Raw genomic sequence first — 43,237 nt, 5'->3', positions numbered from 1 at the left:
CCGGGTCACTAACCGGGTAAAAGTCATGGATAGCGGAGAGCAGGAGTTCGTGCTCGAAGATGAAAGCGGGGAAGAAGTTCATTTGCCCTTTGAACGCAAGAATGGCTTGTACGTCTGTGAGCTGTCATGCCGATTGGTTACTCCCCATCTGACGAATGCCGTACGCAAACTGTTTGCGGCTTTTAAGGGATCAGGTAAAGTGAATCGGATTTATCGCGGCTTTACGATGAGCTACGACTACCATGCGGGAACGGTGCATCGAATTACGCAAGTCGCCGGGAACGACAGCATTGTCATTTATGAGTACAAGAATACGGCAGGCGAACTGCAGCGTCTCTTTAACAGCAATGAAGCAGAGAAAGAGATCGAATCCATCCAGCATCATATCAACGTGCTTCTGGACCAGCGGATTGCAGCAGGGAATGATAAACTGATTACGAAGACGATAGACGAAAGGCTGCGACGGTTTAATCAGCGCCTGTTCGTGCTTGAAGCTTAGGGAGGGCTGCCCCGCAAGGGGCGGCTTTTTTTATGTGTATTTATCGTTAAAAATTCGGTTCCATGCATGTTTATGTAACATATAGCGGCTGATATTTATTTCATGGGCCGGAGACACCAAGTGGTTCAAATGCACATATATTGAGCTGTAAAATATTTATGGGTTATTTTCGAAAAAGGTGTTGCATTTAAGCGTCATAGATGTTATTTTTAATCTCGTTGAAAAGAAAATAGGAACCAGGATTCACTCAGGACATGTAATGTTGCGAGAGATTATTCCCTCGGGAAGTGAATGACGTAGGTCCTAGCGGATGAAATTTTCAAACATTTTATTCCTAGGAAGGGGGAAACCGGAAGATGGAATACTCAACTTTCGGAAGACACGTTGCTGTTGATACTTGGGGAGTCGATTTTGAACTACTGAACAGTGCAGAATTTTTACAAGCTCAGATGGTGGAAGCCGCTGAAGCATGTGGAGCAACGGTATTGTCCGTCCAATCCAAGCAGTTTGAACCACAAGGTGCGACTGTGCTGGTGTTGCTGTCGGAAAGCCATCTCTCGATTCACACATACCCTGAGAGAGGTTTTGCTGCGATTGACTGTTATACCTGCGGGGAGACAGTAGATCCGCAGTTGGCTATTGACTATCTGGTATCCGCTTTGAAACCTGAAAAATGCTATGCTAAGAAACTCGTGCGCGGACTCGGCGAAATGACCGTGGAAACGCCTGAGATGAAACAGGCTGAGCTCGTTTAATCCAGCCCTCTAAAAAAACGCGTATTCTGATAACCATGGATATTTCCATGGTTATTTATTTTGTGAAGATGGGAAAGTTTCATGAACATTCCATGCCGTCGTTCTCTGAAATGAGATTTCGTAGAAAATAATACGTATATCTAGGGTGTTCTATATCCACAATAGTAAGGTGCGATCGAGAGGAAGGAATGTTCAAGAATGGCATGAAGAAGTATGGGGATTTCATAAACATTTCATAAAATAGACAAGGCTGCTCAGCATACTGTGATATAATGAACAGGGTCAAGGCAGTCCGTTGTGAACGGCAAAACTACTCGGAGAAATAGGCAGGTGAACATGCAATGCACATCGTCGTTGTTGGGTTGAACTATCGCACGGCGCCCGTGGAAGTCAGAGAACGCTTTACATTCTCGGAAGAAGACATGCCTAAGGCGTTAGAGCAGCTTAATTCGACCAAGAGCGTATTGGAGGGCGTCATTGTCGCTACCTGCAACCGTACTGAGATTTATGTTGTGGTAGACCGCCTTCATATGTGCGGCTACTTTATCCGCAGTTTTATGGAACAGTGGTTCGGCATTAATCGTGAAGAATTTACGCAGCACCTCTATATATATGAAGATGAACAAGCTATTTCCCATCTGTTTAAGGTTACCTGCGGTTTGGATTCCATGGTCATTGGAGAGACGCAGATCCTGGGACAGGTGCGCAATGCTTTTTTGACGTCGCAGAAGCATGATGCCACCGGAACTTGGTTCAACATGTTATTCAAGCAGGCCGTTACGCTCGGCAAGCGGGCGCATTCGGAGACATCGATCGGAGAGAGTGCGGTCTCGGTCAGCTATGCAGCGGTGGAGCTGGGTAAACGGATTTTTGGCGCATTTAACGATAAAAAAGTGATGATACTCGGTGCAGGCAAGATGAGCGAGCTTACCGTGAAGCATCTTTATGCCAACGGCGCGGCCGAAGTGATCGTGGCCAACCGCACGCTCGGCCGTGCCGAGGAGCTGGCGCGCAAGTTCAAAGGAACGCCGTGCACCATCGCCGAAGCTAAGAATTTGTTGAATGAAGTCGACATTGTGATTAGCTCCACAGGCTCGAATGAATATGTTCTGAATGCGGAGCGGGTTAAAGAGAGCATGAAGAAACGTCAGTCCCGCCCGTTGTTCATGATTGATATTGCGGTTCCACGGGACATCGATCCGGCGGTTGGGGAACTTTCCAACGTATTCCTGTACGATATCGATGATCTGGAAGGCATTGTGGAAACCAATCTGGAAATGCGCCGGGTGGAAGCAGCGAAAATTGAAGTGATGATTCAAGAGGAGATGGATGCTTTCCACACATGGCTGAAGACGCTCGGTGTCAGACCGGCGATTCGGGCCTTGCAGGAGAAATCGAATGCCATCCATGAAGAAACGATGGAAAGCTTGTTCAACAAGCTGCCGGAGCTGGACGAACGCCAACGGAAAGTCATCCGTCGTTTGACCAAGAGTATCGTCAATCAGATGATGCACGATCCGATCAACCGGATCAAGGAGATGACGGGCGGCAAGCAGGGCGGCGAGGCTTTGGATTATTTTTCACAAATCTTTGCGCTGGAAAGCTTGATCCATGAGAATGAGCAGGAAGCCCGCGGCCGCAACAAGAAAGCAACTGCACCCGTTAAAGCTGAACGGACGAAGAATGCTGTAGATCAGCAGGCAGAAGAGAAGCCGCTTAAGGTGTCTCTGGCCCCAGCCACCCTTTGAGGAGGGTGAGTATAACCCATGCTGTTAAACATAATTTATATCACCGGCATTTGTATCTATGCCCTGAGCCTTCTGTTTTATATCTCGGATTGCATTTCACGCAATTCGGTGGCGAAGCGGATAGGCACAGGGCTTCTTGTCATTACCGCGCTGCTGCAATTCGCGGGCATCGGCATCAGGGCCATGGAGGGCGGACATTTCCACTTCCCGGTATTTACGCTGTTTGATTTCCTGTTCCTGCTGGCCTTTTGCATTTCGATCACTTCGATTGCCCTGGCGTATATGAAACGCTCGGAATTTGCCGTCCTGCTCATAAACCTCGTCGGTTTTTGCGTGATGCTGGTCAATCGTTTGTGGTTCACGGCAGGAGACAATGCATTGTACAGCTGGGAAACGGAACACCGTCTCTTGCTGATTCATATCGCCCTGGCGAGCATCAGCTTCGCCGCTTTGACCGTCGGGGCCGTGTTTGCGGCGATCTACATGTTTCTCCATCGGAAGCTGAAGCACAAGCAGTGGAATGATACGGTCCGCAGGCTGCCGAGTCTGGAGAAGCTGGATGTGTATTCTTATAAAGCGCTGATGGCCGGTACGATTATTCTGGTCATGTCGCTTGTCCTGGCCGTCATGTCGGTGGCCATGGCCGGGCGGTGGACCCTGTTTTTGGATATCAAAGTATTGTCCACGCTGACGGCGCTAGCGATGTATATGGTGTATTTCATCAAACGCCGACTGTGGAGAAGGTCCGGCAGGGAGGCCGCCATATGGGCTTTAATCGGGTATGGATTCATTATATTGAATTTTTTTCTGAATACGTGGTCGGCATTCCACAGTTGGTCAGGAGTGTGACGGCTGATGACGCATGACCATTATGTGCCCGTCCTGCTGAATTGCAGGGGACGTTTATGCTTGATCGTCGGCGGAGGCAAGGTGGCGGAACGCAAAGCGCTCACCCTGCTGAACGCCGGGGCAAGCGTACATATTGTAAGTCCTGTACTAAGAAGCGAGACGCTCCGGCATTTGGCGGGAGAGAAGGCCCTTCAATGGACGGAACGGAAGTACCGGCCAGACGATCTGGCAGGCGCTTTTATGGTCCATGCGGCAACGGATGACGCCAAGCTGAACCTGAAGGTCGCCGAGGACGCCGATCGCCTTGGCGTGCTGGTTAACGTAGCCAGCGACGGCGAGGCCGGTACGTTTATCAATCCGACGGTGCTGCGGCGGGGAAGGCTTATGCTGGCCGTATCCACGTCGGGGGCAGGGCCGATGGCCGCACGCGATATACGCGATGAGCTCGAAGAACGGTTCGGACCGGAGTATGAGGATTATTTGGATTTTTTATACAGCATGCGTTCGATGATCAAGGATGAGGTGAAGTCCGCCGACGCGCGCAGGCGGCTGTTGCAAAAGGCATACCGCATGGATATGCTCGGGGAGATTCGCCGCGGAGGTTATGTGCCGTGGAGTCCGGACAAAATCAAGCAGTGGATTGAGAAGAATCAGGAGGAATGAAGGATGCGCACAATCGTAGTTGGCAGTAGACAAAGTGCTCTGGCACTGACACAGACAGGACAGGTTATCGATGATTTGAAGCGTTTGGCCAAGGAGCACGGATTGGAATATGACTTCGCGGTCAAGAAAATCGTCACCAAGGGCGACCGCATACTGGATGTTACCCTTTCCAAGGTAGGCGGCAAAGGATTGTTTGTCAAAGAAATCGAGCAGGCCATGATAGACGGCGAAATTGACATGGCGGTTCACAGCATGAAGGACATGCCTTCCGTTCTGCCTGAAGGACTGGTTTCCGGGGCGGTGCCCGCAAGAAAAGATCCTCGCGACTGCCTGATCTCCAAAGAAGGGACAACGCTGGATGATCTTCCTCAAGGTGCCAAGGTAGGGACAAGCAGTCTTCGCCGGTCCAGCCAGCTAAAGGCCTATCGGCCTGATCTGCAGATCGATTGGATCAGGGGAAACATCGATTCCCGGATTCGCAAAATGGAGGAAGGCGAGTTTCAGGCCATCATTCTGGCAACAGCCGGCCTGCAGCGCATGGGCTGGGAGGATCGGATCACGTCGTACCTGCCGGTTGAAGTCAGTCTGCCAGCCGTAGGCCAAGGCGCTCTCGGCATTGAGTGCCGTGAAAACGATGAAGAGCTGCTGCATCTGCTCTCTCTTTATAACGATGAAGTAACCGCGCGGACCGTGGCGGCGGAACGCAAGTTTCTAAGCGAGCTGAACGGCGGATGCCAGGTCCCGATCGGGGCTTACGCCGTCATGAAGAATGTGGAGGCAGGAGATTCCCGCGGCGAACAAAACGTTATACAATTAACAGGAATGGTAGGTTCTCCTGACGGCGAAATCGTCTTGAAGGAAAGCGCCGAAGGAACCGACCCTGAAGCGCTCGGAGTGGAAGTGGCTGCAAAGCTGAAAGCTAAAGGAGCGGAGAAGATACTGGCACAAGTTAGGGGTTGAGGGGATGGCAGGCAAGGTTTATCTCGTGGGAGCAGGTCCGGGCGATGCGCGCCTGATTACGATCAAAGGCAAGGAATGCATTGAAAAAGCGGATGTCGTGGTGTATGACCGATTAGCCAGTCCTCGGCTGCTGCGCTGGATGAAACCCGGAGCAGAGAAGGTCTATGTGGGCAAGCTTCCGGATCGGCATACGATGAAACAGGAACAGATCAATCAACTGCTGGTGGATTATGCTTTGGAAGGCAAGACGGTGGTCCGGTTAAAGGGCGGCGATCCCACGATTTTCGGAAGAGTCGGCGAAGAAGCGGAGCTGTTATATCGTCATGGCATCATGTACGAGATCGTCCCGGGGATCACTTCGGCGATCAGCGTGCCGGCTTATGCAGGAATTCCGGTGACGCATCGCGATCATGCCTCATCCTTATCCATCATTACAGGACATGAAAGCCCCGAGAAGCTGGACCGCATGATTCAATGGGATAAGGTGACCCATGCGACGGGGACTTTGATTTTTATGATGGGCGTGGCGAAGATCGGTTATATCAGCCGTCAGCTGATGAAGCATGGAAGGCCTCCGGAAACGCCGGTGGCTTTAATAAGATGGGGAACCCGGGCTGAGCAGGATACGCTGACGGGGACGCTGGCAGATATCGAGGACAAGGTCAAGGCAGCGGATTTTCAGCCGCCTGCCGTCATCGTTGTTGGCGAGGTGGTGCTTCAGCGGGAGCACTTGAAGTGGGCGGAACGGCTGCCCCTGTTCGGCAAAAGGATTCTGGTCACGAGGGCCCGAAGCCAAGCCAGTTCATTGGTATCCCAAATCGAGGAGCTTGGCGGGGAGCCTTATGAGTTTCCCGTCATTGAAACGGTGATGCCCTCAAAGGGCGAGGGGCTTGCCGGAATTCGAGAAGCGCTGGACAAGCTGGGCACGTATGATTGGGTGTTCTTCACCAGCGTAAACGGCGTCGAGTTTTTCTTCCGCCACCTGAAGGAGCATGGACGCGATATTCGCTCCTTGGCCTCGGCACGCATCGTCGCGGTAGGTCCCGCAACAGCCGATGCTCTTGGGAATTACGGTATATCCGCTGAGGTGATCAAGGAGCGTTACCAGGCGGAGGGACTTATCGATGCTTACGGTCCAGAGCTTCAGCCGGGCCAGCGCGTGCTGCTGCCTCGCGGCGATCTCGCGCGCAGATGGCTGCCGGAGAAGCTTATGGAAATGGGACTGCATGTGACGGAAGCCGTGATATACGAGAACGTGCTGTGCGGCGAGGACGATGATGAGCTGCTGAAGTTGCTTCAAGACGGCGGCATTCATGCGGTCACGTTCACCAGTTCTTCAACGGTTACCAATCTGCTGAAAGTGCTGAAGGGGATGGGCGTGGCAGAGCCTGCCCATCTGCTGAAGGAATCGACGATTGCTTGCATCGGACCGCTGACCGCGCAAACCGCGGAGGAAGCCGGACTCCACGTATCTCTCCTCGCTGAGGAAGCGACGGTCGACAGTTTGGTCAAGGCCTTGTGTGTTTGGAACGAGAACGATCCACGCCGTATAACGACGCCATAATATCCTTATCTTTTAATACATGATATAAATTACATCTTATGGAGGTACAACGTCATGAGTTTTCCAATCGTACGCCATCGCCGGCTGCGTCAAAATGCCGGCATTCGCAGCATGGTCCGGGAGACCGTGCTTCATACGGAGGATCTGGTTCAGCCGATCTTCGTTACCTATGGCAGCGGTGTGAAATCCGAAATTTCCTCGATGCCGGGCGTATATCATTTTTCGCTGGATACCTTGAAGGAAGAAGTGGACGAAATCGTAAATCTAGGCATTCCGGCCGTGCTCCTGTTCGGGATTCCTGAGACAAAAGACAGCGTAGGCACGTCTGGTTTCGCGGATGACGGGATCGTCCAAGAGGCCACCCGCCTCATTAAGTCGTGGCATCCCGATCTTCTGGTCATTGCGGACACGTGCCTGTGCGAATTCACCGACCACGGCCACTGCGGCATGGTCCATACCTTCGAGCGTGACGGTCACACCTGCGGCGACGTATTAAACGACGAGTCGCTGGAGCTGCTCGTTCGCACGGCGGTCTCCCAGGCGAAAGCGGGAGCCGATATCATCGCACCTTCCAATATGATGGACGGCTTTGTCCAAGCCATTCGTTCCGGACTCGATGAAGCCGGATTTTATAATGTGCCGATCATGTCATATTCGGTTAAGTACGCTTCGGCTTTTTACGGTCCATTCCGCGAAGCCGCAGACTCCGCTCCGCAGTTCGGCGACCGCAAAACCTATCAAATGGATCCGGCTAACGTAAGGGAAGCGCTCCGCGAGGCGGAGACGGACGTGCTGGAAGGCGCGGATATGCTGATGGTGAAGCCGGCGATGGCTTACCTCGACGTTGTCCGATTGCTGAGAGACCAGTTTGATCTGCCGATCGTCGCTTATAACGTGAGCGGCGAGTATTCCATGATCAAGGCGGCGGCTCAGCAGGGATGGATCAGTGAGCAGGCGATCGTGATGGAGCTGCTGACGGGGATGAAGCGTGCAGGTGCGGACATTATCATTACGTATTTCTCGAAGGATGCGGCACGCTGGATGCGCGGCTAGCAACGATTAACGACTAAAGAGTTAGGAGTGCATAGAATGAGCCAAGATTTGCGAAAAGAAGAGTTGTCGCGTTCTGCTTTCGAAGAAGCGAAGTTATATATCCCGGGCGGCGTCAACAGTCCGGTACGTGCATTTAAATCTGTAGGACTCACGCCGATTTATATCGATCGCGGAGAAGGCAGCCGGGTATACGACATCGACGGCAACAGCTTTATCGATTATGTAGGTTCCTGGGGACCGCTGATTATGGGCCACGCACACCCTGAAGTCGTTGAAGCGCTTCAGGAGACCGCTGCCAAAGGGACCAGCTTCGGCGCGCCAACCCTGCTCGAAACGAAGATGGCGAAGCTCGTGTGCGAGCGCGTGCCGTCGATCGAGGTGGTGCGAATGGTGAATTCCGGCACGGAAGCCACCATGAGTGCCATCCGGCTGGCGCGTGGTTATACCGGACGCAGCAAAATCATCAAATTCGAGGGCTCCTACCACGGTCACGCGGACAGCCTTCTGATCAAGGCGGGATCCGGCATCGCGACACTGGGCCTGCCTGACAGCCCGGGCGTGCCTGAAAGCGTGGCGTCCAACACCATTGCGGTTCCTTACAACGATCTGGAATCGGTACAGCTTGCCTTCGAGCGTTTCGGCGAAGAGATCGCGGCCGTCATCGTTGAGCCGGTGGCAGGGAATATGGGCGTGGTTCCGCCGCAGCCAGGATTCCTGGAAGGCCTGCGCAAGGTCACTTCCGATTATGGGAGCATCCTTATTTTTGACGAGGTGATGACCGGATTCCGGGTAGACCTCAACTGCGCTCAGGGACGTTACGGCGTTACGCCTGACTTGACATGCCTGGGCAAGGTGATCGGCGGCGGGTTGCCGGTCGGCGCATATGGAGGCAAGCGTGAGCTGATGGATCAGATCGCTCCGGCAGGACCGATCTACCAGGCGGGAACGTTAAGCGGAAATCCGCTGGCCATGGCAGCCGGATACACCACCCTGAAGCTGTTGACGCCTGCCGTTTATGAACAGCTGGAGGAACGGGGAGCCCGCCTTCAGGCAGGATTCGAGCAGAGCGCCAAGGAATTCGGCATCCCGCTTACGATCAACCGGATCGGATCCATGGTCTGCCCATTCTTCACGAATACGCCGGTCGTGAATTTCGATACGGCCAAGACGAGTGACCTGGACCGCTTCCGCCGCTATTTTGCGGCGATGGTGCAGGAGGGAGTCAGCGTGCCTCCTTCCCAATTCGAGGGCATGTTCATCTCGGCGGCCCATACGGTGGAAGATATCGATGCTACCATCGAAGCCAATTACAACGCCTTCAAAAGCCTATGAGCTACGGGGGCAGCTGGAGTAAGCGCGGCGAATGGCTCGAGATGACGCCCGGCAAGGCGCTGTTGGGCCAGCCGGATCGGGACGAGGCCGCCGCCAAGTGGCTTCTGGAAACGGTCGGTATGCCCGAGAAGCTGTATCGCAAGCTTCGTCATGAGCAGGGGATACAATGGAGAGGGGACCGGCTTCGGCTGGTCCTTTTTCCTTATCGGGAATACGGCATCGAACCGAGGTGGCAGGAGCTTCAGGTGTTGTACGAGGACGATTTCTGCCTGGTCGTGAACAAACCGGCCGGCATGGCGGTCCATCCGGACAACGAAAGCCGGGAGACAACGCTGAATCATGTCGTGGCCGCCTATTACGAAGCAGAGGGGGTTCACGCGGCAGTCCGGCATATCCATCGGCTGGACAAAGATACGACGGGGCCCGTGCTGTATGCCAAGAACGAATATGCGCAGCTGAAGCTGGACGAGGCCATGCGCGAGAAGAAGATCGTTCGAATGTATGCGGCTATCGTTCAAGGGAGGGTATCGCAGGAGCTGAAGCGAATCGATCTGCCGATCGGCAAGGACCGCTATCACGCAAGCCGCCGGAGGGTTTCATTAACGGGGCAGGCCGCGATCACGCATATTCTCTCAGCCGAAGCTTATCCGAAAGCCAGTCTGCTGCACATTCGCCTTGAAACCGGCCGTACGCATCAGATCCGGGTCCATCTAAGCCATATGGGACATCCGCTTCTGGGGGATGTTTTGTACGGGGGACCAGGGACGTTTGCGCGCCAAGCGCTGCATGGCGAACGCCTGTTGTTCCATCATCCATTTACGGGCGAGAGCATTGACGTGCCGGCACCGTGGCCTCAGGATATGATGGAGTTACGAGAACGAATCATAGAGGGAGCGAACCGATAGGGGATGCTGCAGCGGCCCTGAACGCTTGGTAACTTTCCATGCGCAATTCGCAAAAAAGTCATGCTCTCCTGTTTTCGGCATATAGATAAATTGAGTGGCAAAACTTAGGCTCATGCCGTGATGACAGATCACGGATAGTATATGCCAAAAAGGAGGACATTCCCGTGTTTGACCAGTCCTACGGATTGCGGTTCGATATTTACGAGCGTATTAATTTGACGGAAGATTTGCCGGGAATCGAAGAATTGGAAGAGGCGGAGTTGATCCCGCACATTCAGGTGATCAGCCAGCAGGACCAGGCCACGCTTCGGGGCCATCTGCTTCTAGCAGGCCTGTATAAAGGGGATACCGAAGCAGGAGAGACGGAGCCGCTAGAACATTGGATTCCGGTCGAGATCACGGTACCGCTGAACCGGGTATCGTCATTGGATGACATCGCGGTCGAGATCGAGAATTTTGACGTGGATCTGTTATCCAAGCGCAGCTTGAACATAACGGGGGTTTTATCGCTCAAAGGAATCCAGGCGGCGGCTCCGGGAGCTCGTGACCAAGTATGGACCAATGAGGAATTCACAGTGGTACATGCTCCTGAAGCGAATGATATGTATGCAGGCGGAGAGCAGCAGCAGTTCGCAGCCAATCCGTATGAGCCGTATCAAGGCGTCGGAGCCAACGCTGACGCGAATACGCCTTCGCCTTCTTATTTCAGCGAGGCTCAGCCCAGAGTCCAAGAGTCCGAGGCGGATGCGCGCACGCAGCAGTATCTGGCATCTTGGGCGGAATACGAGAACCAAATTCAGGATACGCAGGATTCGGACCGAACGGTAAGCATCTCCAATACGCCTGAAGCCCAGGATACGGTCGAATACGCCTTACATAATGAGACGGAATCTCAGTCAGCTGAGCCGTCGACTCCGAATGTATGGCAGTTCGAACGGGCAGCGGCCCAGCCGGAGCCGCAGCAGGAAGAACCCGCAGCCGATTTCCCGGGCGTTACTGAGCGCAAAGGCGAAGAGACTCAAGCCCTGCCGGTATTGGATTCCCCGGAAACGGAGGAAGCCCAGCCTGTTTTTGAAGAGGAAGCCGAGCCCTTGGAGGAGATAGAGGAGGAGGTTTCCGTTCAAGCCGAAGAGGCTCCGTCCAAACCGGAGCTGAAGGTTGCCTTCAACGCGAAGAACAGCACCGCCAACACCGCTTCGGGCGTAGGCTTCTCTTCATTGCTTCAATCGAGCAGAACGGTTCAGGATCAGGATCAAGCTGCTCGAGACGAGGAAGAGGCCATTGAAGAATCCGTGGATTCCGTTTCGGCCGAGGATGTGGAATGGAAGAGTCTGTTCCTAGGCAACCGCCGCGAGGAAACGCCGTTCCGCAAGGTTCGGATGTGCATTGTTCAGCGTGAGGAGACTCTCGACGTTATTGCCGAGCGCTATCAGCTGACGCCGCGAGAGCTGTTGTTGTATAACCGCATGTCCGAGCAGAATGTGGAAGAAGGCCAGGTATTGTATATTCCCCAGTAATCGGGAAGTCGTCATGGGGCTAGAATGAAGCAGGCCGAGGCAGGCAGCCTTGGCCTGCTTTTTGTGCTGCGGGGAACCGGTTTGGAGGAGAGGAAGCAGAGCGAGCTTGGATTGTATGTTACAGCGAACAAGGATTTATTTGAATCGGCAGGTATGATGTCTAAATCGTTCGGAAACACTCGAAATATTGACTATATGGAACAACCACGTTATATTTGAATAGTATATGTACAGGTATTCCAAAAGCTAGAACAACGTTGAACGGGAAGAGTAGGAAGGTATGGCCTTCAGAGAGCGGAATTGCTACCAAGCGCTGTGAGATTCCGCAGGAACCAGCTTGCCGAAGTCGCCCCGGAGTTGCGGACTTGAGATAGAGTAGGATCGATTGCTACCCTGGTTAGAGTTCGCCGGCCGCAGCCGTTATCTGCGTAAAGTGTCGTGCTTGACCGAAAGCCTTTCATGTTCTTCGTGGGAGGACAACGGTGGATGGACCATGTAAGCACGAAACAAAGGTGGTACCGCGAGAGAACAGTCTTTCGTCCTTTGAGGACGAAGGGCTTTTTTTGTTTCACGCCAACTATGATATCCACGAACACGCCCGGAGGCTAAAACGTTTCGGGTTGGCAAAACTGATTAACAGTATCGGAGGTACGAAAATATGGATCAAAAACAAAACCAATCCCAGTTAGAAATGCCGACGACGTATGATCCGAAGGCAGCCGAACAAAAATGGTATCCGTACTGGAAGGAAGGCGGCTTTTTTGAAGCCGGCAAGCGACCGGACGCGGAGCCTTACACGATTGTTATTCCTCCTCCTAACGTTACGGGCATGCTCCATATCGGCCATGCGCTTGACTTTACGCTGCAGGACATCCTGATTCGCGTGAAGCGGATGCAGGGCTACGATGCGCTGTGGCTCCCCGGTTCCGACCATGCGGGCATCGCCACGCAGACCAAGGTAGAGCAGAAGCTTCGCGAAGAAGGCGTTACCCGTTACGATCTGGGACGCGAGAAATTCCTGGAGAAGGTGTGGGAATGGAAGGACCTGTACGCAAACACGATCCGTGATCAGTGGTCCAAGATCGGCCTGTCCCTCGATTACTCCAGAGAACGTTTCACGCTTGACGAGGGATTGTCCGAAGCCGTACGGGAAGTATTCGTTAAGCTTTACGATAAAGGGCTCATCTACCGCGGCAAACGCATCATCAACTGGGACCCGGCTGCCCGCACGGCTTTGTCCGATATTGAAGTGGAGTACAAAGAGGTCAACGGCCATTTGTATCACCTGCAATATCCGCTGAAGGACGGCAGCGGCTCCATTACCGTGGCAACCACCCGTCCGGAGACCATGCTCGGCGATACGGCGGTCGCCGTTCATCCGGAAGACGAGCGCTATAAAGACATGATCGGCAAGACATTGGTGCTGCCTATCGTGGGCCGCGAGATTCCGGTTATTGCCGATGAGTACGTGGAGAAGGACTTCGGCAGCGGTGCGGTTAAAATTACGCCGGCGCATGATCCGAACGACTTCGAGATGGGTCTGAGACATGACCTGCCGCAAATTACCGTAATGGACGAATCCGGAACGATGAATGAGTTTGCCGGCAAGTACCAGGGTCTTGACCGCGCAGAATGCCGCAAGCAAATCGTCAGCGACATGAAGGAATCGGGCGTATTGCTTCGCATCGAAGATCACGTCCATCAGGTCGGCCATAGCGAAAGATCCGGCGCGGTAGTCGAGCCTTATCTGTCAACGCAGTGGTTCGTTAAGATGCAGCCGCTTGCGGAAGCAGCCGTAGATGCGCAGAAATCCGGCAAGGGCGTGAACTTCGTGCCTGACCGGTTCGAGCGAACCTATCTGCACTGGATGGAGAATGTGCGCGATTGGTGCATTTCCCGTCAATTGTGGTGGGGTCACCGGATCCCGGCGTGGTATTCCGAATCCACGGGCGAAGTGGTTGTTGCCATGAATGAAGAGGAAGCCCGCGCGAAGCTGGGCAAGGATGATCTGAGACAGGACGAGGATGTGCTGGATACCTGGTTCAGCTCCGCGCTCTGGCCGTTCTCGACCATGGGCTGGCCGGACCTTGACAGTGAGGATTTCAAACGTTATTATCCGACCAGCGTTCTCGTAACGGGTTACGACATCATCCCGTTCTGGGTGTCGCGCATGATTTTCCAAGGACTTGAATTTACGGGGCAAATGCCGTTCAAGGACACGCTGATCCATGGCCTGGTTCGGGATAGCGAAGGCCGCAAGATGTCCAAGTCGCTGGGCAACGGCATCGACCCGCTCGAGGTGATTGAACAGTATGGCGCAGACGCTATGCGTTATATGATATCGACCGGCAGCACGCCGGGTCAGGATCTTCGATTCCGCTGGGAACGCGTGGAGCAAGCGCGTAACTTCGCTAATAAAATCTGGAATGCGTCGCGGTTTGCGCTCATGAACCTGGAGGGCTTCACGGTGGCGGATATCGACATTTCCGGAGAGCTGGGAACCGCGGACCGGTGGATTTTGCACCGTTTGAACGAAACTTCCCGCGACATTACGCGTCTAATTGATGCCTACGAATTTGGCGAAACCGGTCGACTGCTCTACAATTTCATCTGGGATGATCTGTGTGACTGGTATATCGAATTTGCCAAACTGTCCCTGTATGGCGAGGATCAAACAGCCAAGAAAAAGACGCAGTCGGTGCTTGCCTATGTGCTGGACCGCACGATGCGCTTGATCCACCCGTTCATGCCGTTCATCTCCGAAGAGATCTGGCAGCATTTGCCGCATGAAGGCGAGACCGTCATGCTGGCTTCTTGGCCGACCTATGATGAGGCGTTTGAGAATACGGAAGCTGTTACCGAAATGAACCTGCTGATGGATGTGATCCGTGCCGTACGTAACATCCGGGCGGAAGTGAACGTGCCGATGAGCAAAAAAGTAGAACTGCAATTGAAACCGGTAAGCGGGCAAATTGCCGGCATTATCGACCGCAATTCCGATTATATTCGCCGCTTCTGCAACACGTCGGAGTATGAGTCCTCCCTTGCGCTTGAGGCGCCGGATAAAGCGATGACCGCCGTGGTAACAGGCGTTGAAATGTATCTGCCGCTTGCCGGGCTGATCGATATCGCTCAGGAGATCACGCGTCTGGAGAAGGAAATCCAGCACTTGAACAGCGAAGTCGAGCGTGTGGAGAAGAAGCTGAACAATCCTGGTTTCGTATCGAAAGCACCCGAGAAGGTGATTGAGGAAGAACGGGCGAAACTCGCGGATTACTCGGACAAACGCAGCAAAGTGATTGCGCGCATCGAAGAATTGAGAGGCTAATGGGCAAGATGAATCTGGACCAGAAGGTGAGAACGATGGTTGATCAATCGGCAGCTGCAGCGGCAGCTCCGTTCCATACCTATGAGGAAGCGGTAGCTTGGATCAATGGGCTGATTCCGTTTGGGATCCGCCCTGGCATGGATAGAATTCAGCGATTGATGGAGCTGCTCGGCCATCCGGAGCGTCGATTAAAATTCATTCACGTGGCCGGAACGAACGGAAAAGGCTCCACATGCGCTTTTTTAACAAAGGTTCTGCTTCAAGGGGGATTCACGGTAGGAACCTACACGTCCCCCTATATTACGAAGTTTACCAATCGGTTTCAGTATAACGGCGAAGACATACCGGAAGAGACGCTGCTGGAACTCGCGAATCGCTTAGAGCCGCTTGTTGCCGAAGTTGCGGGCTCCGGGCTTGGATCGCCCACGATGTTTGAGGTGTCCACGGCTCTTGCGATCCTGTATTACGGCGAGGTGTCTTATCCGGACGTGGTGGTATGGGAGACCGGACTTGGCGGTCGTCTTGACGTTACCAATATCGTTCATCCCATCATTTCGGTGATCACGAACATCGGCATGGACCATACCGACGTTCTGGGCGATACCATTCAGGAGATCGCCATGGAGAAGGCCGGCATCATCAAGCCCGGAGTGCCGGTAGTGAGCACGGTCACTCAGCCTGAGGCTGTCGACATTCTGAAAGAAACGGCCGCCAAAAACCGTACTAGTCTGTACCTTGTAGACGAACAATTCTCTTATGAACGGCTGCGCGGGGACGAAGAAAGCCAGACTTTCCGTTTTAAGGGACCGTTCCGGGATATGGATCTGGATATTTCGATGCAGGGCGAGCATCAATGCGCCAATGCCGCGGTTGCCATGATGACGCTGGAGGTGCTTCGCCAGTACATGGCCTTTATCGTGGATGAAGAAGAATTGCGTGCCGGGTTTAAGGATACGTTCTGGGCGGGAAGACTGGAGCAAGTGCAGTCCTCCCCGCGGATTGTTCTCGATGGCGCGCACAACCCCGAAGGGGCTGAATCCTTGGCCAAAAGCTTGCCGCAGATCTATAAGTATCGGAAACTGAACTTAATGATGGGAATGCTGGCAAATAAGCATCATGAATCGTATTTGCAGCATATACTGCCAATAGTGGATACGCTTATCCTGACTGAACCGGATTTCCGGAAGAAACTGGACGCCAAGGCGCTTGGTGACATCGTAGAGCAGGTAAGGGAGAAATACGCCAAACATACACTGCAAATCATCATAGAACCAAATTGGAAAAACGCACTTGAAGAGTTGAAGTCACGGACGGAAGCGGAGGATCTTGGGGTGGTGTCGGGCACGTTGTACCTCATTGCCGACGTGCGTTCCAACCTCCTGGGCCTTTCCGATTCTGAAAAAGGTTGGTGATATCTGTTGAATACATCAGAACATGTTCATTTTATAGGAATTGGCGGCTACGGGATGAGCGCCATAGCGCGAGTAATGCTGGAGATGGGTTATAAAGTCACGGGTTCTGACGTGGCATCGCAAGAATTGACAGAAAAGCTGGCGGCCAAGGGCGCCAAAATATACATTGGACATACCGCCGAGCAAGTCCAAGGCGCGGACCTTGTGGTGTACTCCACGGCATTGTCCAAAGACAACGTGGAGCGGGTCGAGGCAGAGAAGCTGAACATTCCTGTCCTTCACCGTGCGCAGATGCTGGCGCGTCTTTTGAACGAACGCAAAGGCGTGGCCGTAGCGGGAGCGCATGGCAAGACAACCACTTCATCCATGATTGCGCTCGTGATGGAAGAATGCGGAGTCGATCCGACATTTATCATCGGCGGGGAAATTATGAACGTGGGCACGAATGCCAAAGCGGGTGAAGGCGAGCATGTGGTAGCCGAAGCCGACGAGAGCGATGGTTCATTCCTGCAATATCATCCATGGCTCGGCGTCGTTCTGAATATCGAAGCCGATCACCTGGAGAATTACGAAGGGGATTTCAATCGTCTCAAGGCAGCCTACGTGCAATTCCTCAGCCAGATCAAGGCTGACGGTACGGCCGTGGTGTGCGCCGACGATAACAACATTCAGGCGATTTTGCCAGACCTGAAATGCAATGTGACCACATACGGCATTCATGCGGATGCGGAGTATACGGCAACCAATCTGGTGCTGGGCGACCGTCACGTCAGCTTCACGATGCTTCATAACGGCATGGAGCTGGGCACCGTCGAGCTGTCCGTACCGGGTAAACATAATGTCTACAACGCCATGGCCACGGTCATATGCTGCTTGAAGAGCGGCATCTCGTTCGAGGCGATTGTAGAGGCCATCGTCAAGTTCAACGGGGCTAAGCGCCGCTTCCAGGTGCTTGGCGAAGCTGAAGGCATTCTGGTCATTGACGACTATGCGCATCATCCGACCGAGATCGAGGCGACGATCAGTGCCGCAAAAGCTACGGGCAAACGGATTATTGCCGTGTTCCAGCCGCAGCGGTATTCGAGAACCTTCTTCCTGCTGGATGCGTTTAGCCGCGCGTTCGGGGAAGCGGATGAGGTGATCATCACCGATATTTACTCCCCTGCCGGCGAGAAGCAGATCGAGGGCATCAGCTCGGGTAAGCTGGTGGAGCTGATCGTCCAGAACAGCAATGCCGGTGCCCGCTATTTGCCTACCAAGGAAGATGTCCTGAACGATCTCAAGGGTCGCGTAAAAGAAGGCGACCTGGTTCTCACGATGGGAGCGGGCGACATCTGGAAGGTCGGCGCGGCTTTAGCCGAGTTCGTTAAGGGCAAGAAATAAGGATTGCCTGCCTGCGCTCTTTGCTGCTTCGCTGCAGCAGGGGATTGCATTGGCTATGCCTCTGTGGAGGGGACAAAGCCAGCATCGATAACGATAAGAAGGGCTGATCAAGATCATTTCTTGGTCAGCCCTTTTGTTTTTCGCATACTCATAAGTTGCCAAGCTTGATCATATAGCTAGGTGTAGAAGGACAAGTGAGGTGTGTGGAAATGAATAAAGCACGGATGACGATACGTATCGATCACGAACCGCCGAAGGGTGGGAACAAGGACCATGCGCGCGAGGAACACGATGCGAACCAAAACGTTCCAGCGGGCCACAACCCCCGGGTTTATGACCATCATTCCGTCTTCGACGAATATGACACAGCGGCAGCCAATCGGTTTACCGATACGGATGCTTCGTACGAACCTCAGAGGAGCATTCAGCAGGATCATCTGCGCGTCGTTCCGCCGCTCCGGGCAGAGCGGGATATCCGGGACGTGGACGATCGTGACTGGAGAACATCGCGCAATCATCGGTCCAGGGGACGGTTAGCTGAGGAAAGAAGACGCCTGGACCATGATAACGGTCGGCCGTACGGCGATGCCCCTGAACATCCGGATACATACCACGACGTGCATGAGGAGCTCTACGACCTCCATGATGATGCGTTTTCCGGGAGAATGACCCCCGAAGCGAACGACCCCCATTGGAATCTCGGGCCCGAGTCGGATCTATATGAGACATCCGCCGGCGATTACGGTTATTATCGCTCACGCAAACCCACCTCCTTCTGGAAGATGGCGGTGTCCGTGACCGCTGCCGTCATCACGGGCCTGCTGTTCGGGTACATGGTGCTGTCCATGTTTAACGGCGGCGACGCAGGCGAGAACCCGGCAACGGGACAGCTCGAGAGCAGTGATGCAGGGAACTTAGCGCCGACCGATCCATCCGGGGGAGCCGAGGCATCACCGACGCCTGATATGACCGAATCGGCTGTTCATATTCCGGGGCAGAACTTTTATCTGCTTCAATACGGCGTGTTCAGCACGCCCGAGCGGGCAGTGCAGGCGATCGGGGAACTGCAGCAATCCGGTATTGCCGCCGGCGGCGATCTGGACGAGGAGAACCGCGTGTATGCGGGCATCTCGCCTGACCGCGAGCAGGCGAAGCTGCTCAGCAATCAGCTTAAGGCCGAAGGCGTTGAATTATACGTTAGAGAGATCGCGCTGCCGAGCATCGAGTCAGCGGCATTTGCTGGCGAGGAGCAGACGCTGACGGACTATTTTACGATAAGCGGGCAGCTGGTATCGGAGCTTAGCCAGCTATCGGCATCCTTGCTGGGCATGCAGGAGCCCGGCGCGGCGACGACGGAGCATATGAATACCATCACGAATCTGCATCAGCAGTGGATCCAATCGGTCAAGCAGCTGGCCGCAGGCTTGGGTCCGGAGACCGGGGCCGCGCTGCCGGCCATGGAGCAGTCGATGAACAGTTCGATCACGGCGCTCTCCGAATACAACAAAAATCAATCCAAGGGGCATTTGTGGGAGATCCAAACAGGCATGATGAACTATGTCATGGGCCAAAAGAAACTCCTGGATGGCCTATAAATTCAAATTTACGTCAAATCCGGCTTGGAACTGGAAATAGTTCCCCATGCCGGATTTCTGTTTGTATTGCTTATCGATTCACCGTATAATAATTAGGGTGTCAAAAAATGGCGAGGGAAGAGGATGCATGAAGAAAAATAAAGGAATGCTCATCTTGTTTTTGCTGCTGGGGTGGCTGACGGGAACATGGCTTGCCAAGGCGCTTCAACCTGTCAAGGCTCTGTCGTTTCTGACGTCTACTACACCGATCAAGTGGTCGCCTTCAGCTGATTTTGACATTATTCGTTATGACATTAACCTTGAACTTAACTTTTGCCTGCTCAGTCTGCTCGGCATAATTGCTGCCGTCTGGTTATACCGCAGGCTCTAAGACATGACAAAGGAGATTATCCCCCTTGAATGAGAAGAGAAACCGCCGCATCATATTGGCTTCCACCTCTCCTCGGCGTCAGGAATTGATTGCCTCCCTTCGTATCCCATTCGAGATTATGCCTAGTGAAGCTGACGAGGACACGCCGCAAGGGTGGTCGCCAGAGCGAATTGTGGAGTCACTGGCGCTGCGCAAAGCGGAAGCGGTTCTTCGAAAGCTGACGGATGATCCGGGAGATGGTATCATTGTGGGAAGCGACACGATTGTGGTCGTAGATGACCATGTCCTCGGGAAACCGGGGGATCACGCTGACGCTGCAAGGATGTTGTCCATGCTTCAAGGACGGGCACACTTCGTTTACACGGGAGTGGCTTGCATCGACCGGAGTTCCGGTCGCGCCAAGGTATCTCACCGCGTGACGACCGTAAAGATGAAATCGTTAAGTGATGATGCGATCGCGGCTTACGTAAAGAGCGGGGAACCTGCCGACAAAGCAGGCTCGTATGCGATTCAAGGCCTGGGTGCAACCATCGTGGAAGGAATCGAAGGCGACTACTTTAACGTTGTCGGCCTGCCGCTTTCTCTGCTCTCGGACATGCTGTCTGAAATGGGGATGGATGTACTCACCGATTCATAGATATAGAACACGGCATCCGAAGCCAACGGGATCTTGGAAGCTTCGGTGACCTGCTGATTTAAATCTTAGAAAAGAGGGGAATATATGGAGTCGCCAACGCTATTGCTGCGCGACATCCCCCATGATGAACGACCAAGAGAGCGCATGATGCAATATGGGGCGAGCGCTTTAAGCCATGCAGAATTGCTGGCGATACTGCTTCGGACCGGTACCCGCCAGGAATCTGCCGTACATATAGCCCAGCGGCTGCTGGGGGAAGCAGGCGGCATCCGGCAGCTCGTTGATCTTAGCATCGAGGAAATTACGCAAATCAAAGGAATTGGAACCGCCAAGGCTGTTCAGCTGAAGGCTGGCATTGAGCTTGGACGGCGCTTGGCCGCATCGAGACATGTAGAGCCGGTTATTATCCGCAGTCCGCATGACGCGGCAGAACTGCTCAGTGAACAGATGCGGTATTTACAGAAAGAGCATTTTGTCTGTGTTTTTTTAAATACGAAAAATCATGTCATTGCCCAGGAAACGCTATCGATGGGGAGCCTTAACGCCTCCATCGTTCATCCCCGCGAGGTGTTCAGAGCGGCCATCAAATGCAGCAGTGCATCCCTGGTGTGCGCGCATAACCATCCTAGCGGAGATCCGACGCCCAGCCCGGAGGACATTTCGCTGACTGCACGCTTAGTGGAGGCAGGACAGATTGTCGGGATCGACGTGCTGGACCATCTGATCATCGGGGACGGATCGTTTGTAAGTTTGAAGGAACGGGGCTTGATGTAATATAATAGTTCAGATTGACGAAGAAAGGGAGATACATCATGTTAGGTGGTTTTACGAAAGATTTGGGAATCGATTTGGGGACGGCAAATACGCTGGTTTATGTTCGTGGAAAAGGAATTGTCGTAAGAGAGCCTTCCGTGGTCGCTCTGCGTACAGATACAAAGAGCATTGAAGCCGTCGGGGAATCGGCTAAGAAAATGATTGGACGGACGCCAGGCAACATTCGTGCCATTCGTCCGATGAAAGACGGCGTCATCGCCGATTTTGATACAACGGCTACAATGATTAAATACTTTATTCGTCAAGCGCAGAAGCAGCGTTCCATCTTCCCGCGCCACCCGAACGTGATGGTATGCGTGCCTTCCGGCATTACGGCCGTCGAGCAGCGTGCGGTTGAAGATGCGACCAAGCAAGCGGGTGCACGCGAAGCCTACACGATCGAGGAGCCTTTTGCAGCGGCAATCGGTGCAGACTTGCCCGTGTGGGAGCCTACAGGCAGCATGGTCGTTGATATCGGCGGAGGTACGACCGAGGTTGCGGTCATTTCCCTTGGAGGGATTGTAACCAGCCGTTCCGTACGCGTTGCGGGCGATGAAATGGACGAGTCCATTATTTCTTATATCAAACGCCAATACAACTTGATGATCGGTGAGCGCACATCCGAGCTGCTCAAGATGGAAGTAGGCTCCGCGATGCCGCTGGAGACCGTGGAAACGATGGAAATCCGCGGCCGCGACTTGGTGACGGGTCTGCCGAAGACAATCACGATTACATCGGATGAGATCAGCGAAGCGTTGGCAGATACCATTAATGCCATCGTTGAAGCCGTTAAGGTTACCCTTGAGAAATGTCCTCCGGAGCTTGCTGCGGATATTATGGACCGGGGCATCGTGCTTACGGGAGGCGGCGCATTGCTTCGCAACCTGGACAAGCTGCTTGCCGAAGAGACCGGCATGCCGGTCATCGTTGCGGAGAATCCGCTGGATTGCGTGGCCATTGGCACAGGTAAAGCGCTCGAGAACATTCACTTGTTTAAATCCCGGAGCAGCTCTGCCGTCCGTTCCAAACGGTAGAAACCAAAATAAAAGTGTAAACCCCTAATGTTGGGAGAGAAAACAGTAAGTTAGAGGGTGTTGCAACTGTTTAAGCTGCTAGGCAATAAGCGTTTGTTCATTATGCTCATCGGGCTGGTAGCGTTTATCGCTATTATGGGGTTTACGCTCGGCCCGAGAGCTTCTTTATCTTGGCCTGAAAAATTCGTCAAAGATACGGTCGGTTTTGTGCAAAGTGTGTTTTATAAGCCCGCTGCCTATATAGCGGGTTTCTTTGAAGATGTACGGAACATGAAGGGAATCTATGAAGAGAATGAGGAGCTGCGAAGAGCGGTAGCCCAATATTCTCGAGAGAGTGCTTCCTACAATACGATGAAAGCCAATTACGAAGAACTTCAAGATATTCTTGGATTTACGAAGAACCAGAAGGAACGTTACAAATACAACTACCGTACGGCGCAGGTGCTTAGCGTCAACTCGGATCCGAATAATCGGACACTTGTTGTCGATCTGGGTGAGCGCGATGGGGTTCGCCCCAACATGTCGGTCACGACAGTAGACGGCATGGTCGGCATCATTAGCAGCGTGAGTAATTTCACCTCCACGGTGAAGCTGTTGACCACGATGGACGCCCAGGATCCGAATCCGCAGCCGATTTCGGTAACGGCCATTGGCAAAGAGGATAAGACGTTCGGCGTGGTAGAGAGCTATGATGAGAAGACCAACACGCTGCTCATGACGCGGATTTCGGAAGATGATCCAATCAAGAAAGGCGATAAAATCATTTCATCCGGTGCCGGAGGCGTTATTCCACAAGGTATGATCATCGGTAAGGTCCTCAGCGTTCAGACCAGCCAATACGGTCAAAGCAGAACGGCTACGATCGAACCGGCGGCCAAGTTTGACGACTGGAAGTATCTGATCATCGTCTTTACGCCTGAGGAGCCGGAATAGGATGGCACGTAAACAGATTCTGATCCTGCTGCTGTTCGTGTTATTCATTCTGCAGGGCACGGTGGTTTTCTGGTTAACGCCAAGCTCGCTGCAGCTTCAGATATATCCGAACTTCGTATTGGTTTGTCTATTCTTTGTATCGATTTATTATCATCGCCATACCGGGCTCGTGCTCGGACTCCTGTTTGGCATGCTTCACGATATCGTGTATTACGGTGAGATGATTGGCACTTATTCGTTTGCTATGGGCGTATCCGCATATTTGGCGGGGCTTGTTTTCAAGTCCCCGCGGGCGCCGCTGCCCATGATGATGACCATTGTCATTCTGGGAAGCTTGTTGTTTGACAGTACGCTTTTTGGCATATATAAGGTATTTCGACTCAATCCGACTTCTTATAATTGGTCACTGCTTCATCATATGCTTCCCAATCTCCTTGTTCATTTTGCCTTTGCTCTGGCAATTTACGTTCCCTTACGCAAGCAGATTGAGCTGGTAACGAAGAATCAGAGAAGGAAGGCAACCTGAACCCTCTCCAATATGACATTTTACTAGACTAGCAGGAACTTGTAGGTTTGAGCGCGAAATGTATAGGGATGGGAGGGACAGGCTTATGGCTGTAAAATCCAATCATGTGACGATTAAGGGCATCAAAGATGGCCTGGTATTCCTGCTTGACGATCAATGCGAGCTGGAGGAATTGCTTGGCGAGCTCCGCTATAAGCTGGAGCATAGTCATCAGAATATTCTGACCGGACCCATCATTCATGTGGATGTGAAGCTGGGTTCCCGGCAAATTTCCGAAGAAGAGAAGCAGACGATTCTTGACATATTGAAGCAAAAGGGCAACCTGCTGATACGCAATGTGGAATCGCCGCCGCTTGCGTCCGAGCTCGTTCCGGAGGAGAAGCTTGCGCTTAAGACGGGGATGGTGCGTTCCGGACAGGTGCTGCATCATGACGGCGATCTCTTGTTCCTCGGCGATGTGAATCCAGGCGGGACGATTACGTGCACCGGCGACATTTACATATTGGGCGCTCTGCGCGGAACCGCGCACGCCGGTGTAGAGGGCAACGAGGATGCGATTATTGCGGCTTCGTATTTTGCCCCTACCCAGCTTCGTATCTCCCAGATGATCAGCAGACCGCCGGACGAATGGGAAACGCGGGAAACGGTCATGGAGTTTGCGTATTTGAAGGACGGAAGCATGGAGATCGACAAGATCAGCAACATCTCACGTTTGGGTCGGGATTTTAATGTGTTTAAAGGGGTGTAGAACATGGGAGAGGCAATCGTCGTAACTTCAGGTAAAGGCGGAGTCGGTAAAACGACGACATCGGCGAACATCGGCACAGCTTTGGCACTGCTCGGAAAAAAAGTGTGTCTGGTTGATACGGACATCGGTCTTCGCAATTTGGATGTCGTGATGGGCCTGGAAAACCGGATTATATACGATTTGTGCGACGTTGCGGAAGGGCGATGCCGACTTAACCAGGCGCTGATCAAGGACAAGCGCTTCGATGAGCTGTATATGCTTCCTGCAGCCCAGACCAAGGACAAGAATGCCGTTTCTCCGGAGCAGGTCAAAGATATCGTACTTGAATTGAAAAAGGAATTCGAATACGTCATTATCGATTGTCCGGCCGGAATCGAGCAGGGATTCAAGAATGCAATCGCCGGCGCGGACAAAGCGATTGTTGTCACGACGCCCGAGAATGCGGCCGTAAGGGACGCGGATCGGATTATCGGCCTGCTGGAGAGCTCGCATGTCGAGTCTCCGAAGCTCGTGGTGAACCGGATTCGCCCGAATATGGTGAAATCCGGGGACATGCTCGAAATCGAAGATGTGCTGCAGGTGCTGAATATCGATCTGATCGGTATCGTGCCTGATGATGAAATGGTCATTAAAGCGGCGAATATCGGGGAACCTACGGTGATGAACCCGGATTCCCAGGCAGCCATCGCCTATAGAAACATCGCCCGGCGTATCCTTGGCGATACCGTTCCGCTGATGCAAATCCATCAGAAAAAAGGAATGTTCACCAAATTCAAAAAGTTTTTTGGAATGGGTTAAGGGTTTTGACCAAGAACCGGTGCCGGGAGGCATCGGTTTTTTGTTTTTCTCCTTCTGCGGTCTAAGCGGCTTTCGTAGACCTCTCGCCTCTTCATCAGGGCTTGTTCTAAATCTCTCTCATCTCCTCATAGGATAGAGTAAGAAAACAAGCCCCAAGGGGGAGAGAACAATGGACATCAAAACTTCCGTCAAGAACCGAAGAGAAGCCCGCATTCGCGAACTGCTGGAAGGGGAGCAGTTCACGGCGCAGGACGATAAGCCGTCTTGGACGGCGCTTCCCGATAGAACACCCGCTAATCCCCATAATCCAAAGACAGGCTTCATCAAGGACAACATAACGAACCCGTCCCCACGTTACGCAGAGCATGAACCGGATCCCGAGCGGCTTTGGAAGCAAGGGCATCGCGGTTGGTATGATACGCTGGATCCCGGTGCTCCGGGAGAACCGCCAAGAAAGGCTTCGTTTCTGTCAGGCCTGATTCGCCGCATCACCGTCAGTGCGCTGGTGTTTGGATTGGCATGGGGCGTATTTTCGTTTCAGCAGCCGTGGGCCCTTCGCGCGCAGGCATTTATCATTGAGGGGCTGAGCCATGAGATGGATTTCCAGGCGGCCCAGGTATGGTACGAGGAGCATTTTGGCAGCGCGCCGTCCTTTATTCCGATTTTTGGACAAACCGACGAGCATTCGACGAAGGTGAATGCCGGGACCTCTTTGGTTCCTCCGCTTTCCGGAAGGGTGGTTCAATCCTTTGCCGTGGATCTGAAAGGCATCGTTCTGGAAGCCGGAGGGGGTTCTTTAGCGGACCGGGCGGTTAAAAGTATAGAGACCGGGCGCGTCCTTGAGGTTAAAGAACATCCTGAGAACGGGATTACGATCCGCATACAGCATACGGGAGAGCGAACGGCGGCATACAGCAGGCTGGCGGAAACCGGGCTTAAGGCGAATGACTGGGTTCAAGGCGGAGATATTATCGGGACTTTGGCATCTTCAGGCACAGGCAGCCCGCCCTCCCTTTATTTCGAACTGAAAGAGGGGGATCGTGACGTCGATCCGGCGGAAGTGATTCCGTTTGATTAAGTTTAAGGGAACGGTCTTGTCGCTGCATCCGCTCTTTGTCATTGTCATGCTGGCATCCGTGTTCACCGGTCGCTTCCTGGAGTTGCTGACCCTGTTTATTATCGTGTTTATTCATGAATTGGGACATGCCGCCGCCGCGGCAGCGATGGGGTTCAAGGTACGAGCCATTCAGATGCTGCCGTTCGGCGGCGTTGCTGTCATTGAAGACGACGGCAGGATGACCGCGATGAAGGAGATCATCATTGCGCTTGCGGGTCCGCTGCAAAATGTCATCATGATCGGCATTACCCTGGCCTGCCAATGGGCGGGGTGGGGTGACGAGCAGCTGCTGTCTTATATCATTCAGGGGAATCTCGTCATCGCGTTGTTTAACCTTCTTCCGATTCTGCCGCTGGACGGCGGCAAAGTGCTGCAGGCCGTCATCAGCCTGCTCGCTCCTTATCATGCCACCTTGCTGTGGGCTTCCCGGGCCGGGATTTTGTGCAGCTTGATTATGATCGGTTACGGATTGCAGCCGTTATTCTCCGGGGGCGGCATTCGTTTAAATGTGCTGATGATCGGCCTTTTCCTGGCGTATTCCAATTTCGAAGACTATCGGAACGTCCATTACCGGTTTTTAAGATTTTTGGTCAATCGGAGCGAGGTTTATGAACGGAATTTGGACGGGCTCGGTCCTGCCCAGCCAATCGTTGCAGATTCTTCGAAACCTTTGGATGATATCATGCGTCTATTTAAACGAGAGAAGTATCATTTGATTTATGTCATGAGCGGACGCGGCAGCCTGCTTGCCGTTGTTCCGGAGCAGCATGTGATCTCTTCTTATTTTGCATCAACTGGTCCGCCCTGGTATGCGTAAATCGTAGACATCATGAGGAAGACGGGGGGCGGGCCAAGATTCTTTATCCATTCATGTCATCAGAGATTGTGTTAGGATAAAACAATAGAATATCGTCTTCCATTTGAGAGGTGAAGCCATGAGGCAAATGATAGTTCATTGTGAACATGAGACCATTCAGATGGCCCTCATCGAAGATGGGAGGTTAGCCGAATTCGCCGTTGAGCGGAGTCGTGAGCAAAGTGTTGTCGGAAGCTTTTATAAGGGCAGGGTCGTGAACGTGCTGCCGGGGATGCAGGCGGCTTTTGTAGATATCGGGCTGAAAAAGAACGCGTTCTTATATATCGATGATGTGCTCCATCCGCATTTAGAGAAGCAGCCCAAGCAGAAGCCTTCGATCTCGCAGCTGCTGACGGCAGGGCAGGAACTGATCGTGCAGGTCATGAAGGAACCCAGAGGCGGCAAGGGAGCGAGGGTGACGACGCATTTTTCGCTTCCGGGGAGATGCATGGTGTATATGCCGACTGCGGATTATGTTGCCGTCTCCAAGAAAATCGGACGCGATGCGGAAAGGGCACGGCTGAAAAGCATCGGCGAGCAGCTTCGCACAGATGAAGAGGGAATCATCATCCGAACGGTGTCGGAGGACGAGCCCCTGGAATTCATTAAGGGTGATCTGGAGTATCTGCGAAAAGAGTGGGCCCGGATTCTCGACAAGGCGGAATCTGCGCTCGTTCCGGCGCTGCTGCATCGCGATTTAGGCCTGCTGCAGCGGTTTCTCCGCGATGCCTTTGATCCGCTGCATGACGAGCTTGTGATCGACAGCAAGCTGAAAGGCGAGGAAACCAAGAGTTATTTGAAGGAAACCGTTCCGGGAATGGAGCCCAAGGTTACATATTACTCGGAAGGAGGCCCGATTTTTCAAGCGTACGGGTTGGACGAGCAGATGAGAGCCAGCTTCGCAAGGAAAATCACGCTTCCCGAGGGCGTGACCATCGTCGTAGACCAGACCGAAGCCATGACGATCATCGACGTGAACACAGCCAAATATATCGGCGGGGATAATTTCGAGGAAACGGTACTGAAGACGAATCTTTTGGCTGCGCAGCAGATCGCAAGGATTCTGCGCCTTTGGGATATCGGGGGCATTATTATCGTGGATTTCATCGATATGGATCATGAAGAGCACCGGCAGCAGGTGGTTTCTGTCATGGAGGCCGTTATGCGCAAAGACCGCACGAAGAGCTTTGTGGTCGGATGGACCAAGCTGGGACTGTTGGAAATGACCCGCAAAAAAGCCCGTGAAAGCTCGTCCCTCCCCTTTGCCAAGCCTTGCGGAACCTGCGGAGGCCGGGGCGTGGTTATCGAAGAATGATGTTGACGGTGAACGGGGAATATGATATTATCATTGGGTATGTGTCTAGTGATGGATTGCTGCACATGCTGTAACCGCTCCGGTTGGGTTCACAAGAACGTTCCTTTTGGGACGGACACCTTAATACTAGGCGAGTCTGAGACATAGGGAGGTGCAAGCAAATGTACGCTATTATCGAAACAGGCGGTAAACAATACAAAGTTCAAGAGGGCGACGTATTGTTCATCGAGAAGCTGACTGCAGGTGACGGCGAGAGCGTGACTTTCGACCGTGTACTGGCCGTTTCCAAAGAGGACGGATTGGTAGCAGGAACTCCGGTTGTTTCCGGTGCAACTGTAACTGCAAAGGTAGAGAAGCACGGTAAAGGCCGTAAGGTCGTTGTATACAAATACAAGCCGAAGAAGAACTACCACAAGAAGCAAGGTCATCGTCAACCTTACACTAAAGTAACCATCGAGAAAATCCAAGCGTAAGAAGGTGCGGTAATTGATTACTGTACAAGTACTGCGCGGGGGAGATGGACGGATCCATAGCTTCAAGGTAACGGGGCACGCGGGATATGCCGATCCAGGTGAAGATATTGTATGTGCTGGAGTTTCCAGCATTACCGTGGGAACGGTGAATTCCATTGAAGCGTTAACCGGAACCGTTATGGAGACCCGGATGAAGGGCGGCTTTCTTAGCGCAAATCTTCCGCCTACGGCAGATGATTCCGTCTCCGGCCAAGTTCAACTGCTTCTCGAATCCATGGTTGTTATGTTACAGGGAATTGCCGATTCGTACGGCAAGTATATAAGAATACAAGAATTGACTACTTGAAGAAGGAGGTAGACAACATGTTGAAATTGGATCTTCAGTTATTCGCATCGAAAAAAGGTGTAGGTTCCACAAAGAACGGTCGTGACAGTGAAGCGAAACGTCTTGGCGTGAAACGTGCAGACGGTCAAGCAGTGACTGGCGGCAGCATCTTGGTTCGTCAACGCGGAACGAAAATTCATCCAGGCACGAACGTGGGTATCGGTAAAGACGATACTTTGTTTGCGAAAGTTGACGGCGTTGTGAAATTTGAACGTTGGGGTCGCGATCGCAAGAAAGTGAGCGTCTACCCGGTTGATGTCGCTCCAGTAGCGGCTGCAGTTGAAGCTTAATCGTTTCTTATGCTGCATACAGAAGAAGCCTTTCGGCATCGTTGCCGGGGCTTCTTTTTTTGTAAATTGCGCAAAGAATGATCATCCAGGGGATGAACCGTCCTGAAAGTCTATGATATACTGGGATTTGGTGAATGTAACCAATTGCTGTTGAAAGACGAGGAGAAGCGATGAAATCCTGGAAATGGATAGCAGCTGTGGCGGGGTTAACCTCCGTAATACCGGTGGCATGGATGGTATGGAAGCCATCCTTGGCTGCAGGAGCAGTGTTGACGGCTTGGGCTGTCGCCGCGTCTGCCTGCGGAGCATGGCTTGCCCGTAAATCGGACGAGCGCAGGCAGCAAGCCATCATTCGGAATATGGAGCAGACGGCGATTCAGATGTTGAATCACCATCGTCATGATTGGATGAATGAGCTTCAAATTTTGTACGGCTACATTCAACTGGGGAAGCTTGATAAAACCGTGGGTTCTGTGGAAAGAATAAAGGACAGGATGGCGACGGAGAGCAGGATCTCCAAGCTTGGCATTCCTTCACTGGTTTTTATTTACATTCATACCGAACGTACAGCAGCAATCTGCAGCTCTGCGTTGAAGTGGTGGACCAGGTACAGCTGGAAGACAAAGTATCGCCACAAACGGCAGAGTCTTTTACCGAAGCGATCATTCAAACGGTGAGAGCCTTTCAATTGAGCGGAACGGCGTCATGGGGGGATACCCGGCAGTTAACATTAACATTTATGCAGCAGGAGCAAGAGCTGATCGTATGGGCTCTAGGCGAAGGTTCCTTTGGAGACCCGGAGGGCTTGAAGCTTCAGATTGAACAATCCGTAAAAGGCGAAGGCATTCGGGTGGAGCAGACGGAGCCGGGGGAGACCTCGTACCGCTTGTATCTGCCGTTTGTGACTTGAGGAAGGTGATTTCATGTTTGTAGATAAGGCAAAAGTATATGTAAAAGGCGGCGACGGCGGCGATGGGCTCATTGCGTTTCGCCGTGAGAAATACGTTCCTGAAGGCGGACCTGCCGGCGGCGACGGCGGTAAGGGCGGCGACGTGATTTTCCGGGTGGATGAAGGACTGCGCACGTTGATGGATTTCCGTTACCAGAAGCATTTCAAGGCCAAGCGCGGGGAAAAGGGCCGCAATAAAAGCCAGCATGGGGCCAATGCGGAGAGCATGATTGTCCGTATTCCGCCGGGTACCATCTTAACGGATGACGATACCGGTGAAGTGATTGGCGATTTGACCCGTCACGGTCAACAGGTTGTTGTTGCCAGAGGCGGCCGCGGGGGCCGCGGAAACATCCGCTTTGCCACGCCGAACAATCCGGCGCCCGAGCTTGCCGAGAATGGAGAAGAAGGCGAAGAGCGCTACGTAACCATGGAACTTAAAGTGATGGCTGATGTAGGTCTCGTCGGATTCCCGAGCGTAGGCAAATCCACCCTGTTGTCTGTTGTATCCGCGGCTCAGCCGAAGATCGGGGCATACCATTTCACGACCATCACGCCGAATTTGGGCATGGTTGAGGTCGGGGACGGGCGCAATTTCGTCATGGCTGACCTGCCTGGCCTGATTGAGGGTGCCCATGAAGGCGTAGGACTTGGCCACGAATTCCTCCGGCACGTGGAACGAACCCGCGTCATTATCCACGTCGTGGATATGGCAGGCACGGAAGGACGGGATCCGTTCGAGGATTGGCAAAAAATCAACGATGAGATTAGGCTCTATAACCCGGTTCTGATCGAACGGCCGCAAATCGTAGCCGCCAATAAAATGGATATGCCGGAAGCAGAGGAGTACTTAGCGGCCTTCAAAGAGAAGGTGAAGGAGATTCGCCCTGACATCGAGGTGATGCCGATCTCCTCACTGACCCGTCAGGGGATCCAGGAACTTCTTTATCGCACGATCGATGTGCTGGAGAGCATTCCGGATGAGCCGGCGATTGAAGAGGTATCCGAGGTTTCCGAGCGCAAGGTGTATAAATTCAAAGCGCAGAACGACAATTCCTTCACCGTCACCAGAGATAATGAAATGTATGTGGTGCACAGTGAGCGGATTGAGCGAATGCTGAAACGGATGCAGATGAATTCGCATGATGCGATCCTGAAGCTTGCCAGAACGATGCGTCATATGGGCATTGATGAAGAGCTGCGGAAACGGGGCGCGACGGAAGGCACCATCGTACGGATCGGCGATTTCGAATTCGAATTTGTAGAAGGCAGCAGTTACTATTGATGTTCAGATGAATATATGTATAACAAAAATACCGCAAGGTCTGTCTACAGCAGGCTTGGCGGTATTTTTTTTCGTGAGCGAAGGGGGCTTCCCATAAATCGTTAATGAAGCGTGCGCAGCCGTATATTCCAATGGCTGTGAGTCTGGCTCGAAATGCCGGATCACGCTTTCCAAATTTTGCATCCACTTATCGGGTAAATCGTATACAATAGTAGTACAATAGTACCTTTTCCATAGATCTCAGGATGGAAGGAACGGCGCAAAAAGGAGAGTAGAACTATGGCTATTATTGAAGTCGTAAAATACGAAGGCCCGCCGGATGTGTTTGCCTGGCGTTATCCGAATCAGGAGTTAGGCACCTGGACCCAGCTTATTGTTCATGAGACGCAGGAGGCGATCCTGTATAAGGGGGGGCAGGCACTGGACTCTTTCCCGGCAGGGCGGCATACGCTGAGTACGGCAAACATCCCGATTTTATCCAATGTCATCAATCTTCCATTCGGAGGGAAGTCTCCCTTTACCGCAGAAGTCTGGTTTGTGAACAAACTTCGTTCGCTGGACGTGAAATGGGGGACCAGCTCGCCGATCCAGCTGCAGGATCCGAAATACAACATCATCGTATCGCTCCGAGCCTTTGGCCAATTCGGCGTTCAAATCAGCGATCCGCGAAAGTTTCTGGGAACCATGGTCGGTACCCTGCCAACCTTTGATCAGGGAACGCTGGTCAAATATTACCGCGGCGTGCTGATGTCCAACATTACGGAAATCATATCCTCCTATATCGTTCGGAAAAAAATCAGCGTTGTGGAAATCAATGCTTACATAGCGGAAATATCCAAGCACATCATGGAAGCGATTGCGCCTTCATTTGAAGAGATGGGGATTACCCTGCTGAATTTTTATGTGGATTCCATCAACATACCGGAACATGATCCTGCAGCTGTCCGAATCAAGGAAGCGTTGGCAAAAAAAGCGGAGATGGATATCATCGGTTATACCTACCATCAGGAAAGAACCTTTAATACGCTTGAGGGAGCGGCGAAGAATCCCGGAAGCCCGGCAGCGGTCATGGGAACGGGGCTGGGCATGGGACTCGGAATGGCCGGTCCGATGTATGAGACCGCCCGGCATATGTTTGACCATGCCAAACCTCAAGAGAAGAACGATATGCAAATCGAGCAGAAGGCATGCACCAAATGCGGAATGCTGAACGGGGAAGAAGCCCGATTCTGTTCGGGATGCGGCCAGCCATTCCAGGCGCCGGCGGAGGAAGCCCCGGCGAAAGCCATCCTGTGCAACGATTGCGGGCAGCCCCTGGCTCCGAATGCAAAGTTCTGCCTTCACTGCGGCGATCCTTACCATGCATGCCCGAAGTGCGGACATGACCACCCGGCTGGCGCAGCCGAATGTCCGGATTGCGGTGCGCCGCTGCCGATGCCTTGCCGGGCATGTGGAGAATTGGTGGATGCCGAAGCCAAGTTTTGCCCGCACTGCGGGTCGAGTCACGCGCTTACATGTCCAGGGTGCGATCATGAGATCAAACCGGGCCAGAAGTTTTGCATGGAGTGCGGTCATAAATTGATGTGAAGCGAAAGCGGGGGAATCTGGTGAATACAAGAACCAAGGATCGAAACGGGGCATGGCTGGCAGCCATTGCGCTTCCGTTTGTCACGATCCTCTTATTTGGATGGATAGGCGGGATGTTTCAGCCGAATTCTTGGATATCGGGGATTGCCGTTGGATGCGCCGAAGCGGCTGTTCTCCTATTTATCGGCTCTGTCATCGGCAGGGGGAGGGCAGCTTCGTCAGGCACTCCATTTTATATTGCTTCCGGCATCATTATTGGTATCTATACGGTGTCCGTTGTGCTGGAGGTTATTTTGCTGGGATACTTATTTAAGCTGCCTGTATCCTCGTATTTCATGATTCATCTGATTACGCTATCTGGATTTTTCGTTGTTCTGGGGCTCGTATTCCTGGCGGCGAAATATGCAGGCGCACAGGAGCGGAAGGAAAACGATCATCTCTCGGTCAAGAGAGAGACCGTAGCCTGGATCGGGTCGATTCGCAGCAAGGTAAGCGAACTGCCGGGAGAGAACATGCCGTCGTTGGAACGGCAGATCGCCGAGCTTGAAGAGACGCTGCGTTATAGTGATCCCATATCGCATACCTCCTTATATGAAGAGGAGCAGTTGATTCAGCAAAAAATTGCGATGCTGGAGGACCAAGTAACGCTGATCGGCGAAGCGCAAGCTGAACAGCGCAAGGAACTGGCAGAGCAAACCGTTCCTATCATCCGCGATATTCTCCGAACGGTGCAGGATCGCAATACGGTGCTTCTGAAGGCAAAGGCGGGATCAACCTAATGCTGATGATAGAGGGGATAGCATATGGGAGCTTCTAATCTGAAGCGTTTTAAACTTAAGTTCACGAAAATGGATTATTGGATCATCGCGTTGGCCGTGCTTTTTTTTCCGCTGGCCATCGTGCTGGCAGCCGTTCGGGTCCTTGTCACCCATCGCCACAACCGTTGTAAGGGAAGGAACAACCGTCTCTTCGGCTGGGTGCTTGCCATTACCTATGGAATCATAGAATTGCTCATGATTCTTGCGACGATTGATGACAAAGATATCGAAAGCCTCTATTCGGCCACCGTCGTTTGGGGCGTAATCATTCTGGTTCCAGCCATGATCATGCTGGTGATCGCCAATAAGGAAGACAAGAAATTCGGCAGCTTGCTGCACTTCTATTCGAATGCCATCCTGCATCGAGGGCTCGTCCAGGTTGAAGATATTGCCCGTGAGGCGAGACAAACGCCTGCACACGTGATCCGGGATATCACGTTTATGCTTGAAGAGCGTATGCTGCCTAACGGAAAGCTCGACAACGGAGTTGTTCTCATCCCGTCCTTGCACAGAAAGTCCGAATCATTCCGTGGCGAATTCGTTTCGCGCAGCGGGCAGCGCGTTCAGTATTCATTGGGCGATACGACTGCAGGCCCAGCCCCCATATCCCGAACCGAACCTGCATCCGATCCGGCGCCTAAATCCGTGGAATGCCCCGGCTGCGGAGCAAGAACGGTCGTAACGCAGGTGGAGGGGAAGGAATGCGAGTATTGCGGTACCGTGATTGTGGCATAGCAAGTCGGATATACCATTTTAAAGAGAAGAGACTGGGGAGAACTTCGTATGAGCGTTCCGGTAAAGCCTTTTAAATCGCAATTTACCTCATTCGATTATTTTATTATTGGACTGACGTATGTGTTTTTTCCATTAGCTTTGATTATCGCTGCGTTTCGTATTCTGCCCACGCAGCAGCATCACAGTTATCAGGGAAGGAACCTTAGATTGATTGGATGGGTATTGTTCGGCACTTATATTGTTATCCTGATGATCAATTTAATGACGAGCGAAACCAGCGAGCAGTTCTTAAACGATAATTTAGCGATGGCGTTGTGTGTATTAATCCCCGCGTTGTTTTTGCTGGTCGCTGCCGACATCTTAGACAAGAAATTCCGGAAGCTGCTCGGAATTTACAGGGAGGCTGTCTTGCAGCGGCGGCTAATTTACATCGAGCATATCGCGATCGTTGCGAATCAAAGTCCGGCCCATGTGATCCGGGATTTGAACTATATGTTGAAGGAGCGCATGCTTCCTGCCGGGAAGATTGAGGATGGGGCGCTGGTGATCCGTTCGCTGCATAGAGAGCCGGTAAAACCCGTTGAATCTCAAACGAAGACCGAATCCAAGTCTGTGGCATGTTCCGGCTGCGGCGCAAGAACCGTGATTTCACGGCATGAGGAAAAAGAGTGCGAGTACTGCGGCTTGACCATGAGATACACCAGTTAGCTTGAAGTTATCGGCAGTCTCCGGAATACCGGGGGCTGTTTTTTAACGCATCATTTGCAAATTTGACGTGAATACCGATGAGTTCCGTTTCGAATTGCGATATAGTATAGGCTATAGGGTTGACCCGGAAATATCGGGTTCGCTAAAAATGGGTCACTTATGTATTGCCCTTACGTGGTATATCCAGTATAATGTCCACTATACGAATACAGTAGTCTTTGAGGAGAGGACGTTTGTGAAGGAACGCTACTATCTGGTCCGGGAAGACATCCTTCCCGAGGCTGTAGTTAAAACGATGCAAGTGAAAAAACTGCTGGCGTCGGGAGACGTGAGGACGGTTCATGAAGCCGTCGAGCAGGTAGGGCTTAGCCGCAGTGCTTTTTACAAGTACAAGGACGGCATCCACCCTATCAATCAATTGGAACGTGATGAAATCGTAACGATTTCCATCGATATGGAACATCGCTCGGGCATGCTATCGGAGGTGCTGGGGCTGGTAGCGGGTGAAGGCGGGAATGTGCTAACCATTCATCAGAGCATCCCGCTGCAAGGAATTGCGAATGTCGTTATTTCCGTCGAAGTTTCCCGGCTGAATGAGGAGCTGGATGATCTGCTAGATGGATTGAGGCGGATAGCCGGAGTCAGAAGAGTGCAGATGATAGGGCAAGGTTAGGGTAGGAACGACGAATAAATAGATATCTATGTGATGGGATACAGGAGGTAGTGTATTAATGAAACCGGTCAAAGTAGGGCTTTTGGGATTAGGAACCGTAGGAACAGGGGTTGTCCGCATCGTTGAGGGGCATCAGGAGGATTTGAGCAGTCAGGTCGGTTCGCCGATTACGATCGAGCGCATCGCCGTCAAACATTTGGAGAAGTACCGCAGCGTCAATGTGGATCAGAGTAAATTAACGGAAGATCCCTGGGCGGTCATTCGCGATCCCGAGATTGATGTCATCGTTGAAGTGATGGGCGGGATCGAGCAGACCAAAACCTACATCCTCGAAGCGCTTGAGCGCGGCAAGCACATCGTAACCGCCAATAAGGATCTGATGGCCCTGCACGGTGCCGAAATATTGGCCAAGGCGCAAGAGAAGCAGTGCGACGTGTTCTACGAGGCAAGCGTTGCCGGCGGCATTCCCATTATCCGTACGCTGATTGAAGGCTTCTCGTCGGATCGTATCATGAAAATCATGGGGATCGTGAACGGTACGACCAACTTCATCTTGACCAAAATGAGCCAGGAAGGCGACTCCTATGAGGATGTCCTGGCAGAAGCTCAGGAGCTGGGGTACGCGGAAGCCGATCCGACATCCGATGTGGAAGGCTTGGACGCGGCCCGCAAAATGGCAATACTCGGTACTCTCGGCTTCCGCACCAACGTTGAGCTCCAGGATGTATCCGTCAAGGGCATTTCGCAGGTAACGAAAGAAGATATCGCTTATGCCAAGCGTCTGGGCTACGAGATGAAGCTTCTCGGTATCGCGGAGCGTCAGGACGATGAATTCAGCATCAGCGTCCAGCCGACGATGGTTCGCAAAGGTCATCCCATCGCCGCCGTGAACGGCGTATTTAACGCGGTGTATGTATACGGGGAGGCCGTCGGCGAAACGATGTTCTACGGAGCGGGCGCGGGCGAGATGCCAACCGCGACATCCGTTGTGGCAGACCTGGTGGCGGTCATCAAGAATCTGAAGCTTGGCGTTAACGGTCTGAAAGCCATCGTTCCTTATAAACCGAAGAAGCTCAAAACCGATGAGCAGATCATGTACAAGAATTTCATCCTGCTTCATGTCGACGATAAAGCAGGTGTACTGGCCCAAATTACGCAGGTGTTCGCTCAATATAACGTTAGCTTGGAATCCGTTGTTCAGCAGCCGAACGAGCACAACCCGGACGCAGAGATAATCATCGTTACGCACAATGCGAGCAAAGCCAGCATGGATGAAGTGCTGAATCACTTTGAAGGCCTGGAGGTCATTCGCCGAATCAAAAGTGTTTACCGCGTTGAAGGATAAGGATTAGAATCCATTAAATCAGCATATATAATTTTTTTCATAAGAAAAGGAGAACATGAGAGATGCCGTATGAAGGATTGCTGCAAACCTACAGAGAATATTTGCCGGTGAATGAGCGTACCCCGCTGCTAACGCTTAAGGAAGGGAATACCCCGCTCATCAAAGCCGTGAATCTATCCGAAGAGCTCGGAATCGATTTGCATTTCAAATTCGAAGGGCTGAACCCGACAGGTTCATTCAAAGACCGCGGGATGGTCATGGCCGTTGCGAAAGCAATGGAAGAAGGAAGCCGTACCATCATGTGCGCTTCGACGGGCAATACATCGGCAGCCGCTGCTGCTTATGCCGCCCGCGGCGGATTAAACTGCATCGTGATCATTCCGAACAACAATATTGCGCTGGGCAAGCTCGCGCAGGCGATGATTTACGGAGCGAAGGTGATCGCGATTGAAGGGAACTTTGACCGCGCGCTGGAAATCGTTCGCGAGATCACGGCCAAGCATCCGATTTCGCTGGTAAACTCCGTGAATCCTTATCGAATCGAAGGCCAGAAGACGGCTGCATTCGAAGTCGTTGACCAGTTGGGCAAAGCTCCGGACGTACTGGCCATTCCGGTCGGCAATGCGGGGAACATCTCCGCTTACTGGAAAGGATTTAAAGAATACCACGCAGCGGGCAAATCCACTTCCCTGCCGAAGATGCTTGGATTCGAGGCGGAAGGCGCCATGGCTATCGTCAAGGGTGAGCCTATTCCGAATCCGGAAACGGTAGCGACGGCCATCCGAATCGGGAACCCGGCCAGCTGGAAAACCGCGGTTGCCGCCGCTGAGGAATCCGGTGGACAAATTAATTACGTCACGGACGAGGAAATCTTGGAAGCATACCGTAAAATCGCATCGCGTGAGGGGATTTTTGCCGAGCCAGGATCGGCGGCCTCCATCGCAGGCGTTTATAAAATGAAGCGAGAGGGATATTTTAAAGGTGGGGAATCCGTTGTCTGTGTGCTGACAGGACATGGGCTGAAGGATCCGAATATCGCGATTTCTACCGTGAACGCCGAACCGCTCGTCGTATCGGATACGGAATCGGCGGTAATGGATGCCATTGCTAAGCTTGAAGGAGCTGCGCGGGTATGAGTTTGTCCCAAGGCGTCCGGGTGAAGGTTCCGGCCAGCACGGCTAATTTGGGACCCGGATTCGATACGCTCGGCATGGCATTGTCCCTGTATTCCTGGATCGAGATGAAAGCGTCGGAGAAGACCGTGTTCCATCTTCATGGCGATGAGATGGGCGGTCTGCCGACCGATAAGAGCAACCTGATCTATAAGGTGGCTCAGATGGTTTTTGAAGAAGCGGGACAGGCAGTTCCTGATCTCGAGATTTCCATGTATTCCGATATTCCGCTAACCCGCGGCCTTGGCAGCAGCGCATCGGCGATCGTAGGCGCGCTGGCTGCAGCCAACGCTCTAATCGGGTCACCCCTACCGGATTCCAAGCTTTTTGATATGGCGACGAATCTTGAGAAGCATCCTGATAATGTGGGGGCTTCTTTATTTGGAGGAATCATTGCGGCCGTATGGGATGGGTCCCATGCGGATTATATGCGCATCGAACCTCCGGCGGACCTCGGAACGCTCGTGGTGATTCCCGATTTCGAGCTGGCGACATCCAAAGCAAGGGAAGCGCTGCCCGCCCAGGTCAGTTTAGCGGATGCTGTATATAATATTAGTCGGTCCTCCTTAATGACCGCTGCTCTTTCGGCAGGCAGACTGGACTTGATTCGTGCCGCGATGAAAGACCGGATTCATCAGCCATATCGTGCGTCGCTTGTACCGGGGATGTCCAAGATTTTGGCCGAAGCGCCTGATCACGGAGCACTCGGCATCGCGCTGAGTGGAGCGGGTCCGACGATGATTGCGCTGGTGGACCGGAACGAACCGCGTGCAGAAGAATTGGGCACGTATCTCACGGAGACGATGAAGGCGGAAGGAATCCTGTCTTCGTGCTACCCATTGAATCCAGTTGCGGAAGGCGTCCAGCTCTTGGATGATATTAATAATAGATCCTTTTTGGATATGATTAGAGGGGAAGTTACCGCATGAAAAAAATAGCCTTGTTGCCCTCAGGATCGGTATCTCATGAAGCGATACTTTATCTCCTAAATGGTGAGCCGGTGGAATTTGTCCACCATAAACTGATCTCTGATGTATTTATGTCAACAGTAGAAGGAAAAAGCGATTACAGCGTGATCCCGATCGAGAACACCATTGAAGGCTCCGTGAGCCTTCATATGGATTGGCTGGTCAATGAGGTGGATCTGCCGATGCAGGTGGAGTGGGTTTATCCCTCCATTCAGAACCTGATCGGTAATGCTGCCGAATTCCGTTCAAGTGACGGAACGATGGATTACAGCCAGATCAAAAAGATCTGGTCCCACCAAGTTGCGACCGCCCAGTGTCGTCAGTTCCTTGCGAAGGCTGCACCGCAGGCTGAGTTGGAGCAAGTAGGCAGCACCTCCGAAGGGGTTAAGATCGTAAAGGAGAATCCCGGCCGGGGATGGGCGGCAATCGGCACTTCGCTAGGCGCGGCCACCCACGAATTAAACGTGCTTGCTGAGCGCATTACCGACCATGATAACAATTACACACGGTTTGTGCTGATCGGACGCGAGCCGATATTGGTCAACCGTTCGCCGGAACATATCAAGACCAGCATTCTCGTAACGCTTCCAGAAGACGTGCCGGGAGCGCTGCATCAGGTGCTTTCCGCTTTTGCGTGGCGTCGCCTGAACCTGTCACGGATCGAATCCCGTCCAACGAAGAAGAAGCTCGGTAATTACTATTTTTATATCGATGTCATGGCCGCAGCGGATTCCGTTCTGTTGGTTGCCGCCATGGGAGAGATTGAAGCGCTGGGATGTCTGGTTCGAGTGCTGGGCTCTTATCCAGGCTACGCCTATGAGAGTGAGAAAATGGAGGTTAAGTAAATGTCGGAGCAATGGATCTATTTAGATGGAGAATATGTCACAAAAGAGAATGCTAAAGTATCTGTTTTTGACCATGGGTTTCTGTACGGAGACGGCATATTCGAAGGCATTCGAATATATAACGGCAACATCTTTAAGTGCAAAGAGCACTTGGACCGGCTGTATGATTCCGCCAAGTCCATCGATTTAGTCATCCCCCTGGCATATGAAGAACTGCTGGAGGCAATGGCCGAGACCATTCGACGCAATGACATGCGGAATGGGTATATCCGTATCGTGGTATCCCGCGGTGCCGGCAATTTGGGGCTGGATCCGCGCCGCTGCCCTAAACCGACCGTGTTGATCATTGTGGAGCAGCTGGCGATTTATTCTGAAGAAGCTTATCTCAATGGCCTGAAGGCCGTCTCCGTTGCCCAGCGGCGTAACATACCTGATGCGCTTAACCCGAAAATCAAATCCTTGAACTATTTGAACAATATCCTCGTGAAGATCCAATCCAACTTTGCGGGAGCGGATGAGGCTATTATGATGAACGCGCAGGGATATGTGACGGAAGGCTCCGGGGACAACATTTTCATCGTCAAGAACGGCGTAGTCACTACGCCTCCGTGCTATCTTGGCGCACTTGAAGGCATTACGCGTCAAGCCATTATCGACTTATGCGAGAAACTCAGCATTAAACTGAAGGAAGAGCCGTTCAGCATGCATGACGTATATATTGCGGACGAAGTCTTTTTTACGGGCACGGCTGCCGAGGTTATTGCAGCCCGCGAAATTGACGGACGGATCATCGGAAAAGGCCAGGCTGGTCCCGTTACGCTGCAATTGCTGGAGGAATTCCGCAAAATTGTGGATCAAGACGGCTATAAAGTATGGGAATCCTAACGTTTCAGGACAACTAAATAAACGACTTAAACCATCCTTTCATGTCGATGAAAGGATTTTTTTTGCCCAGAGGGATGTCAATCGCCTATTCCGTGCATAGGATGTAGTAACGAAAGCGGGCGAATTACATGACGCCTAGAAGAGTGTAGGAGGTTTTAGCGGCGTGAAGATACACATCGTCAAGGAAGGCGACACCCTATATGAGCTGTCCAAAAAATACGACGTACCTTTAGCGAAAATCATCGATGCCAATCCACAGCTGGTGGATCCGAATAAGCTCGATGTCGGTGCCAAGATCAAAGTTCCGACCGAGCCCGTTCAGGTCCCTGACGGCAGCCAACCCATTATCCATAAGCATACGGTAAAGCAGGGAGACTCCCTCTGGAAACTGTCCAAGGCATGGGGAGTCACTCTGAAGGAAATCATCAATGCCAATCCGCAGCTTAAGAATCCGAATGCCCTGCTGGTGGGAGAAGTCGTCAACATCCCTTCATCAGGCGTTTCTACGGAATCCGGTGTTGATGACGGGGTTTCCATGAGCAGTGGCAGCGGTGCAGCCGCAGGCAAGAAGAAACCCGGCAGCAAGGATTACACCGGAGTTAAGGAAGAAATAACAGCGCCGATCGAGCAGCCTCCGGTCGTTCCTGAGGTTAAGGAGCCTGAGCCGCCGATTCTGCCGAAGCTTCCGGAGATTTCGCCTTTCCCCGAGGAGCCTAAGAAAATGGAACCGGAATACAAACCGGAGATATTACCTGAAATCAAGAAGCCGATCATCATGCCTGAAATCAAGAAACCGGAGATTATGCCAGAGGTGAAAAAACCGGAAGTGATGCCGGAATTTAAAATGCCCGTAATCATGCCAGAGTTTAAACCAGAATTCAAACCGGAGTTCAAGCCAGAGTTTAAACCCGAATTCATATCTCCATATAAACCTATGGAGCCGGAGTATACGTATCCTGTCAAAACCATGCCGTTACCGCATCCTGTTCATCCCATAGCCGAACCATGTCCGCCTTTTGCCCAGATGCCGATGCAGATGATGCCGCATCCGTGTCCGGAGTTTCCTTTTAAAGAGGCACCCGCATTTGCAATGCCTCCATTCGGTCTTCATGAAGGTCCCTGCGGGTGTCATGAGCCTATGAAATGGCCGGGCGCCGATTATGGCAATGCCGTCCATCCGTATCACAACATGCCGCAGGAAGCGATGCCTGTTTCCTACAATGAAGGCTGGGGAAGTACAGTTTCAGGATATCCGGGTGTTTCTGAACAGCCGATGAGCATGGAATATTCCCAGTTCTCGATCACGGAATCTTATACAGGGAATATGGTTTCCGACTACCATCCATATCCTGAGCATCATCAGACCGCAATGACATATGGTTATGTTCCGTCTCCTTGCGGATGCCATG

Annotated in this window: 44 protein-coding genes and 1 other annotated feature; all 44 genes read left to right on the top strand. The window is 52.6% G+C overall.

All coding sequences use genetic code 11. The features are described 5' to 3' along the window. A partial coding sequence (locus tag HMPREF9412_RS22295; RefSeq protein ID WP_036673114.1) for a hypothetical protein occupies window positions 1-499 on the top strand: 499 nt, incomplete at its 5' end. 356 nt (window positions 500-855) lie between these two features. Further along, entirely contained in the window at window positions 856-1,254 is a 399-nt protein-coding gene (speD, locus tag HMPREF9412_RS22290; RefSeq protein WP_006208786.1) for an adenosylmethionine decarboxylase, read from the top strand. 341 nt (window positions 1,255-1,595) lie between these two features. After that, window positions 1,596-3,002 carry a glutamyl-tRNA reductase gene (gene hemA / locus HMPREF9412_RS22285; RefSeq protein ID WP_009594030.1) on the top strand — a complete coding sequence of 469 codons (1,407 nt, stop codon included), beginning with the start codon at window positions 1,596-1,598 and terminating at the stop codon, window positions 3,000-3,002. Between the two features lie 18 nt (window positions 3,003-3,020). Then, complete coding sequence (ccsA, locus tag HMPREF9412_RS22280) at window positions 3,021-3,851, top strand: cytochrome c biogenesis protein CcsA (protein WP_009594011.1); 831 nt, start codon at window positions 3,021-3,023, stop codon at window positions 3,849-3,851. Window positions 3,852-3,857: 6 nt separating this feature from the next. Beyond that, complete coding sequence (locus HMPREF9412_RS22275) at window positions 3,858-4,514, top strand: precorrin-2 dehydrogenase/sirohydrochlorin ferrochelatase family protein (RefSeq protein ID WP_009594014.1); 657 nt, start codon at window positions 3,858-3,860, stop codon at window positions 4,512-4,514. A 3-nt stretch (window positions 4,515-4,517) separates the two neighbouring features. After that, entirely contained in the window at window positions 4,518-5,474 is a 957-nt protein-coding gene (gene hemC, locus HMPREF9412_RS22270) for a hydroxymethylbilane synthase (RefSeq protein WP_009594031.1), read from the top strand. A gap of 4 nt (window positions 5,475-5,478) precedes the next feature. Continuing rightward, window positions 5,479-7,038, top strand: coding sequence for a uroporphyrinogen-III C-methyltransferase (cobA, locus tag HMPREF9412_RS22265; RefSeq protein ID WP_009594020.1), 1,560 nt, complete (start codon window positions 5,479-5,481; stop codon window positions 7,036-7,038). A gap of 54 nt (window positions 7,039-7,092) precedes the next feature. Next, window positions 7,093-8,091 (top strand): porphobilinogen synthase, encoded by a 999-nt coding sequence (hemB, locus tag HMPREF9412_RS22260; protein WP_009594002.1) that lies wholly within the window; start codon window positions 7,093-7,095, stop codon window positions 8,089-8,091. A 36-nt stretch (window positions 8,092-8,127) separates the two neighbouring features. Continuing rightward, a complete protein-coding gene (hemL, locus tag HMPREF9412_RS22255) occupies window positions 8,128-9,423 on the top strand; it encodes a glutamate-1-semialdehyde 2,1-aminomutase (protein WP_009594000.1) in 1,296 nt (431 codons plus the stop codon). Further along, window positions 9,420-10,328 carry an RluA family pseudouridine synthase gene (locus tag HMPREF9412_RS22250; RefSeq protein WP_009594025.1) on the top strand — a complete coding sequence of 303 codons (909 nt, stop codon included), beginning with the start codon at window positions 9,420-9,422 and terminating at the stop codon, window positions 10,326-10,328. The genes hemL and HMPREF9412_RS22250 overlap by 4 nt, the downstream gene beginning before the upstream one ends. A gap of 164 nt (window positions 10,329-10,492) precedes the next feature. Continuing rightward, window positions 10,493-11,845: a LysM peptidoglycan-binding domain-containing protein gene (locus HMPREF9412_RS22245; protein ID WP_009594023.1), complete on the top strand. Its 1,353-nt coding sequence runs from the start codon at window positions 10,493-10,495 to the stop codon at window positions 11,843-11,845. Between the two features lie 24 nt (window positions 11,846-11,869). After that, entirely contained in the window at window positions 11,870-12,064 is a 195-nt protein-coding gene (locus HMPREF9412_RS22240; protein ID WP_009594017.1) for a hypothetical protein, read from the top strand. Window positions 12,065-12,093: 29 nt separating this feature from the next. Beyond that, window positions 12,094-12,392: a binding site (T-box leader), on the top strand. Window positions 12,393-12,503: 111 nt separating this feature from the next. Then, window positions 12,504-15,173, top strand: coding sequence for a valine--tRNA ligase (locus tag HMPREF9412_RS22235; RefSeq protein WP_009594003.1), 2,670 nt, complete (start codon window positions 12,504-12,506; stop codon window positions 15,171-15,173). Window positions 15,174-15,181: 8 nt separating this feature from the next. Then, window positions 15,182-16,585: a bifunctional folylpolyglutamate synthase/dihydrofolate synthase gene (locus tag HMPREF9412_RS22230; RefSeq protein ID WP_036673112.1), complete on the top strand. Its 1,404-nt coding sequence runs from the start codon at window positions 15,182-15,184 to the stop codon at window positions 16,583-16,585. Between the two features lie 6 nt (window positions 16,586-16,591). After that, on the top strand, window positions 16,592-17,968 hold the full coding sequence (murC, locus tag HMPREF9412_RS22225; protein WP_009594033.1) for a UDP-N-acetylmuramate--L-alanine ligase: 1,377 nt from the start codon (window positions 16,592-16,594) through the stop codon (window positions 17,966-17,968). Between the two features lie 209 nt (window positions 17,969-18,177). Continuing rightward, complete coding sequence (locus HMPREF9412_RS22220; protein WP_009594005.1) at window positions 18,178-19,563, top strand: SPOR domain-containing protein; 1,386 nt, start codon at window positions 18,178-18,180, stop codon at window positions 19,561-19,563. Between the two features lie 127 nt (window positions 19,564-19,690). Next, window positions 19,691-19,933 carry a DUF4321 domain-containing protein gene (locus tag HMPREF9412_RS22215; RefSeq protein WP_009594010.1) on the top strand — a complete coding sequence of 81 codons (243 nt, stop codon included), beginning with the start codon at window positions 19,691-19,693 and terminating at the stop codon, window positions 19,931-19,933. A gap of 25 nt (window positions 19,934-19,958) precedes the next feature. Further along, window positions 19,959-20,570 carry a Maf family protein gene (locus HMPREF9412_RS22210; RefSeq protein ID WP_009594027.1) on the top strand — a complete coding sequence of 204 codons (612 nt, stop codon included), beginning with the start codon at window positions 19,959-19,961 and terminating at the stop codon, window positions 20,568-20,570. Between the two features lie 84 nt (window positions 20,571-20,654). After that, entirely contained in the window at window positions 20,655-21,344 is a 690-nt protein-coding gene (gene radC, locus HMPREF9412_RS22205; RefSeq protein ID WP_009593994.1) for a RadC family protein, read from the top strand. 38 nt (window positions 21,345-21,382) lie between these two features. Continuing rightward, window positions 21,383-22,417, top strand: coding sequence for a rod shape-determining protein (locus tag HMPREF9412_RS22200; RefSeq protein ID WP_009593998.1), 1,035 nt, complete (start codon window positions 21,383-21,385; stop codon window positions 22,415-22,417). A gap of 57 nt (window positions 22,418-22,474) precedes the next feature. After that, on the top strand, window positions 22,475-23,350 hold the full coding sequence (gene mreC, locus HMPREF9412_RS22195; protein ID WP_036673103.1) for a rod shape-determining protein MreC: 876 nt from the start codon (window positions 22,475-22,477) through the stop codon (window positions 23,348-23,350). Window position 23,351: 1 nt separating this feature from the next. Continuing rightward, complete coding sequence (mreD, locus tag HMPREF9412_RS22190; protein ID WP_009594022.1) at window positions 23,352-23,876, top strand: rod shape-determining protein MreD; 525 nt, start codon at window positions 23,352-23,354, stop codon at window positions 23,874-23,876. Window positions 23,877-23,961: 85 nt separating this feature from the next. After that, complete coding sequence (locus tag HMPREF9412_RS22185) at window positions 23,962-24,624, top strand: septum site-determining protein MinC (RefSeq protein WP_009594021.1); 663 nt, start codon at window positions 23,962-23,964, stop codon at window positions 24,622-24,624. A 3-nt stretch (window positions 24,625-24,627) separates the two neighbouring features. Next, window positions 24,628-25,422 carry a septum site-determining protein MinD gene (minD, locus tag HMPREF9412_RS22180; RefSeq protein WP_009594006.1) on the top strand — a complete coding sequence of 265 codons (795 nt, stop codon included), beginning with the start codon at window positions 24,628-24,630 and terminating at the stop codon, window positions 25,420-25,422. Between the two features lie 169 nt (window positions 25,423-25,591). After that, on the top strand, window positions 25,592-26,500 hold the full coding sequence (locus tag HMPREF9412_RS22175) for a M23 family metallopeptidase (RefSeq protein ID WP_009594019.1): 909 nt from the start codon (window positions 25,592-25,594) through the stop codon (window positions 26,498-26,500). Further along, the gene (locus HMPREF9412_RS22170) at window positions 26,493-27,356 is read left to right on the top strand and encodes a M50 family metallopeptidase (protein ID WP_009594001.1); all 864 of its coding nucleotides are present in this window, start codon (window positions 26,493-26,495) and stop codon (window positions 27,354-27,356) included. The genes HMPREF9412_RS22175 and HMPREF9412_RS22170 overlap by 8 nt, the downstream gene beginning before the upstream one ends. Before the next feature lie 118 nt (window positions 27,357-27,474). Continuing rightward, window positions 27,475-28,710, top strand: a complete 1,236-nt coding sequence (locus tag HMPREF9412_RS22165) for an Rne/Rng family ribonuclease (RefSeq protein WP_036673100.1) — start codon at window positions 27,475-27,477, stop codon at window positions 28,708-28,710. A gap of 161 nt (window positions 28,711-28,871) precedes the next feature. Beyond that, window positions 28,872-29,183: a 50S ribosomal protein L21 gene (gene rplU, locus HMPREF9412_RS22160; RefSeq protein ID WP_006208810.1), complete on the top strand. Its 312-nt coding sequence runs from the start codon at window positions 28,872-28,874 to the stop codon at window positions 29,181-29,183. Between the two features lie 13 nt (window positions 29,184-29,196). Beyond that, on the top strand, window positions 29,197-29,529 hold the full coding sequence (locus tag HMPREF9412_RS22155) for a ribosomal-processing cysteine protease Prp (protein WP_009593993.1): 333 nt from the start codon (window positions 29,197-29,199) through the stop codon (window positions 29,527-29,529). Window positions 29,530-29,546: 17 nt separating this feature from the next. Beyond that, a complete protein-coding gene (rpmA, locus tag HMPREF9412_RS22150; RefSeq protein ID WP_009594004.1) occupies window positions 29,547-29,858 on the top strand; it encodes a 50S ribosomal protein L27 in 312 nt (103 codons plus the stop codon). A gap of 170 nt (window positions 29,859-30,028) precedes the next feature. Beyond that, the gene (locus HMPREF9412_RS22145) at window positions 30,029-30,535 is read left to right on the top strand and encodes a Spo0B domain-containing protein (protein WP_009593995.1); all 507 of its coding nucleotides are present in this window, start codon (window positions 30,029-30,031) and stop codon (window positions 30,533-30,535) included. 11 nt (window positions 30,536-30,546) lie between these two features. Then, the gene (locus HMPREF9412_RS32630) at window positions 30,547-30,768 is read left to right on the top strand and encodes a hypothetical protein (protein ID WP_009594016.1); all 222 of its coding nucleotides are present in this window, start codon (window positions 30,547-30,549) and stop codon (window positions 30,766-30,768) included. A 13-nt stretch (window positions 30,769-30,781) separates the two neighbouring features. Then, window positions 30,782-32,092, top strand: a complete 1,311-nt coding sequence (obgE, locus tag HMPREF9412_RS22140; RefSeq protein WP_009594013.1) for a GTPase ObgE — start codon at window positions 30,782-30,784, stop codon at window positions 32,090-32,092. A gap of 279 nt (window positions 32,093-32,371) precedes the next feature. After that, on the top strand, window positions 32,372-33,679 hold the full coding sequence (locus tag HMPREF9412_RS22135) for an SPFH domain-containing protein (RefSeq protein WP_009594018.1): 1,308 nt from the start codon (window positions 32,372-32,374) through the stop codon (window positions 33,677-33,679). 20 nt (window positions 33,680-33,699) lie between these two features. Beyond that, window positions 33,700-34,458: a FlxA-like family protein gene (locus tag HMPREF9412_RS22130; protein ID WP_009594009.1), complete on the top strand. Its 759-nt coding sequence runs from the start codon at window positions 33,700-33,702 to the stop codon at window positions 34,456-34,458. A gap of 24 nt (window positions 34,459-34,482) precedes the next feature. After that, window positions 34,483-35,232: a hypothetical protein gene (locus HMPREF9412_RS22125; RefSeq protein WP_009594029.1), complete on the top strand. Its 750-nt coding sequence runs from the start codon at window positions 34,483-34,485 to the stop codon at window positions 35,230-35,232. Between the two features lie 48 nt (window positions 35,233-35,280). Further along, window positions 35,281-35,940: a hypothetical protein gene (locus tag HMPREF9412_RS22120; RefSeq protein ID WP_009594034.1), complete on the top strand. Its 660-nt coding sequence runs from the start codon at window positions 35,281-35,283 to the stop codon at window positions 35,938-35,940. A 235-nt stretch (window positions 35,941-36,175) separates the two neighbouring features. Further along, on the top strand, window positions 36,176-36,613 hold the full coding sequence (locus tag HMPREF9412_RS22115) for an ACT domain-containing protein (RefSeq protein ID WP_009594028.1): 438 nt from the start codon (window positions 36,176-36,178) through the stop codon (window positions 36,611-36,613). Between the two features lie 58 nt (window positions 36,614-36,671). Next, window positions 36,672-37,958 (top strand): homoserine dehydrogenase, encoded by a 1,287-nt coding sequence (locus tag HMPREF9412_RS22110; protein ID WP_009594015.1) that lies wholly within the window; start codon window positions 36,672-36,674, stop codon window positions 37,956-37,958. Window positions 37,959-38,020: 62 nt separating this feature from the next. Continuing rightward, on the top strand, window positions 38,021-39,094 hold the full coding sequence (gene thrC / locus HMPREF9412_RS22105) for a threonine synthase (protein WP_009594024.1): 1,074 nt from the start codon (window positions 38,021-38,023) through the stop codon (window positions 39,092-39,094). Further along, a complete protein-coding gene (gene thrB, locus HMPREF9412_RS22100; RefSeq protein ID WP_009593996.1) occupies window positions 39,091-40,059 on the top strand; it encodes a homoserine kinase in 969 nt (322 codons plus the stop codon). Before thrC ends, thrB begins: the two co-directional genes overlap by 4 nt. Continuing rightward, window positions 40,056-40,943: a prephenate dehydratase gene (pheA, locus tag HMPREF9412_RS22095; RefSeq protein WP_009594007.1), complete on the top strand. Its 888-nt coding sequence runs from the start codon at window positions 40,056-40,058 to the stop codon at window positions 40,941-40,943. Before thrB ends, pheA begins: the two co-directional genes overlap by 4 nt. Next, entirely contained in the window at window positions 40,944-41,828 is an 885-nt protein-coding gene (gene ilvE, locus HMPREF9412_RS22090; protein WP_009593997.1) for a branched-chain-amino-acid transaminase, read from the top strand. A gap of 163 nt (window positions 41,829-41,991) precedes the next feature. Next, window positions 41,992-43,237 (top strand): LysM peptidoglycan-binding domain-containing protein (locus HMPREF9412_RS31780; RefSeq protein ID WP_009593999.1); only part of this gene is annotated, 1,246 nt, incomplete at its 3' end.

This window comes from Paenibacillus sp. HGF5 (assembly GCF_000204455.1).
GTDB lineage: Bacteria > Bacillota > Bacilli > Paenibacillales > Paenibacillaceae > Paenibacillus_AQ > Paenibacillus_AQ lautus_A.
The sequence above is the reverse complement of the archived record's forward strand: the minus strand, read 5'-3'. Positions and strand labels throughout refer to the sequence as shown.

Coding starts and splice junctions, on each gene's coding strand:
- speD (WP_006208786.1), top strand. CDS start 856: ATGGAATACTCAACTTTCGGAAGACACGTTGCTGTTGATACTTGGGGA.
- hemA (WP_009594030.1), top strand. CDS start 1,596: ATGCACATCGTCGTTGTTGGGTTGAACTATCGCACGGCGCCCGTGGAA.
- ccsA (WP_009594011.1), top strand. CDS start 3,021: ATGCTGTTAAACATAATTTATATCACCGGCATTTGTATCTATGCCCTG.
- HMPREF9412_RS22275 (WP_009594014.1), top strand. CDS start 3,858: ATGACGCATGACCATTATGTGCCCGTCCTGCTGAATTGCAGGGGACGT.
- hemC (WP_009594031.1), top strand. CDS start 4,518: ATGCGCACAATCGTAGTTGGCAGTAGACAAAGTGCTCTGGCACTGACA.
- cobA (WP_009594020.1), top strand. CDS start 5,479: ATGGCAGGCAAGGTTTATCTCGTGGGAGCAGGTCCGGGCGATGCGCGC.
- hemB (WP_009594002.1), top strand. CDS start 7,093: ATGAGTTTTCCAATCGTACGCCATCGCCGGCTGCGTCAAAATGCCGGC.
- hemL (WP_009594000.1), top strand. CDS start 8,128: ATGAGCCAAGATTTGCGAAAAGAAGAGTTGTCGCGTTCTGCTTTCGAA.
- HMPREF9412_RS22250 (WP_009594025.1), top strand. CDS start 9,420: ATGAGCTACGGGGGCAGCTGGAGTAAGCGCGGCGAATGGCTCGAGATG.
- HMPREF9412_RS22240 (WP_009594017.1), top strand. CDS start 11,870: ATGAAGCAGGCCGAGGCAGGCAGCCTTGGCCTGCTTTTTGTGCTGCGG.
- HMPREF9412_RS22235 (WP_009594003.1), top strand. CDS start 12,504: ATGGATCAAAAACAAAACCAATCCCAGTTAGAAATGCCGACGACGTAT.
- HMPREF9412_RS22230 (WP_036673112.1), top strand. CDS start 15,182: ATGAATCTGGACCAGAAGGTGAGAACGATGGTTGATCAATCGGCAGCT.
- HMPREF9412_RS22220 (WP_009594005.1), top strand. CDS start 18,178: ATGAATAAAGCACGGATGACGATACGTATCGATCACGAACCGCCGAAG.
- HMPREF9412_RS22215 (WP_009594010.1), top strand. CDS start 19,691: ATGAAGAAAAATAAAGGAATGCTCATCTTGTTTTTGCTGCTGGGGTGG.
- radC (WP_009593994.1), top strand. CDS start 20,655: ATGGAGTCGCCAACGCTATTGCTGCGCGACATCCCCCATGATGAACGA.
- HMPREF9412_RS22200 (WP_009593998.1), top strand. CDS start 21,383: ATGTTAGGTGGTTTTACGAAAGATTTGGGAATCGATTTGGGGACGGCA.
- mreD (WP_009594022.1), top strand. CDS start 23,352: ATGGCACGTAAACAGATTCTGATCCTGCTGCTGTTCGTGTTATTCATT.
- HMPREF9412_RS22185 (WP_009594021.1), top strand. CDS start 23,962: ATGGCTGTAAAATCCAATCATGTGACGATTAAGGGCATCAAAGATGGC.
- minD (WP_009594006.1), top strand. CDS start 24,628: ATGGGAGAGGCAATCGTCGTAACTTCAGGTAAAGGCGGAGTCGGTAAA.
- HMPREF9412_RS22175 (WP_009594019.1), top strand. CDS start 25,592: ATGGACATCAAAACTTCCGTCAAGAACCGAAGAGAAGCCCGCATTCGC.
- HMPREF9412_RS22165 (WP_036673100.1), top strand. CDS start 27,475: ATGAGGCAAATGATAGTTCATTGTGAACATGAGACCATTCAGATGGCC.
- rplU (WP_006208810.1), top strand. CDS start 28,872: ATGTACGCTATTATCGAAACAGGCGGTAAACAATACAAAGTTCAAGAG.
- rpmA (WP_009594004.1), top strand. CDS start 29,547: ATGTTGAAATTGGATCTTCAGTTATTCGCATCGAAAAAAGGTGTAGGT.
- HMPREF9412_RS22145 (WP_009593995.1), top strand. CDS start 30,029: ATGAAATCCTGGAAATGGATAGCAGCTGTGGCGGGGTTAACCTCCGTA.
- obgE (WP_009594013.1), top strand. CDS start 30,782: ATGTTTGTAGATAAGGCAAAAGTATATGTAAAAGGCGGCGACGGCGGC.
- HMPREF9412_RS22135 (WP_009594018.1), top strand. CDS start 32,372: ATGGCTATTATTGAAGTCGTAAAATACGAAGGCCCGCCGGATGTGTTT.
- HMPREF9412_RS22125 (WP_009594029.1), top strand. CDS start 34,483: ATGGGAGCTTCTAATCTGAAGCGTTTTAAACTTAAGTTCACGAAAATG.
- HMPREF9412_RS22120 (WP_009594034.1), top strand. CDS start 35,281: ATGAGCGTTCCGGTAAAGCCTTTTAAATCGCAATTTACCTCATTCGAT.
- HMPREF9412_RS22110 (WP_009594015.1), top strand. CDS start 36,672: ATGAAACCGGTCAAAGTAGGGCTTTTGGGATTAGGAACCGTAGGAACA.
- thrC (WP_009594024.1), top strand. CDS start 38,021: ATGCCGTATGAAGGATTGCTGCAAACCTACAGAGAATATTTGCCGGTG.
- thrB (WP_009593996.1), top strand. CDS start 39,091: ATGAGTTTGTCCCAAGGCGTCCGGGTGAAGGTTCCGGCCAGCACGGCT.
- pheA (WP_009594007.1), top strand. CDS start 40,056: ATGAAAAAAATAGCCTTGTTGCCCTCAGGATCGGTATCTCATGAAGCG.
- ilvE (WP_009593997.1), top strand. CDS start 40,944: ATGTCGGAGCAATGGATCTATTTAGATGGAGAATATGTCACAAAAGAG.